The sequence below is a fragment of the Providencia sp. PROV033 genome (genome assembly GCF_028484855.1).
GTDB lineage: Bacteria > Pseudomonadota > Gammaproteobacteria > Enterobacterales > Enterobacteriaceae > Providencia > Providencia alcalifaciens.
The window spans coordinates 1-53,900 of the sequence record NZ_JAMPSW010000017.1; the positions used below are offsets into that span (position 1 = coordinate 1).

Here is a 53,900-nt window from a genome sequence, read left to right on the forward strand (position 1 = left end):
AACCTTCGGTGGTGTTTGCGGAGCTAAGAAAGGCGGCTTAGCGTTGCACTTCGGACTTGAATCCGCCCCCCATAGTAATCACATTAATGAAATAGCCTGTCAATAGTGGATATTCCTTTATTAAAAATAATAATATATGAGCAACGGTAAATGATATTTTTATTTATTGCTGATTTTCTATTATCTAGATTCTGATAAGTTATGAATAAAAGGGAGAGCTATGTTTAGTTCTATAGACAGTAGTCAATATCATAGTAATAAATTAATGAAAGCAATAATTAGACATAAACATAATCAAAAAATTACGGATAAAACCATAAGTAAAATAAAAAAATACACCAATAAAGTGAAAAATACGAGTTCACCAATAAATTTTAAAATTCAAATCACGGCGGCTAAGAGTCAGTTAATTGATGCCCCTAAGAATGAAGAGAAAATCATAAAAATCCTTGATGAAGTTTCTAAAGCATCCAATTTACCCGATGCTAAAGTGGTATCATCAACAAGAAATACGATATTAAAAAATAATCAAATATTATTGGTTAAACAAAATTTAAAAAATTTCTGGGATAATCTTTCTGGGGGGAGAGGCAATCGAGTTATTCTTCCAAGGCGTACTGTTGAAGATATTTTTGATCTGAAATGTCATTATGTCTCTAAAAAAACACTAAGAAGAATGAATGAAAAAATAGGTATGCTGATTGAAGATAAACCACAGCATGAAGCAATAAAAGAAATAGAGAATCTACAAGATAAATTAATAGAAAAAAATATTAAGCCTAAAAATCATTTTAAATTAATGAAATCAATGAATAAATTGAAAGAAGAAATAAGTTTGAAGAGAAATGATACTACTGTAATTCAATCGCCAGAAATTAGAGAGGATGAACCCTCACATTTATTACAGGCGGAAATATCGAATAGAATGAAAAATAATGAATTAATTTTTGATTCAAATGAATTGATAGAGTGCTCGCCTGAGTTTAATGATTTGAAAAATGCGGTTAAAGAGCATTTTAAGAATGTCAATGTTGCTGAAGGGATAATTAAAAAAATAACAAGTCATCTGAAGGTGTTAGAAATTGTAGAACCTAGAGAAATAATTAAGGATAAATTATTTTATATAGAAAAGTTGATAGGATTAGATGAGAAATTTTTTGATAAAAAAACAATGGTTCATTATCTAAAAGAACGACTCTCCTTTTCAGTTGAGAATCTTAAAACGTTGTTTAAGGTGTTTACTGAAGAAAGAGCAAAATATTTATTAATACAAAAACAAGCTTTAGTGTATCAGCTGTAAACTAGGAATAAAAAAGGTATTCCACAGACCCAATACTATCGGGTCTGTGGTTTTTATATCACTAAGGCGTCATCATAAACACTTTCTGATTCTGACCTAAATATTGTTGAGTCAGTCGATTGATGTCTTGAATATTGAGCTTATTAATGATCTTCTGCTCTTGGGCAATTTTTTGGAATTGTCCATCATCCGCTGCGACTTGAGCTAAAGCTTCAGTCCAATAACTGGAGCTATCCGTGACTTGGGCATTTTCGGTCAGCCAAATATTTTTGGCTTCGGCTAATTCTTTTTCTGTTACACCTGATTGACGGAGCTGTGCAACGGTATTCCGTGCAAGTGCCACCATCTCAGACGCGCGCTCAGGCGCAGTAGTAAAATTCAATCGCCCAGAATAGTAGGGCTGTGGTTTTTTCGCTAACATTTGTGAAAAACTCAGCGCATAGATACCACTGGCTTTTTCACGTAGCTCGCTACGCAGACGCTGGCTAACAATGGTATCAATCAGCTGCAAAGCGAGTTGATCTTGCTGGGACCATTGTGCTGGGGCTGCAAATTGAATACTCACCATACTCTTATCGCTACTACTGATTGGATACTGTTGTTCGAAACTGGTCATCTTCGGCATAATCCCTTGGTTACGCCAAACTAATTTGCCATCGTGAGCAGGTAAAGACGCCACCCATTGCTCCAATATGGGTTTTAATTCACGCGCATTCATCGCGCCAGTGATCACTAATGTCATGTCTGATGTCGAAGTGAGTAACTGACGGTTAGCCTGCTGAAGTTGCTGGGCAGTAAAGGTTTTCCAAGCACCTTCAGGGGAGATAACCAATAGCTCACCATGTTGGTAACTTTGTTGATTAATATGGTCAAGGAAAGTGCGCTCAACGGGCATTTTCGACAAGTTCAGCGCAAAAGCTTGTTTGTGTTGTTCCAGCTTTTCACCACTAAATTGCGGCGCGGTGAGTTTTAAATTCAGTAATTGTAATGCGGTTTCGAGGTTATCTACGGGAGTTTTACCACGATAACCATGGCTAAGTAGCTCGCTATATGGGCGCACGCTAATCTGATTTTGTTTTGCCAATAACGCTAAATCTCGAGCACTGTAATTTCCATAACCACTGCTTTCTGGTAGCTTCATCGCCCAATCAGTTAACCCTGCGGTTTGTGGCGTTTCAAGTGAACGTCCACCGGGCAGTTGCAAGTTAAATTGAATATCATCTTTCAGGTTTTTATCCGTTTTAACAATCACCTTAATGCCGTTGCTGAGTATCCATTGTTCAGTTTTAGCGATAGGCAATGAAGATTGTTCAGTGATAGACCCTTTTGCTACAACAGGTAATTTCAGGCTAATCGCTTGAGAGCGCAGCGTGAACGGGCCTGGTTGTGTTTGGCGAATACGCTGCCATTGTTCACTGAAGGTCTGCTTATTGACCGCAGTTTCATCTGTATCTGGACCAATCAGCGCTAAGCGAGGTGATGCGGTTTGTAATAAGTTAGCCACATGGCGTTGCAGATCTTGCGGTTTGATGCCTTTCGTTAATTGGTAGCTATTATCCAGCTGTTGGCGTTTGTTCCACATCGGCATCTCATATTCAAGGGCCGTGGTGAGTTGACCTGCAAGATACTCATTGCTGTAACGCTGCTCGGAACCTGCTTGTTGGCTCAGTTTTGCCAACATGGCTTGTTTTGCGGTATTTAATTCTTGCTCAGTCACTGGTTCAGTCGCAAGGCGCTGTAATTCAGTAAATAGCACTTCGGTTGCACCGGTATAATCATTTCCTTTTGGATGGATGATCATTAATTGCTGAAGACGTTGGTTATCCAGCATGGAGCCTTGCTCATTAATACTAATGGACGGCAGAATGCCATTATCAACCATGACTGAGAAACGTTGGTTTAAGATGGCTAGCCATAAATTATCCATCAGATCGTCGGTTTGACCTTGGCGTGTATTCAGCGGTGCAGAGACATTTTTTTGTAATGCAAACTGTACGTATCGTGCTCCCTGTTCCTTATCGAAAACTCCTTGAACTAACATGTTCTTGGAATCAGCAAAGCGCTTCCATTCAGGTGCATCTTGGGAAATTTTGTCTGGCTTAGGTAATGCGAATAAGGTTTTTACATCCTCGCGCACGGCTGAAGAGTTGAAATCACCAATAACCAGTAAACTCATACGTTGAGGTTGGTACCACGTTTTATAGTAAGCTTTGGCTTGCTCAATGGGTGCTTGGCGAACCACATCAAGGGAGCCAATGGGATTGCGCTCCACATAACGGCTGCCGTGATAGCGTAGTTTCTCGAGGCTGTCATTAATACGATAGCCCATGCCTTGGCGTAAACGCCATTCTTCAATAATGACAGGGCGCTCTTTTTCAAATGCGTCGGCATCGAAAGTCATATTGGCAGCCCAATCCGCCATGACTTGCAATCCTGTACGGGTTTGAGCTGGCGTTGCGTTAGGGAGGGAGAGCTTATACAGCGTGCTATTCAGGCTCGTTATGGCATTGACATGGCTACCCAGTTTTAGCCCTTGTTGTTCAAGTTGTTTAAACCCTGTCGTGCCCGGAAAATGTTGCGTTCCTTTAAATGCCATGTGCTCCGTAAAGTGGGCTAAACCTAATTGCTGTTCTGTTTCTTGTAATGAACCCGCATTGACTAACAAACGCAGCTCAACACCCGGTTGATTACGCTGTAGCAGGTAAACTTGTAGCCCATTATCGAGCTGATAATGCTGTAAATCTTGACGCACTGGCAGTAATTTCTGCTCATCAGATTGTAGAGACGCACTGCTAACACAGCCGCCTAAAAGGACTGCCACGAAGGCTGCTAATGTGATTTTACGAAGCATATTCAGGGGTTCCTGTCATGAATGGCGTATTCCGCGTGGTTTCAGATAGACGCAGATGCTTGTCAGCTAATTGATCAATAAAGCCTTGATGGCTAACCAAAACGATACTGCTAGCGGGGAGCTGGGCTTTTAGCATATTCAGCAAGGCTAGGGCACTTGGCTCATCAAGAGCGGAGGTCATTTCATCCAATAGCATTAACTTCGGTCGATTCAGGAGCAGTCGCGCAAACATAATGCGCTGCTGTTCACCGCCAGAAAGTCGGTTGTTCCAATCGGTTTCCAAAGCGAGTTGTGAATGAAGTTTTTCCAATCCAACAAGGGTTAGCGCATATTTCAGATCCGAAGCCGTAAATTGGCTGGCATCTTGTGGGTAAGCCAATAAGTTATCTAAACGGCTTATCGGTAAATAAAGGCGCTGCGGGATCCAGATGACGTTATCCGTACGTGTGATTTTTCCGTCAAAGAATGGCCAATGGCCGCTGAGTGTGCGCAGTAATGTGGATTTACCAATACCAGAACGACCGGAGATCAACATCAGCTCACCGCTATTGATACTAAGATCAACGGTGCTCAGCAGTGGGCGATGATCTGCCGTAAACAGGCTCAAGTTTGCTGTTAATGGTTCACTATCTTCGTTAATAGTGGCTTCTGGGGTTTTATCGTTTTCCAATAACACCACGAAGTTATACAGACGCGCTACGGTGGCTTGCCATGCTGCAATCTCTTTATAGGCAAAAATAAACCAGCCCAATGAGGTTGCTACACTGGTGAATGCTTGGCGTAACTGCATTAATCCGCCCAGCATAATTTCACCCGCTAAAAACTTAGGTAATGCCAGCAACACAGGGGCGAGGGCGGTCACTTGTTGATAACCGACGGTATAAAACGATAAATTACGTTCACAGCGGATCAACTGGTTCCAGTTACGGATAATTTCGCTAAAGCGGGTCATCAGCTCTTTACGGTCTTGTGATTCACCCCGTTGCCCTGCGATGGCATCTCCGTGTTGGCGGCAATTGATTAACGAACTACGGTAATCCGCTTCACGACGCTGTTTATCCATATGCAGGCGGCGCAGAGGGAAACCAATTAGCTGGGTTAGCGCGATCCCGATGATGGTGTAAATAATACAGGCCCAGAACATATAGCCCGGAATGATCCAATCGCTGTCGGCGAAATTAAATGAAAGGCTTCCTGAAAGCGTCCATAAAATCGCGGCAAAGGAGATCAATGTCAGCATTGAATGCAGGAAAGTGACTAACAGATTCAGCGTGGATTCAATCAGTAAGCGAATATCTTCCGCAATACGTTGGTCTGGGTTGTCGGGCTCTTGGGATGCGAGCCTCAGCATATAGTGTTTGCTGTTGCCGGAAAGCCAGCGACCAAGTACTTGCTCAGTCATGCCTTTGCGCCAACGGATAATCAGCATTTGCTTGAGGTAGGTGCCCATTACGACCACAAAAATCAGACCACTAACTAAAATCACAAAGTATTGCAGCAGCCCATACAGTGCTTGTCCGTCTAGCTTTTGCAGGGCGTTATAGAAATCCCCGTTCCACATGTTCATTTTGACATTGAACCAAACGGAAGAAAGGGTTAGCCCTAACGAGGCAAACAGCAGCACCCAGCACAAAAGGGCAGCACGCTGCCCCCAAAAAGGTTTAACTAAATAAAGAAATTGTTTAATGGTCTTCATGACTCGATTTCTTGGTTATGTGTTTGACATTGCTCACGGCTATTACTTAAAAATCGTAATTCACTTGTAACCAGAACTGACGACCCGGATCGTAAGACTTAATGGTTCTATTGCTGTAGGTGAAGGTATCTGCAACGTTTTTGTTATTCAGGACGTTGTTGACTTCAACAGAGACACCAAAACCATAAGCAAATTCAGGTTTCCAGCCTAAGCGGGTATCCCATGTATACTTGCTTGAGTAATGTTGATCGGTGTATCGACGAATTAAACCGTATTCAGGATCGGTGTAGGTACCATCGCCATTTCCATAACGAACGACTTGATCTCTAGTGCCCCACCACTGTAAGCGGTTGTACCAAGTTAGGTCGTAGTTATCCCAAACACTGGTGAGCTCTAAGTTAACTTTGAAAGGTGAATTGAAGCTTGTTGAAGGCAATTTTGAGGCATCAATGACTTTGCCATTATAATAAACTTTGTTTAGATTCAGGTCATTGCGACCTTCAAAGTAGTTATAGCCAGAATCTTTTGGAGTATTACTGTCTGTTTGTTGCCAAGTTAATGATGCTGTCATCACATGAGAAGCATCTGCCCATTCCCACGGTTGTGAGTTGTTGACAGACAATGTCACAGTATCATGGGAGCTACGCCCATCATTATCGAAAACGCGGATCTTGCTTTCAGGATCGTACATATCCAGTTTTTTGGTTTTTGTACGGCTACGAACTTCATCATAACCTTCACGATGAACGTACTGTAAGCGCCATGTTGTTGAAAGAATATCTTGCTGAAGTGCAAGAGTCAGCTCGTCGTTATATGGCGTTTTAAGTGAGTCTAAGCCTTCATAGTCTTTCTTATTTTCCCAAGTATTCATGTTGGGGTTAACAGTACAGACATCAGACATCATATCGCAAGTTTGCATTCCGCCATTTTGCGCGCCGTATAATGCGTAGTTCAGCATCGAGCGCCCATAATAACGGTTGGCACCTGCAATAATTTGGGTTTTACCATTACCAAATACGTCATAAGTTCCTGTCAGACGTGGGGCAATGTTGGTACGGCTAACGAAATCATCACGATCAAGGCGAATACCAGGGCGTAACGTGAGTCGACCATATTCAATGGTGTCGTCTAAAAACAGCGCATAATTGGTGTAATCGGCGGTGTATTTACCCGCTTTAAAACGCGCGGCGTTCCATAGCATTCCATTAAACATGTCATCTTTATCAATGTTTCCTGTAAAGGTGTATTGAAGATAATCTTTGTCGCGTTTATAGATGCCTTTTGTATAACTGATTTCGGTTCCAACGGTTGGTTTATGGGTTGCGCCTAAACCATCTTCTAGTGGGTTAAAGCGCATAACAGCTTTTGCACTTTGGCTTCTTTGTTGGGAAATCAGGTCTCCTAAACCACCACTATTTGCATCAACCATATTGCTGTAGTCATTATCAACAGCAGCACGCAGGATCACGGCATATTTTTGGTCATTATCTCGTTCATCTTTCAGATCTTGCGTATTGGCAGTCAGTTCCAATTGCCCAAGGCTTAATTGATGCTTATAAACGGCGGTTAGACCAAATCCATTGTGCGTTGAGTCATAACCTGAATTCATTACAGAGGAAGAGAAGAGACGGCTCTCATACGAGGCGTAGTTAGCAGAGAGGTCTAGTGAGTTAACATCTGATAAATCAATCGAGTACTTGAGGAAGTAGTTATCTGATGTTCTGTGTTGATTCTTGGAACCGGGGGCAAACTCCGCCATTTCAACTTCACCATTTTCGATGACCGCACCAGCGCCACCCGTCACCGTCATCGGAATGGTTGAGCTACGGCGAGATGCCGAGAACACCACGCCTGAATTTTCCGTCACGCCTAATTCAAACCAGCCACCAAAATCATTTTTATCGTAGCGATTTTGGAAACGAGCAGGATTGGCGGTATCGTTTTTGGTGGTATCAATAGCTTGGGTTGAATCGTGGAACAGGTTATTCCAACCAGAACGGGTTAAGCGGTAATAGGCATGGGCGCTATTCTCACCTTGCCAGCGGCGGCTATTCACTTCAACGGTGCCTCCCGTAAAGCCACCAAATTCCACGGGAATATTGTTATCGTAAACCGCCATGCTATCAATTAAACGGCTATCGATGTAAATCCCTTGATCGCTACTGCTTAATCGCGTTGCGGTTTCCCCTAAGCCACTGTCAGCAGGGTCAAAGTCATTATTGAAGCTGATCCCATCAAGCCGATAGGCGTTTTGATAGCTACTGGAACCATGGATCGAAATACGCGAAGGTTTGATCTCTCCTTGGTTCATTGAGTTGCTATCATTATTCGCAAACTGCACTGCGGGGTTCGTTTTCATTAAATCTGTGATATTGCCGTCACCTGTATTTTTTTGGCGGATCTCTTCTGAGGTGACGTATTGCGGTGCGGACATAACATCCATCGCAGGGTGATTTTGAACCACGCCGGATACTTGGGTTTCAGGTAGAACTAACGTACCTTGATTTAAAGTCTGAGGGCGAATAACCAGCATACCGTTTTCGTTAACCAGCTCTAACCCACTACCAATAAGAATTTTTTGTAATGCGGTTTGTGGGGTATAGCTGCCAGAAAGGGCGGGAGCGCGCAGACCGTTCAGTTGGCTTTTGTCATACAGGAGTGACACTTGACCTTGACGGCTAATTTGCTCAATTGTGCTTGCTAGCCCTTGCTCTGGTAGTGAAAAGCTGATTTCTTGGGCGATAGCAGATTGGCTGACTAAGGCACTGGTGACCGCCAGTGACAGCGCAATCGGCTTGAATCGACCGAGTGTGAATTGAATTGCCATGGATATCCCTTATTCTTAAGCTGCACAAAAAGCGTGCTAAAAAGTAGTCAATAAAAATGAAGCTACTTAAGAAGAGGGCGAAATGAGAATTATCCTCACCTGTAAATGAAAATATTTTTCATTTATTTTTTTTGTTTTGGATAATCAAAAGGTTATTTTTATCCTGATACACCACTTGCACAGGAAGGAGGGCTGGAAGTGCCTGAAAAAAGGCATCTGGCTGCTGGAGATTGATGCGCCCAGAGATTTTTTGATTTGCTAAGCTACTTGGAGAGAGCTCAACCTGAAAGTTGGAATAGGTTTTTAACTCGGATAGCACCTCGGAAAGGGGTTTATCCACAAAGGTTAATTCCCCGAAACGCCATCTTGCGACATCTTGAGGCGTCACTGAGTTAAGGGCGATTTTGCTGTTGATACTTGAGCTCAATGCACCTTGCCCTGCGAGCAATAACACGGGTTTTTGGTCTTTGAGGCTCTGAAAGCTAACAATCCCTTGACTGACATTGACCGCGACTTGCTCGCCTTTTTTATTCACTTCAAATTCCGTTCCTACAACCTGAATACGTCGCTGATCCACATTGATGACAAATGGGCGATAAGGGTTCGATTTGACTTTAAAGTAAGCGGAGCCATGGTCTAGATAAAGCTGGCGGATGGGGGTTTCATACGCCACTCGGATGCGGGTATCACGATTGAGAAATAGCACAGAGCCATCAGATAACGTCACTTCTTTGGTTGAATCCGTCGAAACTAATGTCATATTGTTCAATAGCATGGATGGCAGCTGGCTATAAGGTAAGAACAAAACTACCGCAATAAAACAGGCGGCAACAACATGACCGAGTGGTTTCCAAAATGATGATAATCTGAACGTTGATGTCGTGGTTTTGGTCGGTGCCGGGCGTGGAACTTTTTCAATATCTTGCCAAATGCTCGCCATTGCCTCATAGGCATCTGCATGTGCTTTTGATGCTCGTAGCCAAACTTTAAATGCTTGAGATTGTTGATCACTAAGTTGCTGACTGTGCATGCGCGTAAACCACAGTGCCGCCTCTTCGTCAATGCGTTGTTGCTCGACTAACGGGGTATTATCAGGCTGCTGGGTTTGATTCTCTGCCATTAGGGATACTTGCTCTGGTCGTCAAGATGTTTCTTACAATGCACTAATGCTGCGGCAATATGCTTTTCCACCATACTGATGGAGATTTCCATACGCTCAGCAATCTCACTTTGAGATAACCCATCAAAGCGATACAGCAAAAAAGCTTCTCTGCGACGTGGGGGCAAAAGATCAATGGCCTCACTTAGCCGAGCAATTCGCTGCTGGTGCTCTAAAATTTCACTCGGATCTGCCGTGGTTTGTTCAAAATTTTGCTCATGGGATACTTCATCAATCGAGGTATGGGACTGGCTCTGTTGATGATTGCGTCGCCAATGGTCAATCAGCACATTGCTGGCAATTTTGAACAAATAAGCACGGTTCTCCTTCACAGGATCCTGTGCTTTACGGTTTAGCCATAGTGTAAACACATCCTGTGATAAATCATCCGCATCGTTACTATTACCTAGTCGACTGCGGAAAAATCGCACAAGTTGACCATAGGTTGATTGATATGCCCCACTGATCTTGCGGGCAAGGGATTTATCGATAGTCATTGTCTGGTGTCAAAAGTAAAAATGGTTTAATAATGAGCTCAAATTGACTTTATAAATTAAATCAATACCTTGTAGTTATTATTGTTATTTTATTAATAATAATGAATATCATTTTGATTTGTATTATGCCTATAATCTGCGAAAAATAAAGATGTGAGGCAAAATATGAACAGCAGTGTGGGGCAGCTGGGAAGCCCAATTTTTCGCCCTGTGGGTGGTTTATTTGTGAGTCTTGTTTTCCATGGGATCTTGGCAATGATTTTTATTGGATGGTTTACGTCAAACCTACCAAAAACGGGGGTTTTGCCACCTGCAATCTCTTTGCAATTAGGGCTTTATCAGCTGGAACAGCAGAATGAGCCTGAAGTGAATAATGCGCCCAAGCAACAGATGGCAACGCGTGAAGAAGTTGAGCCTGAAGTGGTTGAAAAAATAGAAAAACTACCTCAGACACCCCTTGTTGATAATGGAACGTTAACCCGTGTAACGGAGAAAAAACGCCCACCGAAGAAAAAGCCTGTTCAAGAGAAAAAAATGGTTGAAGAAGCCCCAGCTTCTACCCAAGAATCTGAAGTTACTTCAGTTCCAACCTCAGGTAGCGCTTCCAATAGCAGCGCCAATTTTTCCAGCAGTGCTGCTGCTCCTGTCAGTGGTCACCATGGATGGGAAAGCGAGGTTCATCAACGTTTAGCTAAGGCAAAGCGCTATCCTCGTGCTGCATTGCGCTTTCGTTCAACGGGTGTTTCACAGGTCAAAATTATCGTGGATAATCAAGGGCAGTTAGTCAGCGCGAGCTTGGTTAATTCATCGGGTACGAAGATCCTGGATAAAGAAGCACTCGCAACTATCCAACGTGCGGCACCGTTTCCAATGCCACCTGAATCCTTGCTTGCAAATGGTAAAGTGGAGCTTATTGCGCCGATCGTGTTTGATACTACGTCGATCTAGATAGAATTTACTATTTTGCTGAAAATTTACGAGCGACCCTTCTTGGTCGATGGGGGCTCGGCACTTTACGCCTTTTTGCACGTGGTGGTTTGATGGAGGGGCTTCGAGAATCCGTTGCCCCTTTGCTGCTTTGGAGCAGTAATTCACTTTCTTCTTCACTTTCCACGGGTTCAACGATTAACGGCTGTTGCTGACCTTTCTTTTTCTTCAAGCGCATCAGGGTATTCGCCAAAATAAACCCAATACATAAAGATAATAGAATGAACACCCGCATAATATTGGTGGTGTTATCCGCTTGTTGAAGGTCTGTAGTGAGCGATTCGGTATCAATGGTAAGACGTAAATAACCATTAGGTTCTTTAGCGCCTTGGACTGGGATCACTAATTGGTAGTGAAAATTCTGTAGTCCCGTGTTGCCTTCAAGGGAGAGTCGTTCTTTGACGGTGGTGCTTTCTCCAACTTGTGTGACTAACGTCCCTGCCGCAGTATATAAACTGGCATCCAAAATATATTGGTCTTTCGCGAGATGATTTAAATTGGCATTAATTCGCTCTAAATTAAAATCTTTGCTGCCGGGAACCATATAATCAGATAAGCTGAAAGCCACTTGCTCAGCGAGTACTTGAGTTAATTGCTTAAATTGTTCTAACCGGCTTTGGCTTTGGCTATAACCTAAATATGAAACCCCATGCATTAAGAAGGTGATTAATGCAATACAAACAATGACAATAACGGTTTTGTGCAGTCTAAAAGGGAGTTTCATAGAAATCATCGTGCTCTTTGTCTGTTTTATAGCAATAAGCCAAGTCATGAAGCGTTAACTTGCTGGAAAATTTAAGTATAGTAATTTTATACAGGGTATACATTATAAAAAAAAGTTGTGTCCACTACAGGAGCTAATTTTCATGCCAACGAGTTTGACCTATTGTTATCTGCCTGATGAAATTCAAAAATGGCCGGGTTTACCACTGTCATTAAGTGGTGAAGAAGTGATGCCATTAGATTATCGTGCAGGGGACACTGGGTGGCTGTTATATGGTCGCGGTTTAGATAAAGCGCGAATTAGTGATTTCCAACAGCGTTTAGGGATTGCGATAGTGATCGTTTCCTCTTGGCGCATCGATGATTACCAAGTTGTACGTATTGCCGGTAGCATCACGCCGCGGATCAAAAAATTGGCAGATGAAAGCCAGCTTGATGTTGTGCCATTAGGGAAAATTCCGCGTCTACGTTCCCCTGGGATCTTACTCATGGACATGGACTCAACTGCGATTCAAATCGAATGTATCGATGAAATTGCCCGTCTTGCCGGTGTTGGTGATCAAGTTGCAGATGTGACCGAGCGCGCCATGCAAGGGGAGCTCGATTTCACCGAAAGTCTGCGGGCTCGTGTGGCACTGCTAGAAGGTGCCGATGCAGCCATTCTTGACCAAGTCCTCGAAACTTTACCGCTAATGCCGGGTCTCACTAGCTTAGTGCGCAAGTTGCAAGCGATGGACTGGCATATTGCAATTGCCTCTGGTGGATTTACTTTCTTTGCCGATAACCTGCGTCAGCGATTAAAGCTAGTTGCTGCGGTTGCCAACCAACTCGAAGTCAAAAATGGCAAACTGACAGGTAAAGTGAAAGGGGCGATTGTTGATGCAAAATATAAAGCGCAAACCCTCGTCAAATTAGCGGAAAAGCTAAACATTCCTATAGAACAAACAGTTGCTATCGGCGATGGTGCAAACGACCTGAAAATGCTCAGAAAAGCAGGGTTAGGCATTGCATATCATGCGAAGCCAAAAGTCTATGCAAGGGCAAAGGTTGGGATCAAGCATGCGGATCTGATGGGTGTCCTGTGCGTCCTCAGTGGGGGGCTCAAGCACGAAGAGCGCTAATTTTCGTCATATTTCACGCTACGACGTTGTTGGCTGCTTTCGGCTACTCGGGTCACATACTTGTGTATGCTCCCCGAGATATCCTCACTTGCCGCCTAATCGTAGCGCGAACTATTTAGAAAATGGGTGGAATTTCGTCATATTTCGGGTTGTAGGGGTGTTGGCTGCTTTCGGCTATCCTAGTCACATACTTGTGTATGCTCTTAGGAATACCCTCAATTGCCGCCTACCAACAACGCCGAACTATTTAGAAAATTTGTGGAAGATATAAACCAACGAATTTAAGAAAAAGAAAGTCAAAGACATAGATAATTAACGAGTTTGGTGTTTTTTATTGGGTGATTAAGGAGTGGCTGTGGCGAAAGGTGCAAAAAGAGCATTTGTGTGTAATGAGTGTGGGGCGGATTATCCGCGCTGGCAAGGGCAATGTAGTGCCTGTAATGCATGGAATACCATTACGGAAGTGCGCTTGGCATCGACGGCAGCGGCTCGTACCGATAGGCTGACGGGCTATGCCGGCAATGCTGCAGGCGTGAGTAAGGTCCAAAAACTGTCGGAGATTAGCCTTGAAGAATTACCGCGCTTTACCACCGGTTTTAAAGAGTTTGACCGAGTGCTGGGTGGCGGGGTTGTACCGGGTAGCGCCATCCTCATTGGGGGGAACCCAGGTGCAGGTAAAAGTACTTTGCTGCTGCAAACCATGTGTTTGCTATCACGAGACATGAAAACCCTCTATGTCACAGGGGAGGAATCATTGCAGCAAGTGGCAATGCGTGCCCATCGATTAGGGTTACCCACCGATACACTCAATATGTTGTCAGAAACTAGCATTGAACAAATCTGCCTGACAGCGGAACAAGAACAGCCCAAGTTGATGGTGATCGATTCTATCCAAGTTATGCACATGGCAGACATTCAATCCTCACCGGGTAGTGTGGCGCAAGTTCGTGAAACCGCCGCCTATTTAACGCGCTTCGCCAAAACTCGCGGTGTGGCGATTATTATGGTGGGTCACGTTACAAAAGATGGTTCACTCGCGGGACCTAAAGTGCTTGAGCACTGTATTGACTGTTCCATCATGCTCGATGGTGATGCAGATAACCGTTTTCGTACCTTACGTAGCCACAAAAACCGCTTTGGGGCGGTGAATGAGCTTGGGGTATTTGCTATGACCGAACAGGGTTTAAAAGAGGTGAGTAACCCATCGGCAATTTTCTTAAGTCGTGGAGATGAAATCACATCGGGAAGCTCCGTGATGGTGGTATGGGAAGGAACTCGCCCACTGTTGGTGGAGATTCAAGCACTGGTTGATCACTCCATGATGTCCAATCCACGCCGTGTTGCGGTTGGTTTAGAACAGAACCGTTTAGCTATTTTGCTGGCGGTACTGCATCGCCATGGCGGATTGCAAATGTCTGACCAAGATGTATTTGTTAACGTAGTGGGTGGTGTTAAAGTCACCGAAACCAGTGCCGACCTCGCGCTGCTATTATCGTTGGTTTCAAGTTTTCGTGATCGCCCATTACCCCGTGATCTCGTCGTATTCGGCGAAGTGGGGCTGGCAGGCGAAATTCGCCCTGTACCGAGTGGGCAAGAACGTATCTCTGAAGCGGCAAAACATGGCTTCAAACGCGCCATTGTTCCTCATGCGAATATGCCGAAAAAGTTACCTGCCGATATGAAAGTGTATGGTGTGAAGAAATTAGCGGATGCGTTAAGCGTCATGGATGAGTTTTGAATCATTTAGATAATGATGAGATAGCGAGAGAAAAGGTTCCCTGCTAAAAGGGACTTAAAAGCGAAAGGATAAATAATATGGCTGAATTTGAGTATCTAAAGAGTGCCATCAAAAATGCTGGTTACACATTACAGCAAGTCGCGGATGCAACAGAGATGACCAAGGGCTATCTCAGCCAGTTAATTAATGACAAAATTAAAAGCCCTAGTGCACAAAAAATCGCGGCGCTCCATCGTTTTTTAGGGTTGGAATATCCTATCCAGTCAAAAACTATCGGTGTTGTCTTCGGTAAATTTTACCCTCTGCATACTGGGCATATCTACCTTATTCAGCGCGCATGTAGCCAAGTGGATGAACTGCACGTTATCCTCTGTCATGATGAGCCTCGGGATAAAGACCTGTTCGTGAACAGTTCCATGTCACAACAGCCAACGGTGAGCGATCGTCTGCGCTGGTTGCTGCAAACCTTTAAGTATCAGAAAAATATTCATATTCATTCATTTGATGAGCAAGGGATCGAACCCTATCCTCACGGTTGGGAAGTGTGGAGTGAAGGCATGAAAGGCTTCATGAAAAAGCATAACATCAACCCTAGCTTTATCTATTCCGGTGAGCCTCACGATGTGCACCGCTATAAGAAACACCTTGGGATCGAAACCATTCTTATCGATCCTGAGCGCACGTTTATGAATATTAGTGGCAACCAAATTCGCCAAGCACCTTTTCGCTATTGGGAATATATTCCAACGGAAGTTAAGCCATTCTTTGTGCGCAAAGTGGCAATCTTAGGCGGTGAATCAAGTGGGAAGTCGACGCTTGTTAATAAGCTAGCGAATATCTTCAATACCACCAGTGCGTGGGAATATGGGCGCGATTATGTGTTTAGCCACCTGGGTGGCGATGAAATGGCGTTACAATATTCAGACTACGATAAGATTGCACTAGGACACGCTCAATATATTGATTTTGCAGTGAAATATGCAAACAAAGTGGCATTTATTGATACTGATTTTGTTACCACGCAGGCATTTTGCTTACGTTATGAAGGTAAAGAGCATCCTTTCGTGCAGGCGTTGATTGATGAGTATCGTTTCGATCTGGTGATTGTACTTGAGAACAATACACCTTGGGTGGCTGATGGGCTGAGAAGTTTAGGCAGCGATAAAGACCGCATGGAGTTTCAGACGCTGTTGATTGAAATGCTGAAGAAAAATAGCATTGAATTTATGCATGTTGAGTCATCAGACTACGATTCGCGTTTTTTAGAGTGTGTTTCTTTAGTTCAGCAATTATTGATGCTGGACGACTCAATTTCTGCATAAAAAATGGCACCCTAGGGTGCCATTTTAATATCGTCCAATCCGACTATTTGGTCATCTTTTTGTACTTGATGCGGTGTGGTTGCAGCGCATCCGCACCTAAAGTGCGTTTCTTATAATCTTCGTATTCAGAGAAGTTACCTTCGAAGAAGGTAATGTTACCTTCATCTTGATAATCAATGATGTGCGTTGCGATACGGTCAAGGAACCAACGGTCATGGGAGATGACCATTGCACAGCCAGGGAATTCTAACAGGGCGTTTTCCAGTGCACGTAAGGTTTCAACGTCGAGGTCGTTAGTTGGTTCATCGAGCAGCAGAACGTTGCCGCCAACTTGCAGCAGTTTTGCTAGGTGTAAACGACCACGCTCACCACCAGACAGCTCACCCACACGTTTACCTTGGTCAACGCCTTTAAAGTTAAAGCGACCTACGTAGGCACGGCTTGGGATCTCAAAGTTACCGATACGCATGATGTCTTGACCGTTAGAGATTTCTTCCCATACGGTTTTGCTGTCATCCATCGCATCACGGAACTGATCAACAGAGGCAATCTTCACGGTATCACCTAAGGTGATTGAGCCTGAATCTGGCTGCTCTTGACCGGAGATCATACGGAACAGTGTGGATTTACCCGCACCGTTTGGACCGATGATCCCCACGATAGCACCCTTCGGAATAGAGAAATTCAGATTATCGATCAGTACGCGATCACCATAAGACTTGCTCAGGTTTTCCACTTCGATAACTTTGTCACCTAAACGTGGTCCAGGTGGGATAAACAGTTCGCTGGTTTCGTTACGTTTTTGATATTCCACGCTATTAAGCTCTTCAAAGCGAGCCAGACGTGCTTTACCTTTCGATTGACGACCTTTCGGGTTTTGACGGATCCACTCAAGTTCTTTCTCGATAGACTTACGACGAGCCGCTTCAGTTGACGCTTCTTGCGCCAGACGCTCATCTTTTTGTTCCAACCAAGAAGAGTAGTTACCTTCCCATGGAATACCTTCACCACGGTCAAGTTCAAGGATCCAGCCAGCGACGTTATCGAGGAAGTAACGGTCATGGGTGATCGCCACAACGGTGCCTTCGTAGTCGTGCAGGAAGCGCTCTAACCAAGCAACGGATTCAGCATCCAAGTGGTTGGTTGGTTCGTCGAGCAGCAGCATGTCTGGTTTTTCCAGCAGCAGGCGGCAGATAGCCACACGGCGGCGTTCACCCCCAGAGAGGTTTCCGATAATCGCATCCCAAGCTGGCAGGCGCAGTGCATCAGCAGCACGTTCCAGTTGGTTATCTAAATTATGGCCATCTTGTGCGGCAATAATCGCTTCTAGCTCGCCTTGGATTTTCGCCAGCTTGTCAAAGTCAGCGTCTGGATCGGCGTATTGCGCATACACTTCGTCTAAGCGAGTTAAGGCGTTCTTAACTTCGCTAACCGCTTCTTCAACGGCTTCACGAACGGTATGTTCCAAATTCAGTTTTGGTTCTTGTGGCAGATAACCGATTTTAATACCCGGTTGAGGGCGTGCTTCCCCTTCAATCTCAGTATCAATGCCAGCCATGATGCGCAGTAATGTGGATTTACCTGCACCGTTGAGACCTAAAACACCAATTTTCGCCCCAGGGAAGAAGCTCAGAGAGATGTTTTTTAAAATATGACGTTTCGGGGGAACCACTTTTCCCACTCGATACATACTGTAAACGTATTGAGCCAATTTATTTACCTTTTGTTTTATAACATAATTTTTAATTGCATCGCTCGGTTATTCACTTTGTAAGAACTCATAAATTCAAGGCGAATAGTGAGATTCCAAAAGCGAAAGTGTGTAAAACGAGCCACTCAAAAGTAATTGCGTCTAACTGTAATTGTTCCTGCCTTTATGTCAATAACTTCCCATGCAAGTGATGACAATTCAGGGGGCTATCACCTCATCATGCAATCAATATTAATTCATTATTGATGTCGATTATTACATATAACAAAAGGCTCGAAATAGGTGTTGAGTAGGGTGGGGATGATAATTGATGGGATCTGAACTGCAAACGGCTAGACCCCAATATATGAAGTAATGGTATTAAAGATAAGTGAAGTAAACCTGTGGGGAGGTGATCAATCTTGCACTACTTGAAAAGGGATTGAGATAGGCTGGACGCCTTGAGATTACTGAGTTGGCGAGGATTTATTGATTTTGCACTAAAGAATACAGATTGATTTATTTTATGTTTTTTTGCATTCTATTCTGCATACTAATGATCATATTTTAGGAGCATTTAAACGACATTTAAAGGACAATTGAAAGTTCTTCCAATTATCCTGCCTTACTGTGATTTGCATCCTGGTTTAGCCCACCAGATAAATTGGTATTTTTCTTTTCTTCAATACGGTGCAAAATCTCTCTATCTATCGATTCATCACCAGCAAGAGCCAGCTTGATTGCTTGCTTCAGTGTTGGCCGTATTTGCAGGCGTTCAATGCTACTTTCTATTGAGTCATCGCTTACGAATGATGTTTTTAAAATACCTTCAATTCCTTTTCTATGTATTGCTTTTAATAACTCACTAATTTCATCGGTAGACAATGATTCATATACCATATCCCAAGAGTTTTTCATTAGTTGCCTATCAACTTTGGGTGGCTCCTTATCTCTTGGTGATTCTAATTCAGACTGACTCACTCCAAATGCCAACCAATCTAAACTTACCTGCTCAGCCTCCGCTATTGTTTGAATAGCTTTAAATGATGGATCTGTTCCTTTGTTTAAATAGTTATTTAGTGTTGAGTATGGTAATCCCCATGCGACAGAGACAGACCTTACACTGCGACCTTGGATTAGTTTATTTATTCTGTCTATTAGTGTTTCTTTTGTATCACTAGCTAAAGAAACACTTTCGCTTTTTTTTCCTTTCATTTTCTTTCTTGCCTATTCAATTGATTTTTAAATGATATTTCAAATTAAAAGCATTGGTTAACCTAATTAGGAAAAGAAAGTCATTTTATTTCTTTACATAGTCCTAATTTGGATCAATACTATATCCGTACAGATAACCCTAGCGGATTATCCGCTAGGGTAATTTTTAAGGGTAAACGAAATATGGATAGAAATGAAGTGAGTTATTCAGATTGGCATCGTATCGATATTGTTGCCGCTCTCCATAAGGAAGGGTTAACGATGAGAGACTTGTCAACGCGAGCAGGTTTAAGGCCTGACACACTCAAGAATGCACTGGCGCGTTCTTATCCAAAAGGTGAACGAATTATCGCTGATGCTCTTGGTGTTTTGCCTCAAGATATTTGGCCTAGTCGTTATAACAATAGAGTGAACCATTATGTACCTAACTGCGAATGAATTGATTGGATTACCTGAATTGCCAGGAACAGTTCAGGGTATACGCCTGGCACTGAAAAAGCGTACAGGTAAACACCCTGAATTTGTTCGTAAACGCGAAGGCACAAAGGCTTTCGAATACCACATTGATTGCTTGCCAGAGGCGGCGAAGGAAGTTATCAAGCAACGTCATTTTAATGCAGTTCTTGAGCAGAAAAAAACGGATAACGCACTCGAAAAAACGGTATCAAATACCAGTGTTAAACCCGTTGATGAGTTGGCTTTAATGCGCCAGTGCCCTGCATTGTTAGAGCGTGAGGTTTCATCGTTAACAGCAGATCAAAAAAGCATTGCTGACGCGAGAGCGACGTTAGCTTTAGAAGTGCTTTCTTTGATTTATGCAGGCGATACACGCATTGGGGCGGTGACACGTATCTCTGAACAGTCCCGAAAAGGTGTTTTGCCTCAGACGTTACAGCAAGCTGCGGATAATGCGAATGCGCGTAAAGGGACAACCCGCAGAGGTGTCAGTGTCCGCTCTTTACAGGAATGGGTCACGTTGTATCAAAGCACCAATAATGGTGATGAGCGATTGGCGTTACTGGCACCCGGTCACCATAAAGAGACACGTCCTGAGCAGGTCTCATGGCTACCGATGTTCTTATCACATCATCGTAATGTGAATGGCCCATCGTTGATGGCAGCGTACCGCACATTCACCGAAGAGTGGCAGGAGCACTACGCAGACCAGCCTACTATGTTGGATGTTCTGCCCTCTTATTATGCCGTTCGCCGCGTCATGGATAAATTACCAAAACGCGAACGAGCACGAGGACGCGTGACAGGTTCGGCAGCTCGCGCATTAGAAACTTATCAAAAGCGTGACTGGTCACAGATGCCAGTAAATGGTTGTTGGATATCAGATGGTAAGTCCATGAATATGAAAGTAGCTCACCCTATTCACGGACGCCCATTTACACCTGAATTAACGTTGGTTTTAGATGGTCGGACACGCTTTCTTGTGGGTTGGAGTTTGGACTTATCAGAGAACGTGATCGCTGTTGCATCGGCTTATCGCCACGGCATGAAATACCATGGCAAGCCATTGTTTACCTATTCAGATAATGGTGGTGGTGAGAAAAATAAAACATTAGATGCTGATATCACGGGTATTTTCCCACGCTTAGGTATTAAGCATATGACGGGTATTCCTGGTAACCCACAAGCACGTGGGATTATTGAGCGTCTCAATGCGGTCATCCCCCGTCGAGTTGCTCAGCAGTTTCAAACTTACAATGGATTAGGTGCAGATAGAGAACATGTGCGTATTACCAGCCGTCGTATTGAGTCTGCTGTAAAAGCTATCGAGAGCAATAAAGAACTTAATCCAGTGCAAAAAGGTGCATTAGCTAAGCTTCCAAGTTGGCAGCAGTTACTTGATGCAATTGAGGTCGAAGTACAGCGTTACAACTATGAGCATGAGCACAGCGAGTTACCTAAACGCAACGGTCGCCATTTAACCCCTGCGGCTTACCGCGAAGAAGTGTTAGCTGCTGAAGGCGATGAAATCGAATATCTCACTGAAATTGAGTTACGTGAAATGTTCATGCCGGAAGTTGTCCGAAAGGCTCAGCGTGGCTGGGTTGAGTTCAATAACAACGAGTATTTTGCCGAAGACTTGATCCTCGTTGATGGTGAAGATGTGCGTGTGGCTTATGACATTCACGACGCGAAAGAAGTCATTATTCGTAAATTGGATGGCACCTATGTTTGCACTGCAATATGGAATGGCAACAAAGTCGCCGCCGTACCTACCACGCACATGGCTAAGGCGATTGATGATCGTCGTAAACGTCGACTGGCTCGTGTTGAAGATAAACGTCGTGAGATTGAAGCAGAGGCGCGTCCATTAATCGATGCGAAACCTGCACCTGATTTTGGTGGCTTTATTCCTGCGGATGAGCCTATCACGACACCAAGAAAACCCATTACGTTTTTACAGTCTGAATATGATTATTTATCTGCGAAAGCAGGTAACCAATAACGGAGGTTTACGATGTCTATCGTTAATGAACTTACCACGATGATGAATAACAAAGGTTGGTCACAAGCCCAAGCCGCACGCGGTATTGGTGTCAGCACGGCAGTGATTAATCAGTTTTTACAAAATAAGTATAACGGTGACGTTAACGCAGTTGAAGAAAAAGTCCGTCAATTCATTTTACGCGAACAAGAGCGTGATAAATCGCGTCGTATTAAGCCTGTTTATGTTGCCACATTAATGGCACGTAAAGGGCGTGATGTTATCCGTATGGCTCACATGGATGGCGATATTAACGTTATCTATGGTGATGCGGGGATGGGTAAAACCATGATTGTGCGTCAGTACGCCAAAGAGCATTTAGATGCAGTGCTGATTGAGGCTGACCCAGGTTATACAGCTCGTGTTGTTTTAGAAGAGTTATGCAACAAATTGGGTTTGGGTAAGCGTGGCAACATGCACGAACTGAGCGAAGCCATTATTCAAACTCTTCGGGATTCAGGGCGCATTATCTTAGTCGATGAAGCCGAAAACTTACCGTACCGTGCATTAGAAACTTTGCGTCGTATCCATGATAAATCAGGGGTTGGTATTGTATTGGCGGGTATGCCTCGCCTGATTCTCAACCTAAAAGGTAAGCGCGGTGAGTATAAGCAGTTGTATAGCCGTGTGGGCTTTGCATTACGCATGGGGGAAGCACTCCCCGAGGATGATATCACCAACATGATCACCACCATGTTGCCCGAAGCGTCCGAACCTGAAGTATTAAATGCCCTTTATAAAGCCTGTAAAGGTAATGCTCGTCGCCTGTTTAAGTTCTTGCGCGGGATATCTAACGGTAGCCAAATTAGTGGTCAACCTATTGATGTTCAAATGGTTCATGAGTTCTCAGAAATGTTAATTAACTAAGGTGGCAATGATGAACGTACATCAAGAAATTAGCAAGATTCGTGCTTTCAGAGAGCGCAATGGCAATGATGGTGAAATAAAACCCTTCATTAGTATGTTTCGTGAAGGAGAGTTGTTAATCGATTTTTATAGCCTCCGGTTGCACCGTATGAAACAGGATTCACCTGATAATTGGGATCCAGATTTGCATTATAAAGAAGCATTTAAGCTGTGGTTTTCGGACAAGGCTGGCTTTAAGCACGCTTATCACTTGGCTCGTTTGGTAACACGTATTTAATAATGAGGTTCAACATGGATATCACTATTACGGCTGAAAACCAATCCATTGTCTCTGACTTGCTACGTGCAGGCTCAGTGGCGCAGCACTTAGAACAGCAAGGCGTCACCATATTGAGTGTGATCACCCGTCAAGGTAAGCCTTGCATTCACGTAGCCCGCAACAGCTATTGTGATGCGCTCATTCAAGCAGGTAAGGCTTCTTACCAATATTTTAATAGTCATAAGGGTAAGCAAGGCGTCTTTGATACAGAGGGTTGCCGAGTTTACTGGTCTGAATCAATACATTAGGAGTCATTATGGCGGCGAAAATTACAATTATTATTTCGGAAGGTAAACATGGACATGCCGATGTTGAAATTACCAGGCACAAAGCAGAACCAGGCACAACTGTTGATGAAATGGCAATGTCTGCTGAATTAGTGCAAGAAGTTGGTTTAGCACTTTGTAAAATTAAATTAGCTCATAAGGAAAAACGTAATGCACACTAATCCAAAACAATTTACACAATATGAAGTTATCGAGAACTACTGGCGTGATGCGAAAGGCATTTTAACCCCAATTGACTTAATTAAACCTATCGATATGCAGCGTGATGCATTAGTTGGTGAGTTAGTCACTCAGGCTCAACAAATCAGTGAGTTATTACGTCAATTTAAAATTGCTGCTTTCGGTGATATTGAGGCATTTATCGCACTGTCTGCCGAACAATTCGGCGTTAATGTAGGAGGTAAAAAAGGCAATGTTACACTGTATTCATTCGATGGTCGTTACAAGATTCAGCGTGCGATACAAGACCGTATTGCCTTTGATGAGCGATTACAGGCAGCTAAGGCGTTAATTGATGAATGCTTAAAGGATTGGGTGCAAGGTGCTAAACCGGAGATCCACTCCATTATTGACCAGGCTTTTGCTGTTGATAAAGAAGGCAATATTAATACGGGAGCTGTGCTTTCACTTCGCCGCTTAGATATTAAAGATGCGCGTTGGATAAATGCGATGGAAGCGATTGGTGAGGCCATTCAAGTCGTTGGTAGCCGCCAGTATGTCCGCATCTATGAACGTGTTGGTGATAATGACCAGTATGTTCCTATTTCACTTGATATTGCCGGAGTGTGATATGTCTTTTATTCATTACGCAACAAGTGCAGCGATTGCAGAACGCAAAGAGTTATTTGTGACTGCTCATGAGAATTGGTTAAACGCAGTTTGTGTAGCGCGTAAAGAGGTGAATCGCCATTGGGCTGAGTGCCGTGCTGATTACTGCCTTAAATCGTCTGGAGGTCGTCGTGTCCAAGTTGACAGCCAAACAGTTTAATGAAAAGTACCTTGTTGGACATACCTTCATTTATCAACGTAGTCGTTTTTTACGTGGCGGACCAATTGTTAGAACATTAGGTCGTGCTAAAGATGAAGGTAAAAGAACCATTGTTGAAATCGATATTGAACCTTATTACATCGATATTGACACATTAAACTGCTAAACAATGTAACCCACTAAAAAACTTAACTTTTTAATTAATGGCGTAAACCCGCAGGGGCTGGCTTACGCCTAAATTCTGATAACGAGGTATTTACCATGGTCGATAAAATGGATTTGGCATTATTAAAACAAGAGATTGTGGATTGGCATGATCGAGCAAATGAAGCCTGTGATTTATTAAGAAACCATGCCGACGCAACAATCAAGTTACCTAATGGTATGGGGGATATTAAGTTTGAAACTAAGGATGAACAGACAGCCTTTAAGATTGGCGTTGTACTCGCTTATTCTCAGTTTGCCACATTACCTTTTGAAGTTGAATCTGATGAGGGTTCAAGTGATGAGTAAGAAAATTCAACAAATTAAAGTGGTTGGTGCCATTTTGGATGAATTAGCCCAACAAGTGCCTGGGTTGAAAATAAGCCAAGAACAGCTTGCTGTGGTCACCACCGCCGCAACCAATATTTGTTCTACATTTAAAGAGAAGAACTTATGTGATAGCTGTAACGATTGGCGTCGCGGTGGCTGTTCTTCTACGTGTTCAGCCTATGGTAAGGAGTCGCATCATGAGTAACAAAGAGCGCTACTTACAGAAAATCAAAAAGTTACTAAATAAGGCGCGTAATAATAGCAGCGCTGAAGAAGCGGCAACGGCATTACGCATGGCACAAAAAATGATGCAAGAGCACGGATTGAGTGAATCTGATGTGTCATTGAGTGAAGTTACCGAGTGTGAAACCCATAAAGTGCCATCTAGTGCGAAAAAGCCCCCTAGATATATGTCATATTTACTGCATGTGGTTTGCTATGCATTCGGTGTACGTCATTACTATAGTTGGCGCGGTGCTCGTCGTGTGGTTGTATTCTATGGTGTTGATGAACGTCCACAGATTGCCAGTTATACTTTTGAAGTGCTCTCTCGCCAGATTACAAAAGGTCGTAATGAATACCGTAATAGCCTACATAAAAACACCAAACCCAGTAAGAAAACTGACCTTGCTGATACTTGGTGTGAAGCTTGGGTAAATGGTGTTTGGCAGGCGGTAAGTGAATTCTCCACCACCGAACACGAAAATAATAAAATGGACGCCTTCCATGAGCGCCTAAAAGAAAAATACAATGCTAGCAGTGTAACTGTGCGTGAAACTCAGAAACACAAACAATCAGACCAAGCTGCATATGACGGCTATCAAGCAGGTAAAAAAGTACGTTTAGCTCACGGTGTTGATGGTCACAGTGGTCGTTATCAGGGGAAACTACCCTCAATTAAATTTACGGGGGTACATGATGGGCATCAGTAAAGCGCAATGGTCTGAAATTGAAGAGAAATTAAAGGAGTATTTTGGCTGCGTTAAGTTTCAATATCAAGATACTGAGGTATGCGTAATTCGTACTTATGCGGGTGAGGGAAAGACAAAGCTAACGGTCTACCTGAATGGTCAGATTTGTGCTGGATGGGGGTGGACAAGTTGCGACGTGTTTAATCCTTTGGTTGAATTTTTTTGGTCTAAACGTTCAGCTTCCATTTATAAACCTAAGCAAGTTAGAGAGTTTGAAAAAATTTTTGGTAAAAGAGGAGCTAAAAAAGAGGTTCCTAATCTTCACAAGAAGATAACGTGGTATCACCCCTGCTTCAGTAAAGCATCTGCACTTGTTCGACAGTTTAAGCGTATTGAAGGGCTATCTTTGATAACTGAAAGTCAAGGTGACTCATTATGACTAATTTAAGGAAAGCCTCACAAGCAGCGGCGCGCAAGCGCCGCCAAAGAGCGAGACAGCAAAAAGATGGCTTGCACCGTATGGAGATTGCACTGAATGATAAGGAAAATGAAGCGTTAGATTATCTTTGTGTGCATCGCAACCCTGGGCGTCCACCCTATGACCGTAACGAATTAATTTCACTGTTATTATTGTGCAGCTTAGAGCAGCTAAAACGCCAGCAAGCCAAGTTAGGGATATGCGAGCACTGCAAAGAACAAATGCCGAATCATTGTGATGGGTTGTTTATGGGGCAATCTAATTGCTGGTTAACACGTGATGCACGTAAACTTAATCTCACTAGCGTGACTGGTCACGCTAATTTAGAGGAGACGGAATAATGACATCCCCTAATGCAAAGATATTAATTGGTATCATTAAAGCAGCTCAACAATACCTTAAATTGGATGATGAAACCTATCGAAGTATCCTTGTTCGTATGACGGGTAAAAACTCCGCTAAAAAGTTAACGCTAGACGAATTAAGCCAAGTTCGTGATTATCTTCATGAACAAGGATACCCAAGAAAATCGGCAAAGAAATACGGTCGTAGACCAAACGTACCTGCTACCCGCGAGTCGATAATCAGCAAGATTGAAGCATTACTTGCTGATGCAGGGAGACCTTGGGAGTATGCGGAATCGATGGCTAAGCATATGTTTAAGCGTGAAAAAATTGAATGGTTAACGTTTGATGAGTTATCTAACTTAATGAAAGCCTTAATCATTGACGCAAAACGGAGGGCGAAAAATGGATCTCAAATCCGTTGAGCATTTACTCCCTGATACATTACGCCATATTGCGGGCTTAATTGGGTATCCTGATACCTTAAAGCTGATAGAAGTTTTCGGTGGTACAACGTTTGTATTCACGAAAAGTACAGACACAGAGCGCTTTAAGCTTTTATCGCACGCGATTGGTGAGCAAAGCGCAATCATGCTTCAAACTCATTTTGGCGGTACTGAAATTTATATTCCCAATGCCTCAGCCGCTATGCGTGAATGGCGAAATCAACGATTTATCAGTGAATATAACGCCCTTTTAAAGGGCGGTTTATCAGGTGTTAAAGCCGTTATAAAACTGTGCCCTAAGTTTGGTTTTAGTGATCGCCATGCATGGGACTTATTATCACGCTATAAACAATCTGCTATCCTAACTATAGAGCAACAAAATTTATTTTAGGAGATTCAACTTCATGAGCAAGGAAAACAGCATTGATACCCCAAAACGTAGATATGCTAAGTATTTAATTAAACGTGTAACTTTAATCTTTACGGTTATTTTGATATTTGCAGGAATTGATTATGGTGTTAACTCCACTGTGGTAGGTTTACCTAAATGCAGTTCAAATGAAGTCATGGGTGTATTACATAAGATATTACCAGCAGGCACATTTATAAAAAATCCCCAACAATATGATTCTGATGTATTTGGCGCGACTAGATACTGTAGAGTTACATTAGATGATCAAATACGGAGTTTTAAAGTTACATGGTATAGTGATAATAAAGATACTTTTATTGTGAGTTTTATATAAACCACTGAACTCCTTCAACACGCCAAGCCCCAAGAAAAATGAAATACTGAACACCTTCCTTTTGGAGGGTGTTTTCATTTTAAGGGGGTAACATGCAAACAACTATCGATGAAGCCGAACTTGAACGGCTCGAAACGCTCTTACCAGATTCAGCTAAACAGCTTATTGATGTTATTGGTTATAACGCCACATCACGACTCATTAGCCGCTTTGGTGGCGTCACTCTTGCTGGTGTGAGTGGTGAAGCGGTTGAGCGTACCGGAGGTGTCCACCGCCTACTGCGTGAAGCCTTAAATGAAGACGAGTGCAAGCAGCTCTTGCACTACATTGGTAAAACTGCGTTTTATATTCCGCGATGTGAAGAAGCCTTTCGCCAAATTCGCAACCAACGCTTTATCAAAGAGTTACTAACGTTGGGTGAACAAGGTCGTTCGCGTCGCCAAGCAATGGCATTACTGTGCCCCAAATACGGATTTAGTGACCGTATCGGTTGGAAGCTATTGCGCGACCTTGATGCGGAGAAAGCAGCTCAAGACCGTTTATTTGATTGATATCTGCGTGTCTTTTATGACACACTAAAAACCCCCTTTAGGGTTTGGTATTCAACTGCTGAACCCCTTCCAACACTCCCGATATTCCTATCTCTTTATACTCAAACTCTCTTATTTCTGATTGGGTTTTTCGTCCATTTCCCTCGGTTTTTTTGGAGGATGTTATGTGAGCGTTAGGAGGTTGCCATGAACCCGATCTCTTTCCTTGAAAAGGACAGAAGCATGGATGAAAAGATAACCCAGATCATTACTCAAATATCGTATTGGTTCGCGGGTCTGGGGTTATTTTTTAGTGGCTTGTCATTGTATGAGTGGGGATTTCTCATTGGTGTGTTTGCCAGTGTGCTGCTTGGGACATTGACCTATCTCTTAAATCGCCGAGAGCAAAAGCGTCGAACGCGCATTTTAGAGAACTATTTCTCGAATAAACCCGTTTCTCATGAGGATGCCGAAAAGCTGATTGAAGCATCCATCAAATCCCCCAAGGATTTATAACATGGATATGAAGCAGCGTTATCTCTCTGCCGCCGTTGTGGCGTTGATTGTCGGTGGAGCCAGTGAAAGCCAGATATTTGACCAATTTATCAAAGAAAAAGAAGGTAACTTCACCACCGCTTACCAAGATGCAGGCGGGATTTGGACGGTATGCCAAGGCGTCACCCGTATTGATGGTCGTCCGGTCAAGCCACGTGAAAAGCTCACTGATGCACAATGCGAACGCTTAAATGCCATTGAGCGTGACAAAGCCATTTCATGGGTACAAAAACACGTTCCATTGTCTCTCACGCCGCCACAAATCGCAGGTATCGCGTCTTTTTGTCCTTACGACATTGGTGCAGATAAGTGCTTTTCATCCACGTTCTACCGCAAGTTACACGCGGGTGACATCGAGGGAGCCTGCAAGGAGATCCCCCGTTGGGTCTTTGATGGTGGGAAAGATTGCCGAAAAACCCAAGGGCAACCCGGCGGCTGTTATGGTCAAGTGATCCGACGTCACCAAGAGGCTGAGTTGTTGTGTTGGGAGTTAATGCAGGTAAACACCACATGGACAAAGCCATGAACTCAATCGCAGAAAACACATTAACCCGCTCGTTTAAAGTCGCTTTAATTATCGCGGCATGGCTGTTATTCGCGATAGGCGCAGCGGCTGGCGCTGTCTTAGCACGTTATCACTACAACGGCATTATTCAGGCGAACCAGTCTCAATATGATAAGAATTTAAAAGCCATCTCCGATGAGGCGACGGCGGCGACTCAGCAAGCCAATGCACGTATGCAGCAAGCTCAGCGAGAAAAACAACGGTTAGATGAACGTTATGCTAAGGAGTTAAGTGATGCGAAAAAAGAGTCTAAAGCTTTACGTGATGACCTCTCTGCTGGTCGTCGCCGGTTGCAGTTCGCCAAAGCCGACCTTGCAACCTGTCAGCTCACCGCAAGCCACAGTTCCGGCACCCGCACCGTGGGCGATGGAGCCGAAATCCGATTCTCTGTCGAAGCTGGACTCCTTGTTGAAGATATCCGAGCCGGTATCCAACTAGACCAGGCCAAGCTTGACTACTTGCAAGACTACGTCACCAACGTGGTGAATGAATGCCGTCGAGAGGTGACACCATGAAGATGACGCCTTTATTACGACGCTGTATGCCCGTGTTAGCCGCTATCACCATCCTGATGTGCGCATTTATTTTTCTGAGTACAGGGTTTTGGTTACGTGTTGTCAGTACCTGTGACCGCGTGCAAGCCCTCAGCAATCGACCCACTTATTTAGACGGCCTAGTTTGCCGTTATCACGATACCCATGAGGCTATCAAGCCTCCATCCTCAAGGAGTTTGCGATGAAAAAACGCCCACAAAAAGGACGCAAAAAAGACGTTTTAATTGCTATTAACAGCCAGTTAAACCGCATTGAAAGCAACATTAATCGACAAATGCAAAGCATGGATGAGCAAATCGAACTCATCCGTGAAGAAGCAACTAATGGCGCGATTAAGCGGGGTTATGTCGCGGGCGCTATTTCAGGTGGTGTAACAGCCTGCGTGGTCAGCACGGCGTTGATTTTAATCCGTGCCAAGATGGGCTTGTAATTATGGCGTATCCGCAGGAGACCCGCGATAAGTTACGTCGAGCCTATATCTTTAGTCAGTTATCTCTTGAGGTGGCTGCCAGTCAGATAGGCGTAGCGTTTGTCACCGCCCGACGCTGGAAGAAAGAAGCCCAAGATAAAAATGATGACTGGGACAAAATGCGCGCTGCGCACATGTTAGCCGGTGGCGGCGTTGAAGATGCAGGTCGTGCGGTATTGATGAGCCTCGTTGTGCAGTGTCAAGCGGTGACTGAGCAAATCAATACTAACCCTGATATTCCGGCGGATAAGCGTGTTGAGCTACTCGCGAGCCTTGCTGATGCGTTTAATAAAGCCACGTCCGCCAGTAAAAAGATACTGCCTGAAACTGATAAGTTGGCAACCGCCATCGATGTGATCCAACGGTTCGGGCAGTTTATCAGTGACAAGTACCCACAACACAATGTGGTGTTTGTGGAGATTTTAGAAGCCTTTGCCGAAGAATTGGAGCGTGCGTATGGATAAGAACCCCAAAAAAGATTTGTTCTCGCCGAATAAAACTGAAATGCGGATGGAATTCGTTGCGGATTTGGTCGCTTATTTACGGGAAAAGTATGGTGATGAAGCTTGTGATTCTACAGTGATGCCCGAATTGCTTCTCACGGCATCACTGGTATTAAGTGGTAAATATCGCACTGAGCAGTGTTTTAAACCACAATCATAATAATTGTGTTACCACGCCCCATCTTTGCGTGGGTTAGTTCTGACGCGAGGGGCTGAGTTTATTTTTTCGGTTAAAAAGGTTGTTTTACAGCGTGGGCATTGGAGGGTGTGATGAAAAGTTTCTGGCTGACCCGGTTGCAATATCGACGCGATATGTTCGTTGTTGCAGTGGGGACAAAGGTAATGAAGGGGTTGCGTCCCTGCTTGGGATGGTTTGAGTTTAAACACCGTGCTGCCACTACTGAAAGTATGCAGTTCATAATCTTCAAGTTTTATCAGATGATTTTTAAGCTCTATCAATTCGCGTTCTACCGCGTTTTTTTGGCTCAAGATCGTCTCATACTGTTGGTGCGCAGCAAGCACTTGGCCTTGTAATTGAATAAGCTGCGGATAGATATCGGATTCCACTTTCATGATAGAGAGTGACTCTTTGGTATCAATCGCACCTTTAACAGTATTAATCACTTTTTTCAGGCTGTCATAGCCCGGAATAATATCGGTAATACTCATGAGATTTCCTTTTATCAATGGGTCATAATAGATTTAGCAACAGGTCATCATAATGGCAAAAAAGGTTTCGTTAAAAGAGTTTAAAGCCTCACTCCAGGACTATATCACCGAACTACGCCAAACCATTGAGGCAGAGTGTTTGGGCTTTGATGCTGACCCCAAGGCGGCTGAAGCCAGGCGAGCACAGGTTGCGGATGTCGAAAATGGCTACAGCTTCTTTGTGGAAACCTATTTCCCGCACTATGTACGCCATCACTCTCGCAGTCAGTTACATGATTATCTTTTCAGCCGGTTACCTGCCATTGTTGCGAGTGTGGATGCTGAAAGTGACGCCATCGCCGCGCCGCGTGGTGAGGCTAAATCCACGCTAGTGAGTCAACTCTTTACGCTGTGGTGCATTATCCGTGAGCTGAAAAAGTATCCGGTCATCATTATGGACAGTATCGACCAAGCCTACCCGATGCTCGAAGCCATCAAAGCCGAACTGGAATACAACCCAAGACTAAAAAATGATTATCCCGATATCTGTGGTCAAGGGCGCACTTGGCAAATGGGGACTATCGTCACCCGCAATAACATTAAAGTCACGGTTGCCGGTAGCGGTAAAAAACTGCGTGGTTTGCGGCATGGTCCATATCGTCCTGATTTAGTGGTGCTCGATGATATTGAAAACGATGAGATGGTGCGTAACCCTGAGCAGCGGGATAAGCTGCATAACTGGTTAAAAAAGACCGTCATGCCGCTTGGTGAAGCCGGGGGTAAAACCGACATCGTTTACATCGGGACTATCTTGCATTATGACTCGGTACTCTCTCGTACCCTCAATAATGCGATGTGGCGAACGGCGCGGTTTAAAGCCATTCTCCAAATGCCTGCCAATATGAAATTGTGGGATGAATGGGAAACCTTGATCCACAATAAACAAATTGATGAGGCTGAGCGCTTCTACCATGAGAATGAACCTCTAATGTTAGAAGGTTCGATAGTCTCTTGGGCGGCACGTCCACTGTTAACCCTCATGAAAATTCGTGCGCGTGACGGTCATGATACGTTTGACTCCGAATACCAAAATGACCCCGTGAGCGGTGAAGATGCGATTTTTGCAGGCTGTATTACATGTTGGTCAAACCATCTCTCTGATTGGATTTTTTACGGGGCATGTGACCCAAGCCTCGGTAAGCAGAATAAAACCCGTGACCCATCGGCCTTGCTCGTGGGCGGATTCAATCGCATGACAGGTATCCTCGATGTGGTTGAGGCAGATATCAAACGGCGTTTACCTGACCGTATTATCTCTGATGTGATTGACTATCAGCGCGAATACGGCTGTTTAACGTGGGCGTTTGAGTCCATCGCTTTCCAAGAGTTTTTACGTACCGAATTAGTGAAGCGTTCTGCGATGTTGGGGATACCCGTTCCTGCTATCCCTGTCATTCCAAACAGTGATAAAGCCCTGCGTATTGAGTCATTACAACCTCATATGGTCAATGGGCTTATTCGTTTACACGCAACACAACACACGCTGATTGACCAACTGAGACACTTTCCCAAGGCTGACCATGATGATGGTCCTGATGCCTTACACATGCTTTGGTCTTTGGCGGTTTCTCGTGCAGGTAACACCGATATTCAAACTCGCCCCCGCCGACCTGAAGGTCGACGCTTTGGGTCGGGTGCTTGGTAGGAATTTATTATGTCAAAAATTGTGGATATACACGGTAACCCATTACAACGTGAAGTTTTTAAAACGTCACAAACCGTAAAATTAGCACGGATGAGTCGCATTTATCCTGATCATCCCTCACGTGGACTCACTATCCGTAAGCTTCCGCGTATCTTACAAGCGGCTGAACGGGGTGACTTGAGTGCGCAGGCCTGCCTCTTTGGGGATATGGTCGAGCGTGACGGCCATATCTTTGCCGAAATGGAAAAGCGCAAGAATGCCTTATTAACGCTGGATTGGTCGATTGAGCCACCGAAAAATGCCACCAAAGCCGAGCTAGACATGACCGCGAACGTGCAAGCCTGGTTTGATGCGATGCCTGAAATTGAAGATATTATCCTCAATGGGATGGAAGCGGTGGGGCATGGGTTTAGTTGCCAAGAATTGGAATGGGATCGTCTTGATAACACGTGGTTACCCAAAGCCTTGCACCTGCGTCCCCATTATTGGTTCCGTACCTTACCTGAGCAACGCGACGAAATTCGCCTCAACACCGATGAAATGAACGGCTCGGAGTTATGGCCGTTTGGTTGGCTGGTGCATCGTCACAATGCCCGTAGTGGGTTTATTGCCACCAGTGGGTTATTCCGCGTTCTCGTCTGGCCGTATCTGTTTAAAAACTTTTCGTTGCGTGATTTTGCTGAATTCTTAGAGATTTATGGCTTGCCTGCACGGATTGCCAAATACCCTGCGGGCACATCCGATGAGGACAAAGATAAACTGTTAGATGCACTGGTTAACTTGGGGCATGATGCGGTTGCAACGGTTCAACAAGGGACAGACATCAACTTTGAAAGCGCCGCAGGGGGTGGCTCTGACCCGTTCATGGAAATGATTGCCTGGGCTGAACGGACACAATCCAAAGTGATTTTAGGAGGGACATTAACCTCACAGGCGGACGGAAAAAGCTCTACCAATGCCCTCGGTAATGTGCATAACGAAGTGCGCCACGATTTAAAAACCGCCGATGCTCGCCAGCTTGAAGGCATGTTTCGCCAGCTTATTCAAATGTTATTGGCACTCAATGGCTATCAAGACGTGAATCCGCGTCGTTTACCGCGTTTTGTGTTTGATACCCGTGAAGCGGTTGATTTACCGCAGTTTGCTGATGCGGTGGGTAAGTTGGTAGCCGCAGGTGTGGAGAGTATCCCTGTTTCTTGGGTGCATAAGAAAGCCGCTATTCCGCAAGCCCAAAAGGATGAACCTGTATTGCAGGCGCCCCAAGCCCTGCCGTTGTTACCCACACCATTAAGCTATGGTCGTTCACGTCACGGGTTGGGCGTGCTGAGTCAAACGGTAGAAGCAGACGGAATAGATCCCGCACAAATCACCCTCGATAATGCACCGCCGCAGTCTGACACCATTGGGGCAGCCATGAGCAAACTCTTAACGCCAATGGTCGCCGCACTCAAGCAAGGTCAAAGCGTGGATGACGCCATGAATATTATTGCGCAAAGTTACCCGCTCTTAGATGACAGCACGCTTCAAACGTTATTGAGCCAGGCTATCTTTGTGGCGGATGTATGGGGACGTCTCCATGCCGACAGCTAAACAAGCGGTAGATTTGCGCTACGCCATGAGCCTCCCCCCTGCGGAGGCGATTGCTTACTTTGAAAGTAAGGGCTATATACTGGGTTATCACCACTATGATATTGAAGCGCAAGCCCACGCCAAAGCGTTTACCGTGGCGGGTGTACTCAAATTGGATATCTTGCACGATATTCGCCAAGCGTTAAACGAAGCCCTTGAAAAGGGGGAGACCTATGCCGACTTTGAACGACGCCTCATCCCCATTCTTGAACAAAAAGGCTGGCTCGGGAAAGGTTTGGTTGCGGATATGGATACGGGAGAGCTGCACGGCAAGCGTTTAACGCCACGTCGATTAGACACGATATTTCAAACCAATCTGCAATCGTCGTACATGGCAGGACGTTACAAGCAGCAAATGGCAACCGTCGAGGAGCGCCCTTATTGGGAGCGCGTGGGGATTATGGATAATCGTATTCGTCCTTCTCATGCGGCACTCAATGGGTTTATTGCCCGCTATGACGATCCGATTTGGCAAACCATTTACCCGCCCGATGGTTATCGCTGTCGCTGCCGTGTGCGCACGCGCAGTGCTGAAGATGTTGAGCGTTTGGGTTTGATGGTGCAATCCTCTGAGGGGCGCTTGGTAGACGTTGAGCAAGAGTACGGCGTGCCAGGTGAAACCCGAACCGTCACAGGCTTTAAAAATCCGAAAGACGGTCAAGTGTATACGCCTGACCCTGGTTTTGGTTTTAATCCTGGACAAGTCAGCTATCAACCTGAATTAGATAAATATCACCCGACGGCAGCAAGCCAATACATCACCGGCTCTCTCACAGGCGCAGATTTCCGATTGGGGTATCAAGAGGCAGTGCAAGCCCCGACACCGAACCCCGCGCAACGTTATCCCATCGCCGCACGCCCAAGTGTAACAGGGACAACGACGGATGCCGTCTATGTGGATGCGCCAACGATGAAAGATTTGGCTCAGCACGATATTGAACAATTAGATTACTTGTTTGTGCAAGAGATTATCGAGTCACCCCAAAGAACACGATTGGGCGATGATGGGAACCAATACTATGCAACGCAACATGATAAGCGTTGGTGGGTCGTTGAAGTCAACGGTAATCAATTGCAGCGCGTCACTACGCAAACTGACTTTTGAGGTCAATATGATCACGATAAAAATTGATACGCGAGAATATGAAGCTGCACTGCAAAAGTTGGTTGATGGCATCAAAAGTCGCGCCCCCTTGATGCGTAAATTAGCAGGAATGATGGCGGATGCCGTTGAGGAAAACTTTGCCCAAGAAGGTCGTCCCGCGTGGTTGGGTTGGAGTCCGGCTTATGCTCGCCGCCGTGCCGGTGGTCGCATTCTGCAAGACAGTGGACGACTAGCCAGCAGCATCGGTCAATACAGTGATAATGATAGCGCTGTCGTGGGAACCAATGTGAAGTATGCCCGCATCCATCAGGAAGGCGGTGAGATTAATATACCGGCACGGAGTCAGCAGGCGTATTATCGTCAGCGTAAAGATGGCACCGTTGGCAATCGCTTTGTGAAAAAGTCCCGCAGTAACTTTAGTCAGTACCATACGTTGCCAGCGTATAAAATTAAAATACCCGCGCGTCCGTTTTTGCAATTGGATGAGTGGGATCAATATCGTATGACATTGACTGTAGAAGACTATCTCACCCGATTGATTGAGTAAGTCCAAATAGTGCCTGTAAGACGCTGTGAGCGATTATCACTATTTAGAGTGTCATTGTTCGTGGTGAGGTGTTTAAATCGTTTTTAAATGGGGTTTAAATGCGTTATCGTAGCGCTAATGAATCGATAGTCTCTTGACCCCACCTTTTTTAATTTCCTCTCGAGTGCTGAACCTCTTCACACACTCCCCCTTATTGGCAGTTGCTATGCTGCCAGCATGAAAAAATACATTGCCGCTTGTGTCGCTGAAATCCTCAGCCAAAACCTTAACGAAATCCAGCTTTTCCCCGCTGGTGAGTTCCGTGCTGTCGATGGTCGCCCGTTTGAATGTGACCACTGGCTCATGACCCGTGAGCTCGCCGACGTTTTAATTGCACAAGTTGCGGCACGTCAGACGCCGTATGTGATTGATTATGAGCACCAGACGTTGCGTGCCGCGACCAATGGACAGCCAGCGCCTGCAGCGGGTTGGTTTACGGCGTTGGAATGGCGCGAAGGCGATGGACTGTATGCCGTCAATGTGGAATGGACGGACGCGGCAGCGGCTGCCATTAAAGCCAAAGAGTACCGCTTTATTTCCCCTGTCTTTAATTACGACAAAAACGGTCATGTGACAGCCTTGCTTCATGCTGCCCTGACCAACACCCCCGCAGTAGATGGTATGGATGAAGTGATGCTTGCCGCTGCTTCTTCGTTTGCTGCACTTTCTCAACCCACCGAAGAGGATCTCACTGTGGATGAAGAACTCATCAAAGAGCTACTCAGTAATCTGCGTTGGATGCTGAATTTGCCTGCCACCACCACGGCAGAAGATATCAAAACGGAACTGCAAAAAGCGATTGACTTGATTTCAAATGGTCAAGGCACGACCGTCGCCGCCAATCAAAGCCTCGTCGATTTACTCAAAGGCAAAGAAACCTTGATTGCTGACCTGTCCAGTAAAGCCTACGACCCAACCAAACATGTACCACTTGCAGGCTATCTTGAACTGCAAGCGAAGTACAACGAAGCATTGAACGCAGGTCAGCAACAGGAAGTGAGTGGTCTGATCCAGGCCGCGCTCAGTGATGGACGTCTCAACACGACCATGAAAGATTGGGCGGAAGACTTAGGGCGTAAAGACCCTGACGCACTTAAAGGTTATCTCGAAAAAGCCACCCCGATTGCGGCATTAACACAACTGCAATCCAAGGGTAAAGCGCCCACAGGTGCAGAGAAAAGTACCTCTGTGACCACGGAGCTGACCGAAGACCAGTTGGCGATTTGCAGCCAATTCGGGCTTGACCCCGAAGAATTTAAAAAACAGTTGGGAGAGTAACTCATGACCCAAGATAGAAATACCCCTCACCGTGACGGTGAATTGTTTGCGGTACGTTGCGCTGCTGCCGTGCGTATCTACGGCGGGCACATTGTGTGCGCCAATGCCGACGGGTTTGCTGTCCCTGGTGCACCCGGTTTAACTGTGCTGGGTGTCTCGGATGATTTTGCCGATAACCGCAACGGCAAACAAGGCGATATCAGCGTGATGGTACGCCGCCAAAAAGCCTTTTGTTTTGGTAATGATACCGCCAAGCCTGTCAAGCAAGCCCATGTAGGTAAATTGTGCGACGTGAAAGACTCAGTAACCGTGTGTGAAGCCGATAAAGCCAGCACCACGCCAGCGGGTCGCGTGTTAGAAGTCACCGATGATGGTGTCTGGGTCATGATGGGTTAATTAGGAAAATAGCATGATTGTGAATAAAGCGAATATCAGTGCGTTATTTGTCAGTATTAATATGACGTTTAATAACGCGTTAAAAGACGCCCCAAACACGTGGCAAAAAATTGCCATGAAGGTGCCGTCAACCGGAAAATCAGAGCAGTACAGTTGGTTATCCAACTTCCCTGCGATGAAGCGTTGGGTGGGTGAAAAAGCGGTTAAATCACTCTCCGCCCATAAATACACCATCGAAAACGATGATTGGGAAGCCACGATTGAGGTTGACCGCAACGACATCGAAGATGACAGCACAGGACAATATGCTATTCAGGCGAAAGGTGCAGGTCGTTCTGCGGGTATGTTGCCTGATGAAATTGTCTTTGAAGTGTTGAACCTTGGCTTTAAGCGTCCTTGCTATGACGGTCAATACTTCTTTGATACTGACCATCCAGTGGGTAAAAACTCAGTCTCCAATAAAGGCAGCAAAAAGCTGTCTATCGAGTCATTGGCTGCGGCAATGGCGTCTTACGGTGCAGCGCGTACCGCCCTGCGCAACATGAAAGACGATGAAGGTCGTCCGCTGGATGTGAACCCGAATATTTTACTGGTTCCACCGGCACTGGAAGATGTCGCGAATGCCCTCATGACGGCTGACCGTTTAGAAGATGGCAAAGTGAACATCTACAAAGGCACGGCGGAAGTGGTGGTCTCGGCGCGTATCACCTCCGATACGGCGTGGTTCTTGCTGGACACCACTCAAGCTGTACTGCCAATCATTTACCAAGAGCGCAAAGCACCTGTGCTGGTTGAGCAAACCGACATGAACAGTGATGGCGTCTTCAAGCGCAAAAAATTCCTGTTCGGTGCCGAAGCGCGTGCCGCCGGTGGCTATGGTTTCTGGCAATTAGCCTATGGTTCGACAGGGAGTGACGCATAATGCCGATTATCATTACCGCTAAAGTCAATGGGTTTCGTCGCTGTGGGATTGCGCACAGTGACACCGCGACGGAGTACCCAGACGACCACTTCACCAAAGACCAGTTAAACGTGCTGCAATCTGAGCCGATGCTTGTGGTCTCTGTGGGTGACGCGGGTACAGAAAAAACACAGCCTGATGCGGGTGCAGAGAAACAAATCAGTGTATTGAAAGCGGAAGTGAAGCGCCTGACGGATGAAAATCAAGCCTTACACGCAGAGCTTGCTCTGTTAAAAACGCCTAATGTGTCCGCAGAGCCATCCGAAAATAAAAAATCGGATGATAAACCCGCACCGAAAGGCAAGTAAGGGAGCCTGCTATGTACGCCACACAAGATGACATGCTGAAAGCGTTTGGTGAGCGTGAATGCGTGAGCCTCACTGATGAAGCCATGACAGGAAAAATCAATGCTGAGGTAATGATTTATGCGCTGGAACGCGCGAGCAGTGAAATTGATGGTTATCTTGTGGGGCGTTACTCACTCCCGTTCGCCGATGGAGCACGGATATTAACGGGGCGATGCTGTGATATCACCCGTTATCATCTAGCGACAACGTACAAACTCTCAACGCAAGAAATTCAAGCGCGTTATGACGATGCCATTCGCTTTTTAGTTAAAGTAGCGGAAGGCAAAATTAGCCTGGGTCGCTCGGATAATGGACAAGTGATCCAGTCATCCTCGCAAATGAAATTTGGGAGTAGCAAACGTCAGTTCGGTCGTGATTCAACCGGTGGAGGTGCATTTTGATCACCCAAATTGAAAGTGGGATCATCCAACGCCTTACGCTCGGTATGGGGCATATGTTACGTGAAATTGCCAGCTACAGCGGTGAACTCGATGTGGATATGGGCAATATCGTCCGTGCGTTTCCGGCTGCCTGGGTCACGTTCGGTGGTATCACGAACAGTAAATACACCAGTATCAGCCGCCAAAAAGTGATTGTCACGGGTAAGTTTGTGGTGATGGTGGGTGATTATAACACGCGCAGTGATGCCGCAAGCCGTATGGGGGGCGCTAACCTCAATGAGGTGGGCACCTATCGACATATACACGGTGTTCGTCGTTTGTTAACGGGACAGGATTTAGGGCTGACCATCGACCCATTAATGCCTGGCGTCGTGAGAACCCTTTACAACACACAAGTTAATGAGCGAGCACTGTCTATTTTTGCGTGTGAGTTTGAAACACGCTGGCATGAGGATGTGCTGAAAAATGGTGAGTGGCCGGAGTTTACCCAGAACCCCGAAGATGCGGACAACCTCTTTAATCGTTATCGCGGAAAGGTTCAACAGCCTGACCCTGATTTACTGCGTGTGGGTTTGCACTATGACCCACCTGGCGTAGGCAGTGTTGAAGAGCCTGCTGATTTAGTGCCGACAAGGAAACCCACACTATGAAGACGCTTTTCGTTAAAGCCTCGCAAGGCTTACGAGTGTCATTTGAACACCAACACCGCCGCTATATTACTGACGCGGAGGCAATCTCTGTTCCTGATACCGCGTATTATCGCCGCCTGTTGACTAATGGTGATTTAGTCTCGGTGAACAAAAAAGCCAAAAACAAAGGACAAAAATCATGACAGTAACCTTTGATACCATTCCAGGCAGCATCCGCAAGCCAGGGAAATATCTTGAGTTCAATACGCGGATGGCAACCCGAACGCTGCCAGGTAACCCGCAAACCTTATTAATCATTGCGCCCATGCTCTCATCGGCGCAAGTTGCCCCGTTAACACCCATTGATATCTATGATGACAGTGTGGCTGGGACTGCGTTTGGTGAGGGTTCACTGGCGCATCTCATGGCGAAATCAGCTATCAGCGCGAATAATTATTTGCAGCTTCAAGTGATAGGGATTAAAGAAGCCATTGCCGGTAAAAAAGCCACTGCAACCGTGACCATTACCGCACCCGCCACGCGCGGTGGCACGCTCTCCTTATCGGTATGTGGTGAACGTTTGGATATTCCCGTTAAAACTGCCGACACGGCTAAGTCGCTGAATCAAGCCGTTTTAGGGGCGGTCAATGCGCGCAGTGATTTACCTGTCATCGCGAGCTTAGAGGGGAAAGAAAATACCGCTCTGACACTCACGGCGAAACAGTCTGGGGCTTGGGGGAATGATATTGCCCTTGACGTTCAATCCACGGCTAAGGGTGTCACTGCAACCGTGACCGCCATGCAAGGCGGTGAGAATAATGCGGATATTCAGCCTGCTTTGGATGCGGTTTTTGCGGCGGGTCATGACATCATTGCCCAGCCGTTTAGTGATAAGGACTCACTCTTAAAACTGCGTACCCACCTTGAAAAAGTCAGTGGTGCATTAGAGCAACGTGGCGCAATTGGTGCGGCAGGATGGACAGGCACATTGAGCACGGGCACCACCTTAGCCAGTGATATTAATGATGGTCGGACATCTATCGCATGGTATCCCGGCTCAGTGAAATTACCGTGTCAAATCGCGGCAGCCTACGGCGCAGTCATTGCGTTTGAAGAAGACCCCGCGCGTCCTCTGAACACCCTTGAGCTTAAAGGCTTAGATATTGCGCCAGTGACTAAACGTGCAGGACGCAATGAGCAAGAGAACGCCTTGCACAATGGCTTAACACCGCTTGAAGTTGGCGCAGGCAACCGCGTGCAAATTGTGCGAGCTGTCACCACCTACACCCGCAATGTGGAAGGCGTGGAAGATACTGCGCTGTTGGATTTAACCACCATTCGTACCTTGGATTATACCCGTAAAGCGTGCCGTGAGCGTCTCTCTCAGCGTTTTCCGCGTGAAAAACTCAATGAGCGTACCCGTGCGAAAGTGCGTTCCGAATTGCTGGATGTACTGATTAAGCTGGAAGAGGAAGAAATCCTCGAAAACGTGGAAGAAAATAAAGGAATGCTGTTGGTTGAGCGCGACGGTAAAGACCCGAACCGCCTCAATGCGGCTATCCCTGCCGATGTTGTCAATGGCTTGCATGTGTTTGCGGGTCGTATTGACTTGCTCGTCTAAGGAGAACTCGAATGCTAGAAGAATATGCAGGTGCGATTGTCCTCGAAATCGATGGTCGTGAAGTGGAAGTCACGAGCATGGATGTTCAACAATCCACGGGGCGCAAACTGGTCAAAACCATGAACAAGACCGGACGTGCCAAAGGGTATATGCAGGGAATTGAAACCATTGAATTATCCATTTCGGTGGTGATCCCTTTAAATGGTGATATCGATTGGGCGTCCATAGTCGGCGCGAAGCTGACCCAATACCCGATTAGTGGAACCGGCGGTAAGCGTATTTCGTACCTCGACTGCTTTGTCACGGAAGTTGGTGAGAAATACTCCGTGGATAACGAAGCCCAGCGTGACCTCAAACTGAACGCACTGCGTAAGGTGGTGGAATAATGGCTGATGTAAAACCCCTGATGCTACTTGATGGCATCGACCATGGCGGCAAGCGTCACCTTGAGTTTGCGGTCAAAGTGCCGGTGATGCGTGATGTGTATGACGCTCTCGATGAGACCGAAGAGGCTTGCGGTTCAACTGAAAGTAAAGGCGCTGACCTCTACTATCGTATGGCGTTGACTAAGCGCTCCCTCACGCAATTGGGCGATATTCCGCAAGAGGATATCACGACGGACTTCTTGCTGGATAACCTCACTAGCTTGGATTACGACGTGATTGACAGTGCTATTGATGACGCAAAAAAAAAGCGGCGCGAAGCGAACAAAGACGCGACAGCTTCCGAACCGTCGTCTTAGCCCTCGGTAAGTACGGATTTACTGAGCAGCAATGCCTATCAATGAGCCGTCCAGCCTTGGACGGCTATCTCGATGCGTTAAACCGCCTGCATGGCGGTAAGTCACCTTCTACAAAATCACAAACAACACGCGTCAAATCCCGCCGCCAACGCAAGCAGAAATCTAAACGAGGTTAATCATGGCGAAAGAATTTAAACTATCAATGGTCATTTCCGCGCGTGATGACGCTTCTAAAGCAATCACCAAAGCGATGCGGGGTAGCACCAAAGAAAGCCAGAACGCCGAAAAAGCCCAAGAGAAACTCGGTAAGCGCCAACGTACCACCTCAGAAGAAGGGATTCGCCAGAATCGTGCATTAGGCGAAGAGATCAAACGCCAAAACCGTGCCAGGGAAACGCTTGGCATTCGTGCTGAGCGTGCGATACAGCGTGAAATTCAGCAAACTGTTGCCGCATACAACCGCCTTGCACGTAGCGGTACACTCTCCATTGATGAACAATCCCGGGCTTATGAGCGTATGCGCCAGCGTGTAAGCCAGCTCAAAACCGAGATGCAAGGAATGAGCAAACTGGCTCGCTTATCGGATATTGGCGGAAATTTAGCGCAGATTGGCGGTGCGATGGTTGCAGGTGGTATGGCTGTTGCACAACCCGTAAAAAAACAGATGAGTTATAGCCGAAGATTAGCCAATATGAGTAATGTCGCCTTTAATGATCGTGATATCCAAGGGCGTATTGAAGGTAAAAAAGAGCTTGACAGTATTATTCAAGATTCTATAGCCAAAGGGGGAGGAACAAAAGAAGAAGCTGCTAATCTTCTTGGTGGATTACTTGATAAAGGTGTTTTTAAGCTTGAAAAAATCAAAGAGTTAATGCCACTTTTACAGCAATATTCGACCGCTACAGGTGTTGGCGGTGAAGAGTTAGCAAAAGTTGCCGAATCATTGAAAGAATACGGGATCACCTCTGCTGATGAAATGATGAAGGTAATGGACGCTGCTATTCGTTCTGGTCAGGAAGGTTCTTTTGAATTCTCGGATATGGCGAAATGGCTACCTGAGATTTTATCTAAAGCTAAAGTGATTGGTTATAGCGGGTCTGAAGATATTGTTAAGTTATTAGCTTATAGCCAAGGGATGATGAAGAACGTCCCAACAGCCGATACCGCAGGTAATAACTTTGTTGACTTATTAAACAAAGTGCCTAGTCAAGAACTCGCCACTAGAGCTAAAGCTATTAAAGTGGATGGCTACGGCATTGATATGGCGGGGACATTAACACAAGCTCTATCAAAAGGTATTGACCCTATTTCGGCTTTGGTTGGGCTTACTGATGTTATCGCTAGACAAAATCCTGAGTTTAGAAAGCTTGAGGAGCAACTATCAAAAACAGATAAGAACTCGCCCGAGCATCAGAAATTGCTTGAGTCACAACGTCGGATTCTTGAATCCTCTGCTATTGGTCAATTAATCGCTGACCAACAGGCACTTCTGGGGCTTTTGGCTGCTCGTGAATATCGAGGGTATATAAAACAAGTTGAAACTGAAAGTAAAAAACAACTTTACTTACCAAAAGGTCAAGGTGAGGGCTACGTTTCTTATGGGGTAATAGCGCAAGAAAATGACTTTAAAGTACAGCAAGCTAAAGAGCAAGGTGATTTTGCCGAGATGGGCGCGGTAAAACCGTTGTCAGACTCTTTGGGAAATTTGGCAGATAAATTCACTGATTTTAGCAAAGAGTTTCCGATGCTAACCACTGCAGCTATGGGGGCAAAAACAGCCATTGATGCGATGACCCAAGCGGCGGTTGCCTTTGCTGCCTTGAAGTTTCTACTTGGTGGCGGGTCTGGATTAGGCGGTATCTTGGGGGGTAAAGGCACACCTAAGCCGGGCATGTTCAACCCTATCGGTGGGGCTGGAACTGGCGGGCTTCCTGTTCATGTTACGAACTGGAAAGAAAGCGGGTTTAATAGCAATCTATTTGATAAAAACTTACTTGGGAAATTTGGCGTTTATTCAGAAATACTGATGTACATGCTAAATGAAAAAAATACCGAAGATAACATTAAGTCACTTGAAGATAAGCGAAATAAAGAGTTCACCGATGAAGGGCTAGAAGGTTCCAAATATCCTTATTTGCCCGCAGGTCTTGATATCTGGCTACAAAAACGTGACCAACGGCTGGAAGATAAACCTATCAGCGTTAGCCCCTATTTAAAGGGTGAATCTGCATCGCCTTTTCTTAACAATGAGCGAGCCATCGATAAAGATGTGATCACCTTCGATACCCTTGAAAAATCTGGCGTGCTTCAACCTTTACTTGATTTGACTCAAGCCCTCAAAAATCCACCGCCGCCACCCGTTATTGAAGTGCGTAGCGTGGTCGAACTCGACGGTCAACAAGTGGCTGAGTCGGTCAATCGCGTCAATGGACAAGATGCCGGTCGTTCTACTGGAGGAATGTTTCCATGAGTTGGCAATCTGACTTACAAAATGCCTCATTTCGCGGGGCGCGTTTTGATGTGTATAACACCAAAGACAGCATATCGCGTGACGTTTCCACCCATGAATACCCGTTTGTGGACGGTGGCGATGTGATGGATTTGGGGCGTAAACCGCGTAATTTTCGCATCAGTGCGGTGCTATGGGGTGATAACTACAAGCGGGATATGGATAACCTGATTGCGGTGCTCGATGAGCCGGGTAAAGGCGAATTAATTCACCCTGTTTTTGGCTCAATCCCCAACGCACAGTGCATTGAGTACAGTATCGGTCATGAAGCCGATAACATCGATAGCTGTACGTTAGAGTTGGTGTTTCTCGAAGGTACGACAGGCACACAACTGGCAGAGGCACACCCTGAGCAGCTCGGTGATGATATCTTTGACAAGATAAATCAGCTTTCAGAGCGCATGAGTGATTTATTTGAGCAAGTCATGGCTCCCGTAAATAAGGGATTGCGCTACCTTGCTAAAGGAAAAGCGGCACTTTCAGGCATGATGAACACCTTAATTATCATGCGCGGTGATTTTAATGGTGCATTCAGTGATGGCGTGAATTACCTCAGCTATCCGCGCGCTTTTATCAGTGATTTGCAGTCGGTTTTAGATGTCCGCACCAGTGCTGTGGGCGATTTATTGAATTTAAAGTTCCCTGGTGTGATTAATTCTAATCAAAGCGCTGGATACAAAGGCTATACCTCGCCTGTCATGACCTCGACGACACCACAAAATGGCTATTTACCAAGTGCCTCGACGTCAGTCAATGTCGAGCAAGGCATTAATGCAACGACCTTACTCTCTGCGTGGGGCGATAGTGTTGCAGTGGTGAATGAGTTGGTCAATCTTCCTGCATTACTGGTGCAAGATGAACTTATTGCCACCGTACCCATGCCGAATAATGCGCAATTATCCGACGTCCAAGATTTAATTGCGTTGTATCAAGTGGTTGCGGTATCTGAAATCGCGGCTATCACAGTGCAAGTATTGTCTGACCCTATCCAGCCTGAACAAATGTCATTAGATGATATCGAATTGATGGTGAATACCGTCCGAGAACTCACGTTACAGGCGATTAGCACTCTTCGTCAGGACTACGAGCCACGCACTCAATCCATTAGCTCAGATGCGGAGCCGATTGGCTTACTGTGGCACGGTGTGGTGACGTCATTAAAAGAGGTGGCATTAGGTGTACAGACGCTGGGCTTGCGGGTCATTGAGAAACGCCCGCCATTAACTCGCAGAACACTGACCACTGAGACTAATTTTCATTTATTAGCCCATGCCTGGTATGGTGACTATCGCCGAGCCAGTGAATTACAGCGCTTAAATCCGCGCACACGTAACCCGAATCACTTGCAAGCAGGAGATATCATCAATGCCTACGCAAGATAACGCCCCATCTCAAGATAAAATCACTTTGTTAATTGGTGGTCAAGCTCACAGTGATTGGCAAACCTACCGCATTGACAGTGACTTTTTGAAAGCAGCCGATGCCTGGCAACTTTCGTTAGGCTTGCCCGATGCCATCTTTCCGGTTGATGCTGTTCGTGGGGCTGCTGTAAAAGTCAAAATGAATGATGATGTGATTTTATCAGGGCGCGTGGATGCCGTAGTACGTGATGTATCCCGCCGTGGTGTTACATTGAGCCTTTCTGGTCGTGATGACTCCGCAATTTTAGTCGATTGTGCCGCCCCAATCTTCAGCGCCCGTCAGCTCAGTTTGGATGAAGTGATTGCCAGTATTGTGCGCCCACTTGGAATTAAAAAAATCCGTATTCAGGCTGATGGCGTGACACGTAATGACCGCGTGCATATTGAGCCTGGTGAGCGTGCATGGGACTCACTCATGAAAGCGGCTGCGGGGCGTGGTTTACATCCGTGGTTTGATCCCGATGGGACATTGGTCATAGGTGGTCCTGATTATAATCAACCGCCAGTGGCGAACCTTATTATGCGACGCGATGGACAAGGCAATAATTTAATTTCACTGTCCGATAGTCGCAGCATTCAAGGGTGTTTTTCTGAGCTGATGATCCTCGGACAAAGTCACGCCACATCAACCAGTAATAAAAAATTACCGACTAAACCTGTTGACGTGGATGTCCCTAATAGCTCATCACCAAAAGCATATGCAATGACATTTAATGCCATAGACGATGATGATGAACCTGCGGCGGTATCCAGCGCATCCGGTCAACACAATATGAAAATTAAAGTGACTGACCCTACAGTGCCATACTATCGCCCGCAAATTCTGACCTCGGGTGATGTTGATAATCAGGAGCAGCTTCAATACCGCGCCAAAAAAGCGATGGCGGATGCGCGCCTATCTGGGCTAGACATTGTTGCCGAGGTCTATGGTCACCGAACACCAGACGGCAAATTGTGGACGCCAGGGCAACGTGTACGTATCCAAAGTGAATTACATGGCATTGACGATATTTTCTTTTTAATGGGACGCACGTTCATTGGTGGTCGCCCAGGTGGTGCGACTACACAGTTACGCTTCAAAGAAGATGCTGTGTGGATACCGGATGCATTTCCTAAGCAACCTAAAGGCAAAAAAGGCAGCAAAAAGAAAGGGAAAGACCAAATTAGAGCGGTTGATGTGAGTGGAGGCAATTAATCATGTGGAGCCAAATTAATCAACGCATTAATCAAGCGTTAAACAGCATTAGAATGGCATTTAGGGCTGAATTAAATGCCACCGATAGCGAAGGTAAAGTCCAAACCATGCAGGGTGAAGGTCTATCTGGTGAGCCACTGCAGGGACAGGAGATTTTTCAGCATTATGGCTTTACCTCTCGCCCCTTACCCGGCACGGAAGCCATTGTTTTACCTCTGGGCGGGCGCTCCTCTCACGGTATCGTGATTGCTACTGAGCATGGTGCTTATCGCCTTGCGGGGCTGGAGACTGGCGAAGTCGCTTTGTATACCGATGAGGGCGCGAAAATTGTCTTAAAGCGGGGGCGCATCATTGATGTTGAATGCGATGTTTATCGGGTTAACTGCAAGCAATATGAAGTGAATACAGAAGACAAAGCGGATTTTAATACGCCAATGGTCACCACCAGTGAGCAACTCACCGCTATGCAACAAATCAGAGGCAATGGCGGAATGGCAATTAAAGGTGGTAAAGGGGCTAACTTTGAGGGTAATATCACGCAGACCTCAGGTAACTATAAAACCGACGGTGATGTTCAAGCCGGTGATATTTCACTGCAACGCCATAAGCACCCAAATGGTAATAATGGTGCGGATACAGGCTCTTCAAAACCGTAACCCCTCTCATAAAGTGCTGAACCTCTTCACACACTAACGCTTTACCCATGCTGCGATACTGCGCAGCATGGACAGAGCACTCGATACTTCAACCGGTGACTACACCGGAACCCGAACCAACAACCTCTCAAATGCCGTGTATTTACGTCTCATGACGCCGCTCGGCAGTTATTGGGCTGACCCGTTGCTCGGCTCTCGATTGCATGAATTAACACGCGAAAAAGATGTCTCGCGCGTCTATTTATTGGCGCGTCAATACGCAGAGCAAGCCCTACAGCCGTTATTGGATGATGGTCGCGCTTTATCGATTAGCGTTACGGTGCATCGCGATGACTTAAAACGGGCGGTATTGTGGATTGAGATCATCGATGCAGGCAACCAACCCCAAACGTTCAAGCACAATGTGAGGATTGCCTGATGTTTATTACGCCAACCTTTGACCAAATCCGCGACACGCTCTTAAATGATTTGAAAAATCAGCTACCGGATGCGGATATTGGCACTGATAGCGATTACTTTGTGCGGGCGTCCTCAGTTGCCAGTGTTGCGCTAGGGATTTATCAGCATCAAAGCTGGATTGTGCGCCAAATTTTCCCTGATACCGCAGACAGTGACTATTTAGAGCTACATGCTCGTACTCGTAGCTTAACTCGCAAACCTGCCACCACGGCTAAAGGTATTGCGGTCATTACCGGCACAAAAGATGCGGTATTGCCTGCAGGAAGCCAATTGCGGGGTGAAAATACCTCCTGTTTTACCACAGCTGAGGTGACATTATCCGCCGATGGCAAAGCCTCTGTGCCTATTCAGGCTAATCAATCCGGTACAAGCAGTAACTTATCTAAGCCGACCACGGCAGAATTGGTCAATGCGCCAATGGGCGTTAACTCATTGGTTGCCATTAATCAGCTTTCTGGCGGGACGGATATTGAGACCGATGCCAGCTTACTCGCGCGATTGCTCGATATCATTCGTCGTCCTCCTGCAGGGGGGAATAAATATGATTATCGCCGCTGGGCGTTAGAAGTGCCGGGTGTCACGAATGCTTTTGTTTATCCATTGCGCCGTGGATTGGGAACGGTGGATATCGCGATTATATCCGCTGATGGGCTTCCTTCTCGCGATATCATTGAGGCTGCGCAAGCTCACATTGATGATGTTCGACCTGTCACCGCAAAGAATTCATACGTTCTCGCACCTACAGAACGATACGTTGATTTTGAGGTTGAAGTCACGCTTGAGGGGATTAGCTTGGAATCTGCCAGGAACCAAGTTGAAACGGAAATTAATGCGGTTATGGGGCGTATCGCGCCCGGTCAAAAGTTAATTCGCAGTGAAGTCGAAACGGCTATTTCATTAATCCCTGGCATTACTGACCGCCTTATTATTAATCCTGCGGGTAATGTGATCGCCTTGGTTGATGATAAAAATCTTGAGTGGTTGCGCCCAGGTAACATTGTGGTGAGGTTGCCAAAATGAAGACCTTACTCAAGCAGCTCTTACCCCCTGTTAGTTATGCCTTGGATGCGCCCCATTTAGACGCCGAACTGCAAGCCGAAGCAAATCGTTTCACGCTCATTCAAGATAGCGCTGACCTCGTCAGAAATGGCATTACGCCTTTTTTCTCGAATAGCTTACTGCCTGATTGGGAGCGTGTCTTAGATTTAACGCCGGATACCAATTTAAGCTACCAACAACGCCTAGAGCTGGTTTTAGTCAAACTGGCTGAAACAGGCGGATTATCTATCCCTTACTTTGTTCAGCTCGCCAAAAAACTGGGCTACGACATTACGATTGATGAGCCAGACCCCTTTCAGGCTGGCGTCAGTCGAGCGGGAGACCGACTCACTCACCCCGGTATTTTATGGGTTTGGGTCGTCAATATCTTCGGTGCGAAATCACTAGTTTATCGATTTAGATCTGGTGGCTCAGTCGCCGGTGAACGCCTTTCATTTTGGGCTGATAGCGTTATTGAATCTGTATTTAATGACCTCAAGCCCGCTCATACATTCTGTTATTTTACTTATCAGGAGTCTTGATATGCAGGACTTAATGCCCCCAATTAACACGCAAGACAGTATCTTTCATGATGGTGACCCCACCACTGGACAGTTAGGTACAATCGTCACTGCATTATGGCTTAACAACGTGCAAGCAGCCACGCGCGACGTGCAAGCTGAAATCAAAAACGTACTTGCGAAAGCAGGTATGACGCCAGACCCGAAAAAGAACAACCAACTTGCAGATGCAATTAGCCAGATAGTCTCCAGTGGTAATTATGCTTCGACTGCTTATGTTGATAATGGTCTTAATAAGAAAATCGATAAGGCGAATATTTCAGGTGTTAAGGGTAACGATAACGACAAAGTTCCTAGTCTGAATTTGTTTACTACTGAAATTGGCAAGTTACAGCCAAAAGGAAATTATCAGCCAGCAGGTGATTATGCGACTAATGCGGCATTAACCACAGGCCTTGCAGGAAAACAGCCAGTTGGAGACTACGCGACTAACACCGCGCTAGCAAATGGACTAAATCAAAAGTTAAACACGAGCAGCGTTGTTCAAGAAACTGGCACATCAACAACGCAAGTTATGAGTCAAGATGCATCAACAAAGCTCTTCATGAAGTTGGGTGATTATGGCTTTGGTGGTAACGGCGGTTACAAGGGCGACGGAACTGATGCGGGCTTTTTGAATATCGTCGCAGAACAAAAGTCTCAAATCTGCACAACTGACAAATTTACGACATGGCAGTACAGGTATAGCCCCACATTCATTATGAATGCAGGGGAGTGTTGGTCATCAATTTCGATTAATTACTTGGATGGTAGGGTTATCATCGGGGCGGGTGAAGTTAATCGCGCGTCTTTCGTTAATGAGCTACATGGAACAGCAAATACAATCACAGATAGAAATGGATATTTGCGTAGCAAGTCGTTTGTAGGCACTGAAACTCAAGGTGTCCCTATCGGTGGGTCAATACTTTGGAATTCAGCCTCCCCAATACCTGAAAATTTTTGGCCTAATGAAGGTCGTTCTTTTTCAGCGTCAGAATACCCTGAGCTAGCAAAAATATTCCCTGAATTAAAGCTACCTGATGACCGAGGTTATGCAATTCGTATCGCGGATAACGGAAAGAATATTGACCCTGGTCGAACTGTCGGAACGTATCAAGATGACGCTATTCGTAATATTACAGGGGGGTTATTGGGGGTAGCGCACGGAACAGCATGGTACGGTGGGACAGGCGCCTTCAGTAAGACAAAGGGTTACGGAACGGGTAACGCTGGCGGGGGTGGTATTTCTCACGAGGTCATCTTTGATGCATCAGATTCAGTTCCAACCGCTAACGAAAACAGAATGAAAAACGTATCTAAAATCCTAATTACGAGAGTGAAATAATGAAATATACAACTGATATTCAATACGCAGAATTTAAAAATGGGCTAACAGTAAAAGCGGGTTGGGCAATTATTTACCGCTATCATCCTGCTACGCGCGAATTTCTCGGCGCGGACTTTGATAATGTGCCATTCGGTGGGAGCGTGGTAGGAGATTCTTGTCTGGATAAACCTGAATTACCCGTGAAATCAGATATCGCTATCATTCGCAGTGCCGATGAAAAATCATGGTTATACGTCACAGACCATCAAGGGAAAACAGCATACAGCACTGAAACACGTCAACCACTAGAAGTTGATTTTATCGGCGATTTACCTGAAGCACTCACACTCTTGGAGCCGCAAACTGAATTTGATAAATGGGATGGTAAGAAATGGGTAACAGATACCGAAGCACAAAAAGAGGCATTTATCGCTCAGGCTGAGAGTGAAAAAGCACAGCGCTTAGAGGAGGCAGAGCAGCATATCGCAATGCTTGAGCGCAAAGTACGTCTAAACATGGCGACTGACGAAGAAAAAGCACTACTGACTGCGTGGGAAATCTATAGCGTCAAAGTTGCAGATGTTGATACATCATTAGCGCCAGATATTGAATACCCTCAAAAACCATAATATCCAAGGCAAGCTGTAAGGCTTGCCAAATTTTCCATGTAAATTATTTCTATCAATTCCGCATAGTGCAAAATCCATCTTTTTATATCCATCTGTTGGTGCAAAATTGCCCGTCAACTAGTGCAAATCATTTCGCCGCGCTACAAACCTCAGACATTTCACATTCGATACCATTTATAATAGCTGTAGAACGTTCGCCAATAAGGTTGCTATTTTCATCAATAAAATCAACAATGTCGAAATCTGTATTAATTCGCTCAACACCTAATTCTTGCAACGTATATATTTCACCTGCATGAGATATGCCGTCCATTTGATGATTTACCCATATGCGCAATGAAGCGTAAATTTCATCATTTTTGTTAAGATATCCTTATTTTTTATTGCGAATAAGTAATATTGATTGCATCTTTTCATCTACAATCGACGAGTAAGTTTCTGGATTTTTTGTATCACAATCTAGAATGTAACGTGCCTCACCTCCTGTTCTGCCTAAGTATGAAATGTATGGATATTTTAAGTTGGTAAATTTTTTTGCATCTTCAACTGAGGTCAAAAATGCACAAGGGTTTTCCATGGCATTAATGACTAATTCTCTTTGTTGTAAATTATCAAAAATAAAAGGTGCTATTTTGAAAACAAAACAAGAGGTTGGTGTGTCATTGATGCGATAGTCATTACAATTGTTTTTCCGAATTAGAGGATTTAGTTCAGTGATATATTTGACTGTTACTCTCATTGTGGGAGTTATAATTGTATTAGGATCATGAACATCAATTTCTACCATCTCACCGTTTTTATTTATGAAATGCTTAGTCTCTAATAAAGTAAATGAATCGGGTTCAACTAACGAGCACCCTCCAATTAAGGCCGTATTTATAACTTCATCCTGTCCATTACATAAGTGTTGAGATACTTTGTTGTTTTTATTATTTTTTATTAAGCCAATTGCATAAGCTGCGTAGATGTTTTTACCAGTAATGTTTTCTATTAATGCGGATGTAGCGGCATCCTGTACCGCAATAGAAGGGATAAATCCAAACGAATCTCCTTTATGCATCGAGTATGCATTTGTAAAGAAAGGAATTAGCACAATACTGAACATTAATACATTAGGCTTACAACTAAAATTCATATACAAATCCACTCTTAGTTTGTCGAAAAAACATAAATAAATATTACATATAACACCTATAAGTGAAAATGATTATCATTACAAAATTTAATTTTGTTCAATAAAAATGAAAAGATAATAAATAACTCTGCCTCCCTACTTTAACTGAGATATTTCGACTTTGAATTTTCTAACATGCCAAGCTCAACAAGTTTTAAATAT

64 protein-coding genes are annotated in these 53,900 nt (G+C 45.2%); 53 read left to right on the forward strand and 11 right to left on the reverse strand.

Annotated elements, in window-relative coordinates:
• Positions 1-220 precede the first annotated feature (220 nt).
• Positions 221-1,300: a hypothetical protein gene (locus tag PSF16_RS04630; protein WP_272688848.1), complete on the forward strand. Its 1,080-nt coding sequence runs from the start codon at positions 221-223 to the stop codon at positions 1,298-1,300.
• Positions 1,301-1,361: 61 nt separating this feature from the next.
• Here PSF16_RS04630 and PSF16_RS04635 read toward each other — a convergent pair whose 3' ends face one another.
• The 5 genes from PSF16_RS04635 to PSF16_RS04655 form a co-directional block, all read right to left on the reverse strand.
• Positions 1,362-4,151 (reverse strand): M16 family metallopeptidase, encoded by a 2,790-nt coding sequence (locus PSF16_RS04635; protein WP_154631655.1) that lies wholly within the window; start codon positions 4,149-4,151, stop codon positions 1,362-1,364.
• On the reverse strand, positions 4,141-5,847 hold the full coding sequence (locus PSF16_RS04640; RefSeq protein ID WP_272688849.1) for an ABC transporter ATP-binding protein/permease: 1,707 nt from the start codon (positions 5,845-5,847) through the stop codon (positions 4,141-4,143). The genes PSF16_RS04635 and PSF16_RS04640 overlap by 11 nt, the downstream gene beginning before the upstream one ends.
• Positions 5,848-5,893: 46 nt before the next feature.
• Positions 5,894-8,674: a TonB-dependent receptor gene (locus PSF16_RS04645; protein ID WP_272688850.1), complete on the reverse strand. Its 2,781-nt coding sequence runs from the start codon at positions 8,672-8,674 to the stop codon at positions 5,894-5,896.
• A 118-nt stretch (positions 8,675-8,792) separates the two neighbouring features.
• Entirely contained in the window at positions 8,793-9,794 is a 1,002-nt protein-coding gene (locus tag PSF16_RS04650) for a FecR family protein (protein ID WP_006657113.1), read from the reverse strand.
• Entirely contained in the window at positions 9,794-10,330 is a 537-nt protein-coding gene (locus PSF16_RS04655; RefSeq protein WP_006657114.1) for an RNA polymerase sigma factor, read from the reverse strand. The genes PSF16_RS04650 and PSF16_RS04655 overlap by 1 nt, the downstream gene beginning before the upstream one ends.
• A gap of 165 nt (positions 10,331-10,495) precedes the next feature.
• On the opposite strand from PSF16_RS04655, the gene PSF16_RS04660 reads away from it, so the two are divergent.
• Positions 10,496-11,278, forward strand: coding sequence for an energy transducer TonB (locus PSF16_RS04660; RefSeq protein ID WP_006657115.1), 783 nt, complete (start codon positions 10,496-10,498; stop codon positions 11,276-11,278).
• 10 nt (positions 11,279-11,288) lie between these two features.
• On the opposite strand, the gene PSF16_RS04665 is transcribed toward PSF16_RS04660, so the two are convergent.
• Positions 11,289-12,041: an AhpA/YtjB family protein gene (locus PSF16_RS04665; protein ID WP_112860352.1), complete on the reverse strand. Its 753-nt coding sequence runs from the start codon at positions 12,039-12,041 to the stop codon at positions 11,289-11,291.
• A 142-nt stretch (positions 12,042-12,183) separates the two neighbouring features.
• Here PSF16_RS04665 and serB point away from each other — a divergent pair, with 142 nt between their 5' ends.
• The 3 genes from serB (at position 12,184) to nadR (ending at position 16,221) form a co-directional block, all read left to right on the forward strand.
• Positions 12,184-13,161, forward strand: a complete 978-nt coding sequence (gene serB, locus PSF16_RS04670) for a phosphoserine phosphatase (protein WP_006657117.1) — start codon at positions 12,184-12,186, stop codon at positions 13,159-13,161.
• Positions 13,162-13,516: 355 nt separating this feature from the next.
• Positions 13,517-14,899, forward strand: coding sequence for a DNA repair protein RadA (gene radA / locus PSF16_RS04675; RefSeq protein WP_006662827.1), 1,383 nt, complete (start codon positions 13,517-13,519; stop codon positions 14,897-14,899).
• A 77-nt stretch (positions 14,900-14,976) separates the two neighbouring features.
• Entirely contained in the window at positions 14,977-16,221 is a 1,245-nt protein-coding gene (gene nadR / locus PSF16_RS04680; protein ID WP_006657119.1) for a multifunctional transcriptional regulator/nicotinamide-nucleotide adenylyltransferase/ribosylnicotinamide kinase NadR, read from the forward strand.
• A 43-nt stretch (positions 16,222-16,264) separates the two neighbouring features.
• Here nadR and ettA read toward each other — a convergent pair whose 3' ends face one another.
• Positions 16,265-17,932, reverse strand: a complete 1,668-nt coding sequence (gene ettA / locus PSF16_RS04685; RefSeq protein WP_006662825.1) for an energy-dependent translational throttle protein EttA — start codon at positions 17,930-17,932, stop codon at positions 16,265-16,267.
• Between the two features lie 594 nt (positions 17,933-18,526).
• A complete protein-coding gene (locus PSF16_RS04690; protein WP_272688851.1) occupies positions 18,527-19,126 on the reverse strand; it encodes a hypothetical protein in 600 nt (199 codons plus the stop codon).
• Between the two features lie 183 nt (positions 19,127-19,309).
• Between PSF16_RS04690 and PSF16_RS04695 the strand changes: the two genes are divergently transcribed.
• The 25 genes from PSF16_RS04695 (at position 19,310) to PSF16_RS04815 (ending at position 30,882) form a co-directional block, all read left to right on the forward strand.
• A complete protein-coding gene (locus PSF16_RS04695) occupies positions 19,310-19,564 on the forward strand; it encodes a helix-turn-helix domain-containing protein (protein ID WP_102138720.1) in 255 nt (84 codons plus the stop codon).
• Complete coding sequence (locus PSF16_RS04700; RefSeq protein ID WP_272688852.1) at positions 19,545-21,587, forward strand: Mu transposase C-terminal domain-containing protein; 2,043 nt, start codon at positions 19,545-19,547, stop codon at positions 21,585-21,587. Before PSF16_RS04695 ends, PSF16_RS04700 begins: the two co-directional genes overlap by 20 nt.
• A 12-nt stretch (positions 21,588-21,599) precedes the next feature.
• The gene (locus PSF16_RS04705; RefSeq protein WP_272688853.1) at positions 21,600-22,493 is read left to right on the forward strand and encodes an AAA family ATPase; all 894 of its coding nucleotides are present in this window, start codon (positions 21,600-21,602) and stop codon (positions 22,491-22,493) included.
• A gap of 10 nt (positions 22,494-22,503) precedes the next feature.
• A complete protein-coding gene (locus PSF16_RS04710; protein WP_272688854.1) occupies positions 22,504-22,770 on the forward strand; it encodes a hypothetical protein in 267 nt (88 codons plus the stop codon).
• Positions 22,771-22,784: 14 nt separating this feature from the next.
• Positions 22,785-23,060 (forward strand): hypothetical protein, encoded by a 276-nt coding sequence (locus PSF16_RS04715; protein WP_272688855.1) that lies wholly within the window; start codon positions 22,785-22,787, stop codon positions 23,058-23,060.
• Positions 23,061-23,068: 8 nt separating this feature from the next.
• The gene (locus tag PSF16_RS04720; RefSeq protein ID WP_272688856.1) at positions 23,069-23,260 is read left to right on the forward strand and encodes a hypothetical protein; all 192 of its coding nucleotides are present in this window, start codon (positions 23,069-23,071) and stop codon (positions 23,258-23,260) included.
• Positions 23,250-23,888 carry a DUF3164 family protein gene (locus tag PSF16_RS04725; RefSeq protein WP_272688857.1) on the forward strand — a complete coding sequence of 213 codons (639 nt, stop codon included), beginning with the start codon at positions 23,250-23,252 and terminating at the stop codon, positions 23,886-23,888. Before PSF16_RS04720 ends, PSF16_RS04725 begins: the two co-directional genes overlap by 11 nt.
• 1 nt (position 23,889) lies before the next feature.
• Positions 23,890-24,087 carry an ANR family transcriptional regulator gene (locus tag PSF16_RS04730; protein WP_272688858.1) on the forward strand — a complete coding sequence of 66 codons (198 nt, stop codon included), beginning with the start codon at positions 23,890-23,892 and terminating at the stop codon, positions 24,085-24,087.
• Positions 24,059-24,253 carry a hypothetical protein gene (locus PSF16_RS04735; RefSeq protein ID WP_272688859.1) on the forward strand — a complete coding sequence of 65 codons (195 nt, stop codon included), beginning with the start codon at positions 24,059-24,061 and terminating at the stop codon, positions 24,251-24,253. The genes PSF16_RS04730 and PSF16_RS04735 overlap by 29 nt, the downstream gene beginning before the upstream one ends.
• A 95-nt stretch (positions 24,254-24,348) precedes the next feature.
• Complete coding sequence (locus tag PSF16_RS04740; protein ID WP_272688860.1) at positions 24,349-24,600, forward strand: hypothetical protein; 252 nt, start codon at positions 24,349-24,351, stop codon at positions 24,598-24,600.
• On the forward strand, positions 24,593-24,826 hold the full coding sequence (locus PSF16_RS04745) for a hypothetical protein (protein WP_272688861.1): 234 nt from the start codon (positions 24,593-24,595) through the stop codon (positions 24,824-24,826). Before PSF16_RS04740 ends, PSF16_RS04745 begins: the two co-directional genes overlap by 8 nt.
• Complete coding sequence (locus PSF16_RS04750) at positions 24,819-25,553, forward strand: DUF2786 domain-containing protein (RefSeq protein WP_272688862.1); 735 nt, start codon at positions 24,819-24,821, stop codon at positions 25,551-25,553. Before PSF16_RS04745 ends, PSF16_RS04750 begins: the two co-directional genes overlap by 8 nt.
• A complete protein-coding gene (locus PSF16_RS04755; protein WP_272688863.1) occupies positions 25,537-25,971 on the forward strand; it encodes a hypothetical protein in 435 nt (144 codons plus the stop codon). Before PSF16_RS04750 ends, PSF16_RS04755 begins: the two co-directional genes overlap by 17 nt.
• On the forward strand, positions 25,968-26,351 hold the full coding sequence (locus PSF16_RS04760) for a hypothetical protein (RefSeq protein WP_272688864.1): 384 nt from the start codon (positions 25,968-25,970) through the stop codon (positions 26,349-26,351). Before PSF16_RS04755 ends, PSF16_RS04760 begins: the two co-directional genes overlap by 4 nt.
• The gene (locus tag PSF16_RS04765; protein WP_272688865.1) at positions 26,351-26,779 is read left to right on the forward strand and encodes a gp16 family protein; all 429 of its coding nucleotides are present in this window, start codon (positions 26,351-26,353) and stop codon (positions 26,777-26,779) included. The genes PSF16_RS04760 and PSF16_RS04765 overlap by 1 nt, the downstream gene beginning before the upstream one ends.
• The gene (locus PSF16_RS04770) at positions 26,760-27,191 is read left to right on the forward strand and encodes a Mor transcription activator family protein (protein WP_272688866.1); all 432 of its coding nucleotides are present in this window, start codon (positions 26,760-26,762) and stop codon (positions 27,189-27,191) included. The genes PSF16_RS04765 and PSF16_RS04770 overlap by 20 nt, the downstream gene beginning before the upstream one ends.
• Positions 27,192-27,204: 13 nt before the next feature.
• Positions 27,205-27,546 (forward strand): hypothetical protein, encoded by a 342-nt coding sequence (locus tag PSF16_RS04775; RefSeq protein WP_140186147.1) that lies wholly within the window; start codon positions 27,205-27,207, stop codon positions 27,544-27,546.
• Between the two features lie 92 nt (positions 27,547-27,638).
• A complete protein-coding gene (locus PSF16_RS04780; RefSeq protein WP_272688867.1) occupies positions 27,639-28,097 on the forward strand; it encodes a mor transcription activator family protein in 459 nt (152 codons plus the stop codon).
• Between the two features lie 186 nt (positions 28,098-28,283).
• Complete coding sequence (locus PSF16_RS04785; RefSeq protein WP_272688868.1) at positions 28,284-28,592, forward strand: potassium channel protein; 309 nt, start codon at positions 28,284-28,286, stop codon at positions 28,590-28,592.
• Position 28,593: 1 nt separating this feature from the next.
• Complete coding sequence (locus PSF16_RS04790; protein ID WP_272688869.1) at positions 28,594-29,157, forward strand: lysozyme; 564 nt, start codon at positions 28,594-28,596, stop codon at positions 29,155-29,157.
• A complete protein-coding gene (locus PSF16_RS04795) occupies positions 29,112-29,711 on the forward strand; it encodes a lysis system i-spanin subunit Rz (RefSeq protein WP_272688870.1) in 600 nt (199 codons plus the stop codon). Before PSF16_RS04790 ends, PSF16_RS04795 begins: the two co-directional genes overlap by 46 nt.
• The gene (locus tag PSF16_RS04800; protein WP_272688871.1) at positions 29,708-29,935 is read left to right on the forward strand and encodes a hypothetical protein; all 228 of its coding nucleotides are present in this window, start codon (positions 29,708-29,710) and stop codon (positions 29,933-29,935) included. Before PSF16_RS04795 ends, PSF16_RS04800 begins: the two co-directional genes overlap by 4 nt.
• Complete coding sequence (locus PSF16_RS04805; protein ID WP_272688872.1) at positions 29,932-30,180, forward strand: hypothetical protein; 249 nt, start codon at positions 29,932-29,934, stop codon at positions 30,178-30,180. Before PSF16_RS04800 ends, PSF16_RS04805 begins: the two co-directional genes overlap by 4 nt.
• A 2-nt stretch (positions 30,181-30,182) precedes the next feature.
• Positions 30,183-30,683, forward strand: coding sequence for a DUF1804 family protein (locus tag PSF16_RS04810; protein ID WP_154601473.1), 501 nt, complete (start codon positions 30,183-30,185; stop codon positions 30,681-30,683).
• Positions 30,676-30,882 carry a hypothetical protein gene (locus tag PSF16_RS04815; RefSeq protein ID WP_154601472.1) on the forward strand — a complete coding sequence of 69 codons (207 nt, stop codon included), beginning with the start codon at positions 30,676-30,678 and terminating at the stop codon, positions 30,880-30,882. Before PSF16_RS04810 ends, PSF16_RS04815 begins: the two co-directional genes overlap by 8 nt.
• An 8-nt stretch (positions 30,883-30,890) precedes the next feature.
• On the opposite strand, the gene PSF16_RS04820 is transcribed toward PSF16_RS04815, so the two are convergent.
• Positions 30,891-31,391, reverse strand: a complete 501-nt coding sequence (locus tag PSF16_RS04820; RefSeq protein ID WP_154601471.1) for a hypothetical protein — start codon at positions 31,389-31,391, stop codon at positions 30,891-30,893.
• Positions 31,392-31,443: 52 nt separating this feature from the next.
• Between PSF16_RS04820 and terL the strand changes: the two genes are divergently transcribed.
• The 23 genes from terL to PSF16_RS04935 all read left to right on the forward strand — a co-directional run bounded on the left by terL (position 31,444) and on the right by PSF16_RS04935 (position 52,564).
• On the forward strand, positions 31,444-33,075 hold the full coding sequence (gene terL, locus PSF16_RS04825; protein ID WP_272688873.1) for a phage terminase large subunit: 1,632 nt from the start codon (positions 31,444-31,446) through the stop codon (positions 33,073-33,075).
• 9 nt (positions 33,076-33,084) lie between these two features.
• The gene (locus PSF16_RS04830) at positions 33,085-34,665 is read left to right on the forward strand and encodes a DUF935 domain-containing protein (RefSeq protein ID WP_272688874.1); all 1,581 of its coding nucleotides are present in this window, start codon (positions 33,085-33,087) and stop codon (positions 34,663-34,665) included.
• Positions 34,652-35,809, forward strand: coding sequence for a phage head morphogenesis protein (locus PSF16_RS04835; protein ID WP_272688875.1), 1,158 nt, complete (start codon positions 34,652-34,654; stop codon positions 35,807-35,809). The genes PSF16_RS04830 and PSF16_RS04835 overlap by 14 nt, the downstream gene beginning before the upstream one ends.
• A 7-nt stretch (positions 35,810-35,816) precedes the next feature.
• Complete coding sequence (locus PSF16_RS04840; protein ID WP_272688876.1) at positions 35,817-36,356, forward strand: phage virion morphogenesis protein; 540 nt, start codon at positions 35,817-35,819, stop codon at positions 36,354-36,356.
• Between the two features lie 216 nt (positions 36,357-36,572).
• On the forward strand, positions 36,573-37,673 hold the full coding sequence (locus PSF16_RS04845; RefSeq protein ID WP_272688877.1) for a phage protease: 1,101 nt from the start codon (positions 36,573-36,575) through the stop codon (positions 37,671-37,673).
• A gap of 3 nt (positions 37,674-37,676) precedes the next feature.
• Positions 37,677-38,069: a hypothetical protein gene (locus PSF16_RS04850; protein ID WP_272688878.1), complete on the forward strand. Its 393-nt coding sequence runs from the start codon at positions 37,677-37,679 to the stop codon at positions 38,067-38,069.
• A gap of 13 nt (positions 38,070-38,082) precedes the next feature.
• Positions 38,083-38,991: a Mu-like prophage major head subunit gpT family protein gene (locus PSF16_RS04855; RefSeq protein WP_272688879.1), complete on the forward strand. Its 909-nt coding sequence runs from the start codon at positions 38,083-38,085 to the stop codon at positions 38,989-38,991.
• Positions 38,991-39,338 carry an HI1506-related protein gene (locus PSF16_RS04860; RefSeq protein ID WP_272688880.1) on the forward strand — a complete coding sequence of 116 codons (348 nt, stop codon included), beginning with the start codon at positions 38,991-38,993 and terminating at the stop codon, positions 39,336-39,338. Before PSF16_RS04855 ends, PSF16_RS04860 begins: the two co-directional genes overlap by 1 nt.
• A gap of 11 nt (positions 39,339-39,349) precedes the next feature.
• The gene (locus tag PSF16_RS04865; protein WP_272688881.1) at positions 39,350-39,778 is read left to right on the forward strand and encodes a gp436 family protein; all 429 of its coding nucleotides are present in this window, start codon (positions 39,350-39,352) and stop codon (positions 39,776-39,778) included.
• Entirely contained in the window at positions 39,775-40,428 is a 654-nt protein-coding gene (locus tag PSF16_RS04870; RefSeq protein ID WP_272688882.1) for a DUF1834 family protein, read from the forward strand. Before PSF16_RS04865 ends, PSF16_RS04870 begins: the two co-directional genes overlap by 4 nt.
• Complete coding sequence (locus tag PSF16_RS04875) at positions 40,425-40,610, forward strand: hypothetical protein (RefSeq protein WP_272688883.1); 186 nt, start codon at positions 40,425-40,427, stop codon at positions 40,608-40,610. The genes PSF16_RS04870 and PSF16_RS04875 overlap by 4 nt, the downstream gene beginning before the upstream one ends.
• Positions 40,607-42,028 (forward strand): phage tail sheath C-terminal domain-containing protein, encoded by a 1,422-nt coding sequence (locus PSF16_RS04880; protein WP_336313810.1) that lies wholly within the window; start codon positions 40,607-40,609, stop codon positions 42,026-42,028. Before PSF16_RS04875 ends, PSF16_RS04880 begins: the two co-directional genes overlap by 4 nt.
• Before the next feature lie 11 nt (positions 42,029-42,039).
• Positions 42,040-42,414 carry a phage tail protein gene (locus PSF16_RS04885; protein ID WP_272688884.1) on the forward strand — a complete coding sequence of 125 codons (375 nt, stop codon included), beginning with the start codon at positions 42,040-42,042 and terminating at the stop codon, positions 42,412-42,414.
• The gene (locus PSF16_RS04890; RefSeq protein ID WP_272688885.1) at positions 42,414-42,770 is read left to right on the forward strand and encodes a hypothetical protein; all 357 of its coding nucleotides are present in this window, start codon (positions 42,414-42,416) and stop codon (positions 42,768-42,770) included. Before PSF16_RS04885 ends, PSF16_RS04890 begins: the two co-directional genes overlap by 1 nt.
• A 178-nt stretch (positions 42,771-42,948) precedes the next feature.
• Entirely contained in the window at positions 42,949-45,240 is a 2,292-nt protein-coding gene (locus PSF16_RS04895; RefSeq protein WP_272688886.1) for a phage tail tape measure protein, read from the forward strand.
• Positions 45,237-46,661, forward strand: a complete 1,425-nt coding sequence (locus PSF16_RS04900; protein WP_272688887.1) for a DNA circularization protein — start codon at positions 45,237-45,239, stop codon at positions 46,659-46,661. The genes PSF16_RS04895 and PSF16_RS04900 overlap by 4 nt, the downstream gene beginning before the upstream one ends.
• Positions 46,645-47,895, forward strand: coding sequence for a phage baseplate assembly protein (locus PSF16_RS04905; protein ID WP_272688888.1), 1,251 nt, complete (start codon positions 46,645-46,647; stop codon positions 47,893-47,895). Before PSF16_RS04900 ends, PSF16_RS04905 begins: the two co-directional genes overlap by 17 nt.
• Before the next feature lie 2 nt (positions 47,896-47,897).
• A complete protein-coding gene (locus PSF16_RS04910) occupies positions 47,898-48,551 on the forward strand; it encodes a phage baseplate assembly protein V (protein WP_272688889.1) in 654 nt (217 codons plus the stop codon).
• A 67-nt stretch (positions 48,552-48,618) separates the two neighbouring features.
• Positions 48,619-48,969, forward strand: a complete 351-nt coding sequence (locus PSF16_RS04915) for a phage GP46 family protein (RefSeq protein ID WP_272688890.1) — start codon at positions 48,619-48,621, stop codon at positions 48,967-48,969.
• The gene (locus tag PSF16_RS04920; RefSeq protein WP_272688896.1) at positions 48,966-50,030 is read left to right on the forward strand and encodes a baseplate J/gp47 family protein; all 1,065 of its coding nucleotides are present in this window, start codon (positions 48,966-48,968) and stop codon (positions 50,028-50,030) included. The genes PSF16_RS04915 and PSF16_RS04920 overlap by 4 nt, the downstream gene beginning before the upstream one ends.
• On the forward strand, positions 50,027-50,590 hold the full coding sequence (locus PSF16_RS04925; RefSeq protein ID WP_272688891.1) for a YmfQ family protein: 564 nt from the start codon (positions 50,027-50,029) through the stop codon (positions 50,588-50,590). Before PSF16_RS04920 ends, PSF16_RS04925 begins: the two co-directional genes overlap by 4 nt.
• A 1-nt stretch (position 50,591) precedes the next feature.
• Positions 50,592-51,953: a hypothetical protein gene (locus PSF16_RS04930; protein WP_272688892.1), complete on the forward strand. Its 1,362-nt coding sequence runs from the start codon at positions 50,592-50,594 to the stop codon at positions 51,951-51,953.
• The gene (locus PSF16_RS04935; RefSeq protein ID WP_272688893.1) at positions 51,953-52,564 is read left to right on the forward strand and encodes a tail fiber assembly protein; all 612 of its coding nucleotides are present in this window, start codon (positions 51,953-51,955) and stop codon (positions 52,562-52,564) included. Before PSF16_RS04930 ends, PSF16_RS04935 begins: the two co-directional genes overlap by 1 nt.
• Positions 52,565-52,691: 127 nt before the next feature.
• On the opposite strand, the gene PSF16_RS04940 is transcribed toward PSF16_RS04935, so the two are convergent.
• Together PSF16_RS04940 and PSF16_RS04945 are read right to left on the reverse strand one after the other, a co-directional pair.
• Entirely contained in the window at positions 52,692-52,877 is a 186-nt protein-coding gene (locus PSF16_RS04940; RefSeq protein WP_272688894.1) for a hypothetical protein, read from the reverse strand.
• A gap of 60 nt (positions 52,878-52,937) precedes the next feature.
• Positions 52,938-53,624 carry a hypothetical protein gene (locus tag PSF16_RS04945; protein ID WP_226890333.1) on the reverse strand — a complete coding sequence of 229 codons (687 nt, stop codon included), beginning with the start codon at positions 53,622-53,624 and terminating at the stop codon, positions 52,938-52,940.
• Positions 53,625-53,900: the final 276 nt, after the last annotated feature.

Coding starts and splice junctions, on each gene's coding strand:
- PSF16_RS04915 (WP_272688890.1), top strand. CDS start 48,619: ATGGACAGAGCACTCGATACTTCAACCGGTGACTACACCGGAACCCGA.
- PSF16_RS04940 (WP_272688894.1), bottom strand. CDS start 52,877: ATGGACGGCATATCTCATGCAGGTGAAATATATACGTTGCAAGAATTA.
- PSF16_RS04785 (WP_272688868.1), top strand. CDS start 28,284: ATGAACCCGATCTCTTTCCTTGAAAAGGACAGAAGCATGGATGAAAAG.
- PSF16_RS04640 (WP_272688849.1), bottom strand. CDS start 5,847: ATGAAGACCATTAAACAATTTCTTTATTTAGTTAAACCTTTTTGGGGG.
- PSF16_RS04660 (WP_006657115.1), top strand. CDS start 10,496: ATGAACAGCAGTGTGGGGCAGCTGGGAAGCCCAATTTTTCGCCCTGTG.
- PSF16_RS04770 (WP_272688866.1), top strand. CDS start 26,760: ATGGATCTCAAATCCGTTGAGCATTTACTCCCTGATACATTACGCCAT.
- PSF16_RS04730 (WP_272688858.1), top strand. CDS start 23,890: ATGTCTTTTATTCATTACGCAACAAGTGCAGCGATTGCAGAACGCAAA.
- PSF16_RS04865 (WP_272688881.1), top strand. CDS start 39,350: ATGTACGCCACACAAGATGACATGCTGAAAGCGTTTGGTGAGCGTGAA.
- PSF16_RS04815 (WP_154601472.1), top strand. CDS start 30,676: ATGGATAAGAACCCCAAAAAAGATTTGTTCTCGCCGAATAAAACTGAA.
- PSF16_RS04720 (WP_272688856.1), top strand. CDS start 23,069: ATGGCGGCGAAAATTACAATTATTATTTCGGAAGGTAAACATGGACAT.
- PSF16_RS04700 (WP_272688852.1), top strand. CDS start 19,545: ATGTACCTAACTGCGAATGAATTGATTGGATTACCTGAATTGCCAGGA.
- PSF16_RS04835 (WP_272688875.1), top strand. CDS start 34,652: ATGCCGACAGCTAAACAAGCGGTAGATTTGCGCTACGCCATGAGCCTC.
- PSF16_RS04775 (WP_140186147.1), top strand. CDS start 27,205: ATGAGCAAGGAAAACAGCATTGATACCCCAAAACGTAGATATGCTAAG.
- PSF16_RS04875 (WP_272688883.1), top strand. CDS start 40,425: ATGAAGACGCTTTTCGTTAAAGCCTCGCAAGGCTTACGAGTGTCATTT.
- PSF16_RS04910 (WP_272688889.1), top strand. CDS start 47,898: ATGTGGAGCCAAATTAATCAACGCATTAATCAAGCGTTAAACAGCATT.
- PSF16_RS04935 (WP_272688893.1), top strand. CDS start 51,953: ATGAAATATACAACTGATATTCAATACGCAGAATTTAAAAATGGGCTA.
- PSF16_RS04740 (WP_272688860.1), top strand. CDS start 24,349: ATGGTCGATAAAATGGATTTGGCATTATTAAAACAAGAGATTGTGGAT.
- PSF16_RS04850 (WP_272688878.1), top strand. CDS start 37,677: ATGACCCAAGATAGAAATACCCCTCACCGTGACGGTGAATTGTTTGCG.
- PSF16_RS04750 (WP_272688862.1), top strand. CDS start 24,819: ATGAGTAACAAAGAGCGCTACTTACAGAAAATCAAAAAGTTACTAAAT.
- PSF16_RS04710 (WP_272688854.1), top strand. CDS start 22,504: ATGAACGTACATCAAGAAATTAGCAAGATTCGTGCTTTCAGAGAGCGC.
- PSF16_RS04945 (WP_226890333.1), bottom strand. CDS start 53,624: ATGCATAAAGGAGATTCGTTTGGATTTATCCCTTCTATTGCGGTACAG.
- PSF16_RS04890 (WP_272688885.1), top strand. CDS start 42,414: ATGGCTGATGTAAAACCCCTGATGCTACTTGATGGCATCGACCATGGC.
- PSF16_RS04845 (WP_272688877.1), top strand. CDS start 36,573: ATGAAAAAATACATTGCCGCTTGTGTCGCTGAAATCCTCAGCCAAAAC.
- PSF16_RS04780 (WP_272688867.1), top strand. CDS start 27,639: ATGCAAACAACTATCGATGAAGCCGAACTTGAACGGCTCGAAACGCTC.
- PSF16_RS04630 (WP_272688848.1), top strand. CDS start 221: ATGTTTAGTTCTATAGACAGTAGTCAATATCATAGTAATAAATTAATG.
- PSF16_RS04655 (WP_006657114.1), bottom strand. CDS start 10,330: ATGACTATCGATAAATCCCTTGCCCGCAAGATCAGTGGGGCATATCAA.
- PSF16_RS04635 (WP_154631655.1), bottom strand. CDS start 4,151: ATGCTTCGTAAAATCACATTAGCAGCCTTCGTGGCAGTCCTTTTAGGC.
- PSF16_RS04885 (WP_272688884.1), top strand. CDS start 42,040: ATGCTAGAAGAATATGCAGGTGCGATTGTCCTCGAAATCGATGGTCGT.
- PSF16_RS04855 (WP_272688879.1), top strand. CDS start 38,083: ATGATTGTGAATAAAGCGAATATCAGTGCGTTATTTGTCAGTATTAAT.
- PSF16_RS04805 (WP_272688872.1), top strand. CDS start 29,932: ATGAAAAAACGCCCACAAAAAGGACGCAAAAAAGACGTTTTAATTGCT.
- PSF16_RS04830 (WP_272688874.1), top strand. CDS start 33,085: ATGTCAAAAATTGTGGATATACACGGTAACCCATTACAACGTGAAGTT.
- nadR (WP_006657119.1), top strand. CDS start 14,977: ATGGCTGAATTTGAGTATCTAAAGAGTGCCATCAAAAATGCTGGTTAC.
- PSF16_RS04905 (WP_272688888.1), top strand. CDS start 46,645: ATGCCTACGCAAGATAACGCCCCATCTCAAGATAAAATCACTTTGTTA.
- PSF16_RS04765 (WP_272688865.1), top strand. CDS start 26,351: ATGACATCCCCTAATGCAAAGATATTAATTGGTATCATTAAAGCAGCT.
- PSF16_RS04645 (WP_272688850.1), bottom strand. CDS start 8,674: ATGGCAATTCAATTCACACTCGGTCGATTCAAGCCGATTGCGCTGTCA.
- PSF16_RS04760 (WP_272688864.1), top strand. CDS start 25,968: ATGACTAATTTAAGGAAAGCCTCACAAGCAGCGGCGCGCAAGCGCCGC.
- PSF16_RS04705 (WP_272688853.1), top strand. CDS start 21,600: ATGTCTATCGTTAATGAACTTACCACGATGATGAATAACAAAGGTTGG.
- PSF16_RS04695 (WP_102138720.1), top strand. CDS start 19,310: ATGGATAGAAATGAAGTGAGTTATTCAGATTGGCATCGTATCGATATT.
- serB (WP_006657117.1), top strand. CDS start 12,184: ATGCCAACGAGTTTGACCTATTGTTATCTGCCTGATGAAATTCAAAAA.
- PSF16_RS04725 (WP_272688857.1), top strand. CDS start 23,250: ATGCACACTAATCCAAAACAATTTACACAATATGAAGTTATCGAGAAC.
- PSF16_RS04880 (WP_336313810.1), top strand. CDS start 40,607: ATGACAGTAACCTTTGATACCATTCCAGGCAGCATCCGCAAGCCAGGG.
- PSF16_RS04930 (WP_272688892.1), top strand. CDS start 50,592: ATGCAGGACTTAATGCCCCCAATTAACACGCAAGACAGTATCTTTCAT.
- PSF16_RS04925 (WP_272688891.1), top strand. CDS start 50,027: ATGAAGACCTTACTCAAGCAGCTCTTACCCCCTGTTAGTTATGCCTTG.
- PSF16_RS04650 (WP_006657113.1), bottom strand. CDS start 9,794: ATGGCAGAGAATCAAACCCAGCAGCCTGATAATACCCCGTTAGTCGAG.
- PSF16_RS04665 (WP_112860352.1), bottom strand. CDS start 12,041: ATGAAACTCCCTTTTAGACTGCACAAAACCGTTATTGTCATTGTTTGT.
- PSF16_RS04860 (WP_272688880.1), top strand. CDS start 38,991: ATGCCGATTATCATTACCGCTAAAGTCAATGGGTTTCGTCGCTGTGGG.
- PSF16_RS04715 (WP_272688855.1), top strand. CDS start 22,785: ATGGATATCACTATTACGGCTGAAAACCAATCCATTGTCTCTGACTTG.
- PSF16_RS04690 (WP_272688851.1), bottom strand. CDS start 19,126: ATGAAAGGAAAAAAAAGCGAAAGTGTTTCTTTAGCTAGTGATACAAAA.
- PSF16_RS04810 (WP_154601473.1), top strand. CDS start 30,183: ATGGCGTATCCGCAGGAGACCCGCGATAAGTTACGTCGAGCCTATATC.
- PSF16_RS04745 (WP_272688861.1), top strand. CDS start 24,593: ATGAGTAAGAAAATTCAACAAATTAAAGTGGTTGGTGCCATTTTGGAT.
- PSF16_RS04895 (WP_272688886.1), top strand. CDS start 42,949: ATGGCGAAAGAATTTAAACTATCAATGGTCATTTCCGCGCGTGATGAC.
- PSF16_RS04800 (WP_272688871.1), top strand. CDS start 29,708: ATGAAGATGACGCCTTTATTACGACGCTGTATGCCCGTGTTAGCCGCT.
- PSF16_RS04900 (WP_272688887.1), top strand. CDS start 45,237: ATGAGTTGGCAATCTGACTTACAAAATGCCTCATTTCGCGGGGCGCGT.
- PSF16_RS04790 (WP_272688869.1), top strand. CDS start 28,594: ATGGATATGAAGCAGCGTTATCTCTCTGCCGCCGTTGTGGCGTTGATT.
- PSF16_RS04840 (WP_272688876.1), top strand. CDS start 35,817: ATGATCACGATAAAAATTGATACGCGAGAATATGAAGCTGCACTGCAA.
- PSF16_RS04820 (WP_154601471.1), bottom strand. CDS start 31,391: ATGAGTATTACCGATATTATTCCGGGCTATGACAGCCTGAAAAAAGTG.
- terL (WP_272688873.1), top strand. CDS start 31,444: ATGGCAAAAAAGGTTTCGTTAAAAGAGTTTAAAGCCTCACTCCAGGAC.
- PSF16_RS04755 (WP_272688863.1), top strand. CDS start 25,537: ATGATGGGCATCAGTAAAGCGCAATGGTCTGAAATTGAAGAGAAATTA.